Source organism: Methylobacterium sp. Leaf106 (assembly GCF_001422895.1).
Taxonomy (GTDB): domain Bacteria; phylum Pseudomonadota; class Alphaproteobacteria; order Rhizobiales; family Beijerinckiaceae; genus Methylobacterium; species Methylobacterium bullatum.
The window spans coordinates 665,853-721,750 of sequence record NZ_LMNB01000001.1; the positions used below are offsets into that span (position 1 = coordinate 665,853).

At 66.9% G+C, this 55,898-nt stretch carries 53 protein-coding genes and 1 tRNA gene; 16 read left to right on the forward strand and 38 right to left on the reverse strand.

The features are described 5' to 3' along the window. Positions 1-792 precede the first annotated feature (792 nt). Positions 793-867: transfer RNA gene (locus ASF34_RS03325), tRNA-Glu, on the reverse strand. A 155-nt stretch (positions 868-1,022) separates the two neighbouring features. Here ASF34_RS03325 and rlmB point away from each other — a divergent pair. Continuing rightward, positions 1,023-1,838 carry a 23S rRNA (guanosine(2251)-2'-O)-methyltransferase RlmB gene (gene rlmB, locus ASF34_RS03330; RefSeq protein ID WP_056158959.1) on the forward strand — a complete coding sequence of 272 codons (816 nt, stop codon included), beginning with the start codon at positions 1,023-1,025 and terminating at the stop codon, positions 1,836-1,838. 118 nt (positions 1,839-1,956) lie between these two features. Here rlmB and ASF34_RS03335 read toward each other — a convergent pair whose 3' ends face one another. Next, positions 1,957-3,504, reverse strand: a complete 1,548-nt coding sequence (locus ASF34_RS03335; protein WP_056158562.1) for a CYTH and CHAD domain-containing protein — start codon at positions 3,502-3,504, stop codon at positions 1,957-1,959. Positions 3,505-3,724: 220 nt separating this feature from the next. On the opposite strand from ASF34_RS03335, the gene ASF34_RS03340 reads away from it, so the two are divergent. The 3 genes from ASF34_RS03340 (at position 3,725) to ASF34_RS23050 (ending at position 6,078) form a co-directional block, all read left to right on the forward strand. Further along, positions 3,725-4,471 (forward strand): TlyA family RNA methyltransferase, encoded by a 747-nt coding sequence (locus ASF34_RS03340; protein WP_056146092.1) that lies wholly within the window; start codon positions 3,725-3,727, stop codon positions 4,469-4,471. A gap of 11 nt (positions 4,472-4,482) precedes the next feature. Then, a complete protein-coding gene (locus ASF34_RS03345; RefSeq protein WP_056158962.1) occupies positions 4,483-5,748 on the forward strand; it encodes a class I SAM-dependent RNA methyltransferase in 1,266 nt (421 codons plus the stop codon). A 174-nt stretch (positions 5,749-5,922) separates the two neighbouring features. After that, positions 5,923-6,078, forward strand: a complete 156-nt coding sequence (locus tag ASF34_RS23050) for a hypothetical protein (protein WP_200913193.1) — start codon at positions 5,923-5,925, stop codon at positions 6,076-6,078. A 17-nt stretch (positions 6,079-6,095) separates the two neighbouring features. On the opposite strand, the gene ASF34_RS03350 is transcribed toward ASF34_RS23050, so the two are convergent. From ASF34_RS03350 to ASF34_RS03375, 6 genes are all read right to left on the reverse strand, one after another. Then, positions 6,096-6,857: an SOS response-associated peptidase gene (locus ASF34_RS03350; protein WP_018042442.1), complete on the reverse strand. Its 762-nt coding sequence runs from the start codon at positions 6,855-6,857 to the stop codon at positions 6,096-6,098. 85 nt (positions 6,858-6,942) lie between these two features. Further along, positions 6,943-7,947 (reverse strand): magnesium transporter CorA family protein, encoded by a 1,005-nt coding sequence (locus tag ASF34_RS03355; protein ID WP_018042441.1) that lies wholly within the window; start codon positions 7,945-7,947, stop codon positions 6,943-6,945. 10 nt (positions 7,948-7,957) lie between these two features. Further along, positions 7,958-8,824: an SDR family oxidoreductase gene (locus tag ASF34_RS03360; RefSeq protein WP_018042440.1), complete on the reverse strand. Its 867-nt coding sequence runs from the start codon at positions 8,822-8,824 to the stop codon at positions 7,958-7,960. Between the two features lie 10 nt (positions 8,825-8,834). Beyond that, positions 8,835-9,692, reverse strand: a complete 858-nt coding sequence (locus ASF34_RS03365) for an SDR family NAD(P)-dependent oxidoreductase (RefSeq protein ID WP_056158566.1) — start codon at positions 9,690-9,692, stop codon at positions 8,835-8,837. After that, positions 9,689-10,447 carry an enoyl-CoA hydratase-related protein gene (locus ASF34_RS03370; RefSeq protein ID WP_056158569.1) on the reverse strand — a complete coding sequence of 253 codons (759 nt, stop codon included), beginning with the start codon at positions 10,445-10,447 and terminating at the stop codon, positions 9,689-9,691. Before ASF34_RS03370 ends, ASF34_RS03365 begins: the two co-directional genes overlap by 4 nt. Before the next feature lie 422 nt (positions 10,448-10,869). Further along, a complete protein-coding gene (locus ASF34_RS03375) occupies positions 10,870-12,636 on the reverse strand; it encodes an acyl-CoA dehydrogenase (protein ID WP_056158572.1) in 1,767 nt (588 codons plus the stop codon). A 186-nt stretch (positions 12,637-12,822) separates the two neighbouring features. On the opposite strand from ASF34_RS03375, the gene ASF34_RS03380 reads away from it, so the two are divergent. Next, positions 12,823-13,815 (forward strand): L-threonylcarbamoyladenylate synthase, encoded by a 993-nt coding sequence (locus ASF34_RS03380; RefSeq protein WP_056158575.1) that lies wholly within the window; start codon positions 12,823-12,825, stop codon positions 13,813-13,815. A gap of 193 nt (positions 13,816-14,008) precedes the next feature. Here ASF34_RS03380 and wrbA read toward each other — a convergent pair whose 3' ends face one another. The 9 genes from wrbA to ASF34_RS03425 form a co-directional block, all read right to left on the reverse strand. Beyond that, entirely contained in the window at positions 14,009-14,608 is a 600-nt protein-coding gene (gene wrbA / locus ASF34_RS03385; RefSeq protein WP_056158578.1) for an NAD(P)H:quinone oxidoreductase, read from the reverse strand. 245 nt (positions 14,609-14,853) lie between these two features. Beyond that, positions 14,854-15,315, reverse strand: a complete 462-nt coding sequence (gene greA / locus ASF34_RS03390; RefSeq protein ID WP_056158583.1) for a transcription elongation factor GreA — start codon at positions 15,313-15,315, stop codon at positions 14,854-14,856. 42 nt (positions 15,316-15,357) lie between these two features. Further along, complete coding sequence (gene acuI, locus ASF34_RS03395; protein ID WP_056158586.1) at positions 15,358-16,344, reverse strand: acrylyl-CoA reductase (NADPH); 987 nt, start codon at positions 16,342-16,344, stop codon at positions 15,358-15,360. Between the two features lie 112 nt (positions 16,345-16,456). After that, on the reverse strand, positions 16,457-17,098 hold the full coding sequence (locus ASF34_RS03400) for a hypothetical protein (RefSeq protein WP_056158965.1): 642 nt from the start codon (positions 17,096-17,098) through the stop codon (positions 16,457-16,459). A gap of 207 nt (positions 17,099-17,305) precedes the next feature. Then, the gene (locus ASF34_RS03405) at positions 17,306-18,277 is read right to left on the reverse strand and encodes a cell wall hydrolase (RefSeq protein WP_082494057.1); all 972 of its coding nucleotides are present in this window, start codon (positions 18,275-18,277) and stop codon (positions 17,306-17,308) included. A 231-nt stretch (positions 18,278-18,508) separates the two neighbouring features. After that, the gene (locus ASF34_RS03410) at positions 18,509-18,766 is read right to left on the reverse strand and encodes a hypothetical protein (RefSeq protein ID WP_026175690.1); all 258 of its coding nucleotides are present in this window, start codon (positions 18,764-18,766) and stop codon (positions 18,509-18,511) included. A 209-nt stretch (positions 18,767-18,975) separates the two neighbouring features. Further along, positions 18,976-21,654, reverse strand: a complete 2,679-nt coding sequence (ppdK, locus tag ASF34_RS03415) for a pyruvate, phosphate dikinase (RefSeq protein WP_056158971.1) — start codon at positions 21,652-21,654, stop codon at positions 18,976-18,978. 319 nt (positions 21,655-21,973) lie between these two features. Next, positions 21,974-22,615, reverse strand: coding sequence for a L,D-transpeptidase (locus tag ASF34_RS03420; protein WP_373321261.1), 642 nt, complete (start codon positions 22,613-22,615; stop codon positions 21,974-21,976). Positions 22,616-22,734: 119 nt separating this feature from the next. Continuing rightward, entirely contained in the window at positions 22,735-23,571 is an 837-nt protein-coding gene (locus ASF34_RS03425; protein ID WP_056158588.1) for an N-acetylmuramoyl-L-alanine amidase, read from the reverse strand. Between the two features lie 207 nt (positions 23,572-23,778). Between ASF34_RS03425 and ASF34_RS03430 the strand changes: the two genes are divergently transcribed. After that, on the forward strand, positions 23,779-24,222 hold the full coding sequence (locus ASF34_RS03430; protein WP_018042426.1) for a VOC family protein: 444 nt from the start codon (positions 23,779-23,781) through the stop codon (positions 24,220-24,222). A gap of 10 nt (positions 24,223-24,232) precedes the next feature. Here the strand turns inward: ASF34_RS03430 and ASF34_RS03435 are convergent, their stop codons facing one another. Then, complete coding sequence (locus ASF34_RS03435; protein WP_018042425.1) at positions 24,233-24,676, reverse strand: cyclic nucleotide-binding domain-containing protein; 444 nt, start codon at positions 24,674-24,676, stop codon at positions 24,233-24,235. 345 nt (positions 24,677-25,021) lie between these two features. Between ASF34_RS03435 and ASF34_RS23685 the strand changes: the two genes are divergently transcribed. Then, complete coding sequence (locus ASF34_RS23685) at positions 25,022-25,216, forward strand: general stress protein (protein WP_027172650.1); 195 nt, start codon at positions 25,022-25,024, stop codon at positions 25,214-25,216. 336 nt (positions 25,217-25,552) lie between these two features. Here the strand turns inward: ASF34_RS23685 and ASF34_RS22645 are convergent, their stop codons facing one another. Together ASF34_RS22645 and ASF34_RS03440 are read right to left on the reverse strand one after the other, a co-directional pair. Further along, positions 25,553-25,936, reverse strand: coding sequence for a hypothetical protein (locus ASF34_RS22645; protein ID WP_156465610.1), 384 nt, complete (start codon positions 25,934-25,936; stop codon positions 25,553-25,555). 422 nt (positions 25,937-26,358) lie between these two features. Continuing rightward, positions 26,359-27,159: a response regulator gene (locus tag ASF34_RS03440; RefSeq protein WP_018042423.1), complete on the reverse strand. Its 801-nt coding sequence runs from the start codon at positions 27,157-27,159 to the stop codon at positions 26,359-26,361. Between the two features lie 116 nt (positions 27,160-27,275). On the opposite strand from ASF34_RS03440, the gene ASF34_RS23310 reads away from it, so the two are divergent. Next, positions 27,276-27,578 carry a NepR family anti-sigma factor gene (locus tag ASF34_RS23310; protein WP_156465611.1) on the forward strand — a complete coding sequence of 101 codons (303 nt, stop codon included), beginning with the start codon at positions 27,276-27,278 and terminating at the stop codon, positions 27,576-27,578. A 148-nt stretch (positions 27,579-27,726) separates the two neighbouring features. On the opposite strand, the gene ASF34_RS22010 is transcribed toward ASF34_RS23310, so the two are convergent. The 3 genes from ASF34_RS22010 to ASF34_RS03455 form a co-directional block, all read right to left on the reverse strand. After that, entirely contained in the window at positions 27,727-27,903 is a 177-nt protein-coding gene (locus ASF34_RS22010) for a DUF1328 domain-containing protein (RefSeq protein WP_003599466.1), read from the reverse strand. A gap of 508 nt (positions 27,904-28,411) precedes the next feature. Further along, entirely contained in the window at positions 28,412-29,788 is a 1,377-nt protein-coding gene (locus ASF34_RS03450) for a carbohydrate porin (RefSeq protein ID WP_056158596.1), read from the reverse strand. A 188-nt stretch (positions 29,789-29,976) separates the two neighbouring features. Then, complete coding sequence (locus ASF34_RS03455; RefSeq protein WP_056158599.1) at positions 29,977-31,323, reverse strand: Nramp family divalent metal transporter; 1,347 nt, start codon at positions 31,321-31,323, stop codon at positions 29,977-29,979. A gap of 330 nt (positions 31,324-31,653) precedes the next feature. Here ASF34_RS03455 and ASF34_RS03460 point away from each other — a divergent pair, with 330 nt between their 5' ends. Together ASF34_RS03460 and ASF34_RS03465 are read left to right on the forward strand one after the other, a co-directional pair. Beyond that, the gene (locus ASF34_RS03460; RefSeq protein WP_082494059.1) at positions 31,654-32,679 is read left to right on the forward strand and encodes a DUF2865 domain-containing protein; all 1,026 of its coding nucleotides are present in this window, start codon (positions 31,654-31,656) and stop codon (positions 32,677-32,679) included. A gap of 97 nt (positions 32,680-32,776) precedes the next feature. Beyond that, entirely contained in the window at positions 32,777-33,712 is a 936-nt protein-coding gene (locus tag ASF34_RS03465; protein ID WP_056158604.1) for an MBL fold metallo-hydrolase, read from the forward strand. A 320-nt stretch (positions 33,713-34,032) separates the two neighbouring features. On the opposite strand, the gene ASF34_RS03470 is transcribed toward ASF34_RS03465, so the two are convergent. Beyond that, positions 34,033-34,812 carry a DUF1499 domain-containing protein gene (locus ASF34_RS03470; protein WP_018042417.1) on the reverse strand — a complete coding sequence of 260 codons (780 nt, stop codon included), beginning with the start codon at positions 34,810-34,812 and terminating at the stop codon, positions 34,033-34,035. 156 nt (positions 34,813-34,968) lie between these two features. On the opposite strand from ASF34_RS03470, the gene ASF34_RS03475 reads away from it, so the two are divergent. Beyond that, positions 34,969-35,448, forward strand: coding sequence for a MarR family winged helix-turn-helix transcriptional regulator (locus tag ASF34_RS03475; RefSeq protein ID WP_056158607.1), 480 nt, complete (start codon positions 34,969-34,971; stop codon positions 35,446-35,448). Positions 35,449-35,530: 82 nt separating this feature from the next. Here the strand turns inward: ASF34_RS03475 and ASF34_RS03480 are convergent, their stop codons facing one another. From ASF34_RS03480 to ASF34_RS03490, 3 genes are all read right to left on the reverse strand, one after another. Then, positions 35,531-37,039 (reverse strand): flavin monoamine oxidase family protein, encoded by a 1,509-nt coding sequence (locus tag ASF34_RS03480; protein ID WP_056158610.1) that lies wholly within the window; start codon positions 37,037-37,039, stop codon positions 35,531-35,533. A 210-nt stretch (positions 37,040-37,249) separates the two neighbouring features. Next, entirely contained in the window at positions 37,250-37,978 is a 729-nt protein-coding gene (locus tag ASF34_RS03485) for an HAD family hydrolase (protein WP_244478886.1), read from the reverse strand. A 2-nt stretch (positions 37,979-37,980) separates the two neighbouring features. Continuing rightward, positions 37,981-38,508, reverse strand: coding sequence for a hypothetical protein (locus ASF34_RS03490; protein ID WP_056158615.1), 528 nt, complete (start codon positions 38,506-38,508; stop codon positions 37,981-37,983). A 126-nt stretch (positions 38,509-38,634) separates the two neighbouring features. Between ASF34_RS03490 and ASF34_RS03495 the strand changes: the two genes are divergently transcribed. From ASF34_RS03495 to ASF34_RS03505, 3 genes are all read left to right on the forward strand, one after another. Next, a complete protein-coding gene (locus ASF34_RS03495; RefSeq protein ID WP_056158618.1) occupies positions 38,635-40,020 on the forward strand; it encodes an aminotransferase in 1,386 nt (461 codons plus the stop codon). A gap of 337 nt (positions 40,021-40,357) precedes the next feature. Next, entirely contained in the window at positions 40,358-40,639 is a 282-nt protein-coding gene (locus ASF34_RS03500; protein ID WP_147829250.1) for a hypothetical protein, read from the forward strand. Positions 40,640-40,811: 172 nt separating this feature from the next. After that, positions 40,812-41,750 carry a metallophosphoesterase gene (locus tag ASF34_RS03505; RefSeq protein WP_018042410.1) on the forward strand — a complete coding sequence of 313 codons (939 nt, stop codon included), beginning with the start codon at positions 40,812-40,814 and terminating at the stop codon, positions 41,748-41,750. A 214-nt stretch (positions 41,751-41,964) separates the two neighbouring features. Here ASF34_RS03505 and sfsA read toward each other — a convergent pair whose 3' ends face one another. Then, positions 41,965-42,693, reverse strand: coding sequence for a DNA/RNA nuclease SfsA (gene sfsA / locus ASF34_RS03510; RefSeq protein WP_056158624.1), 729 nt, complete (start codon positions 42,691-42,693; stop codon positions 41,965-41,967). A gap of 135 nt (positions 42,694-42,828) precedes the next feature. On the opposite strand from sfsA, the gene ASF34_RS03515 reads away from it, so the two are divergent. Next, on the forward strand, positions 42,829-43,587 hold the full coding sequence (locus tag ASF34_RS03515) for a competence/damage-inducible protein A (protein WP_056158627.1): 759 nt from the start codon (positions 42,829-42,831) through the stop codon (positions 43,585-43,587). A gap of 155 nt (positions 43,588-43,742) precedes the next feature. Beyond that, complete coding sequence (locus tag ASF34_RS03520) at positions 43,743-44,264, forward strand: hypothetical protein (RefSeq protein WP_156465612.1); 522 nt, start codon at positions 43,743-43,745, stop codon at positions 44,262-44,264. A gap of 25 nt (positions 44,265-44,289) precedes the next feature. On the opposite strand, the gene ASF34_RS03525 is transcribed toward ASF34_RS03520, so the two are convergent. The 10 genes from ASF34_RS03525 to ASF34_RS03570 form a co-directional block, all read right to left on the reverse strand. Continuing rightward, on the reverse strand, positions 44,290-44,469 hold the full coding sequence (locus tag ASF34_RS03525) for a hypothetical protein (protein WP_018042405.1): 180 nt from the start codon (positions 44,467-44,469) through the stop codon (positions 44,290-44,292). Between the two features lie 111 nt (positions 44,470-44,580). Next, complete coding sequence (locus ASF34_RS03530) at positions 44,581-45,015, reverse strand: GlcG/HbpS family heme-binding protein (protein ID WP_056158633.1); 435 nt, start codon at positions 45,013-45,015, stop codon at positions 44,581-44,583. A 192-nt stretch (positions 45,016-45,207) separates the two neighbouring features. Further along, on the reverse strand, positions 45,208-46,182 hold the full coding sequence (locus ASF34_RS03535) for an HpcH/HpaI aldolase/citrate lyase family protein (protein WP_056158636.1): 975 nt from the start codon (positions 46,180-46,182) through the stop codon (positions 45,208-45,210). A gap of 131 nt (positions 46,183-46,313) precedes the next feature. Then, positions 46,314-49,073 (reverse strand): phosphoenolpyruvate carboxylase, encoded by a 2,760-nt coding sequence (locus tag ASF34_RS03540; protein ID WP_056158639.1) that lies wholly within the window; start codon positions 49,071-49,073, stop codon positions 46,314-46,316. A 210-nt stretch (positions 49,074-49,283) separates the two neighbouring features. Further along, entirely contained in the window at positions 49,284-50,177 is an 894-nt protein-coding gene (sucD, locus tag ASF34_RS03545; protein WP_018042400.1) for a succinate--CoA ligase subunit alpha, read from the reverse strand. 19 nt (positions 50,178-50,196) lie between these two features. Then, on the reverse strand, positions 50,197-51,375 hold the full coding sequence (locus ASF34_RS03550; protein WP_018042399.1) for a malate--CoA ligase subunit beta: 1,179 nt from the start codon (positions 51,373-51,375) through the stop codon (positions 50,197-50,199). A 180-nt stretch (positions 51,376-51,555) separates the two neighbouring features. Beyond that, positions 51,556-52,197 (reverse strand): methenyltetrahydrofolate cyclohydrolase, encoded by a 642-nt coding sequence (gene fchA, locus ASF34_RS03555; RefSeq protein ID WP_056158641.1) that lies wholly within the window; start codon positions 52,195-52,197, stop codon positions 51,556-51,558. Positions 52,198-52,200: 3 nt separating this feature from the next. Next, positions 52,201-53,064 carry an NADP-dependent methylenetetrahydromethanopterin/methylenetetrahydrofolate dehydrogenase gene (locus ASF34_RS03560; protein WP_056158646.1) on the reverse strand — a complete coding sequence of 288 codons (864 nt, stop codon included), beginning with the start codon at positions 53,062-53,064 and terminating at the stop codon, positions 52,201-52,203. 230 nt (positions 53,065-53,294) lie between these two features. Beyond that, positions 53,295-54,233 (reverse strand): D-2-hydroxyacid dehydrogenase, encoded by a 939-nt coding sequence (locus tag ASF34_RS03565; RefSeq protein ID WP_018042396.1) that lies wholly within the window; start codon positions 54,231-54,233, stop codon positions 53,295-53,297. Positions 54,234-54,341: 108 nt separating this feature from the next. Continuing rightward, complete coding sequence (locus tag ASF34_RS03570) at positions 54,342-55,550, reverse strand: aminotransferase class V-fold PLP-dependent enzyme (RefSeq protein WP_056158972.1); 1,209 nt, start codon at positions 55,548-55,550, stop codon at positions 54,342-54,344. Positions 55,551-55,898 lie beyond the last annotated feature (348 nt).

Below are 55,898 nucleotides of genomic sequence, written 5' to 3' on the forward strand. Positions count from 1 at the left end.
GGTCTTGGTCGCACTTGCGATTGTTATATTTGACCGATTGCGGAACTGTGATCCAGCCTCATGCTCTTACCGAAAGGGGCCGACAGTGGCGTTGCCACGTTGATCGTGCCCGCTCGCCCGGCAGTAGCGACACGTCGTCGTCCGCAAGGGTATGCCGCGGCGTACAACTCGGCGACCGTTCTTGAGGCCGTTCGTAAGGGTTAGCATCGGCATACCGATCCTCCCCCGGTTTCGCGGACACCTTTGATACGCTCCTTGCGGGCGGGGAAGGTGATTGATGGCCAAGACGAGACGCGAGTTTGCTTCGCTGCACCTTCGGTGTCACGCCAGAGTTCAAACGCGAGGCGGTGGCCCTGCCGGAGACCAGCGGCCGGCCGCCACCGCATCGTCCTCGGTGAGGAGCCGCGCCAATTCGCCCGCCTCGATCTCCGCATCCTTGGGCATGACCGACTGCCCAACTTGGAGGGTAGGCCTCTCACCGCGCTTGAGCCGCTCCACAGCCGCGAAGTGCGCCATACAGTCCCTTGGGACGCGCGAGCCTACTTGCTTCGCGATGGCCAGGGGGGGCGTCCTGAGGCTCAACTTCCAGTTGCCTTCCCCGCCCATGGGGTGGCACGAAGGACCTTGGGTCCCCTGGAATCACGCTGCAGAAGTAGTATGAGCCCATCCTCTCGCGGAGGGGGTATGACCTCAATGCCATCAATGGTTTGCACCACCGGACTGTATGACCGGCGCCTGCTAAGGAACTGATTTTCGCGCTATTTCAGCCTAGGCAATGGCTAAGAAGCCTAATGGCGCGCCCTGCGGGAGTCGAACCCGCCTTTTCAGCGTGAAAGGCTGACGTCCTAACCGATAGACGAAGGGCGCTTGCTCGAGAGCGAGGGTTCTATAGGCGGCTTCTCCCGGCAGGGCAACCGGTGTTTCGCGGTGTTTCACGCTTGACGAACGGCATGGCGGTCGCTTTGTCGCTGCTCAGCATCGGCGCGGCGTTTCGATCGTGCCGTCAGACAGTGGATTACACCATGAATACGCGACGCGACGTGCCGGGCGGACCCCGCACCGGCCGCCCCGGTGGCCAACGCGACCGGTTTCGTCATGGTCCGCCCTCCTCCGGGCCGCGCGGGTCAATCGGCGATCACGTCGTGCTCTATGGGTGGCACCCGGTGTCGCAGGCGCTGGCGAACGAGGGGCGCGGGCTGCATCGGTTGCTCGCCACCGAGAACGCCCTGGCGCGCCTGACCGAGGAACTCGGCCAACTCCGGATCGACGCCGAACTGGTGCGCCCCAACGCGATCAACGCCCTGCTCGGGGCGGACGCCGTGCATCAGGGCCTCTATCTCGAAGCCGATCCCCTCCCCGGCCCGGATCTCGACGACCTTCCGGACGATGCGCTCCTGCTGGCGCTGGACCAGATCACCGACCCGCACAATGTCGGCGCCATCGTCCGCACCGCCGCCGCGTTCGGCGTCGCGGGCATCATCACCACGGCGCGGCATTCGCCCACCGCCACGGGCGTACTGGCCAAATCCGCCTCGGGCGGGCTCGAACACGTTCCCCTCGTGATCGTGCGCAACCTGTCCGATGCGCTCATCGATCTGGGCAAGCGCGGCTTCACCCGCATCGGTCTCGATTCGGAGGGAGAGGCCACCCTCGATTCCGTCGGGCCGAAGCGGCCTGCGGTGATCGTGCTCGGTGCCGAGGGCAAGGGACTGCGCCAGCGCACGCGGGACAATTGCGACGTCCTCGCCCGTATTCCGTTCAGCGGCGAGATCCGCAGCATCAACGTATCGAACGCCGCCGCGATCACGCTCTATGCCCTGAGCGTGCGCGGTGATTGAGACCGAGCGACGCCGATCCCGACCGGTGGCCCTCCTCGGCGCGATCGGCGGACGCCCGCCGCCGCGTAGGCAGACGGTAATGAGGTTCACTCACCACCGTCTGGTCTGAGGCCGCGATTCAGCGCCAGAACGGTTTCACGTCGAGCAGTTCCTCGTGTGCCTTCTCCGCCGCCTTGAGCAGATCGTTGGTGCGGGCTTCGCCATCGGCGGCGGTGAGGCCGGCGGCGAACAGCGCCCGCCCGTCGATGCCGGAGGTCTCCCCGGTTTCGGCGCTCGCCAAGCTCGCGATTACGGAATGGGCGGTGGCGAGGTCGTTGAGCGCGCCGAGATGGTCCTGCAGGTCCGAGAGGGCCGAGACGAACGCCTTGTGGTGCTTCTGCGCCTTCTTCTCCGCATAGAGCGAGGCGAAGAATTCCGCGCCGTAGCGCAGCTTCTTGGCTTCGATTCGCACCTCGTGGCGGGCCTCCGCATCGAGGCGCTGGAGATGGCGGCCGCGCTTGCGGATGCGCCGGCGGGCCTTGTCGAGCATGGCTTCGGCATGGTCGCGGGCGGAGACCGCCTCCCGATTCGCCTTGCCGCGCCACGGCCCGGTCTCGATCCAGGCGGACAGATCGAGGATCAGGCTGCGCCAGGCTTGCGATTCCAGGATCGTGAAGACGGTCCCGTAGGCGCGATCCCGCTCGGCTTCGAGGCGGATTCGCAGATCGTCGAGCCCCACCTCCTCCGGTCTCCGGGCCATCTCGTCGGCCAGGGTCTCGCTGAGGAAGACATCAAGGTTGCGGGCGTGCCCGAACGGCTCGGTGACGCGCTTGATCTCCTCGCGCAGGGTCGTTGCGGCGGGATCGCTCACGAGAATCGGCTTGAACAGGGTGAAGGCCGAGCGCAGCCGCCGCAGGGCGACGCGGATCTGGTGCAGCCCTTCCGGGTCGCGCGTCTTGAGGAAGACATCCTCGTTGAGCCGCAGATGGGTCAGGCAGGCGACGGCGATAGTGCGGAAGGCCGTGGCCGCCGAAGCGTCCCGGTCGAGCTTGACCGCTCCGGCCTTGCTCGGACGCCGCAGGGTCTCGCCGAGGATCCGGAAGCCGCGCTCGCTCTTCGACAAGACGCCGAGCCGCAGGGGCACGGTCTCAGCGAGGCTCTGCGCCAGGGAGAACAGGTCCGCCGGATCGCCCTCGATCAGTTCGAGTTCGAGTTCCCAGATGGGCGCGTCGCCGACCGGCGTCTCCACCCGCCCCTGGTCGAGGGTCGCCGAGATGCGCGAGTGTCCATGGGCGACGGCCCGGGTGGTACGCTCGATGATGGTGGTGACGACGGCGGCGAGGTCGGGCGAGGACGCGCTGGCGAGTACCTCCGGCACCGGCGTCTCCTCGAGGAGCGACAGGTCCGGTGCCGGGCCGTCCACGGCCCATTCCCATTCCGAGCGGTCGAACAAGCCGGCCGCCGAAGATGCGGCCTTCACCGTCTGGACGTGACGCTCCCCATGCCGGCGAACCCGCAGGGTCATCCCCTTGCGGTGAAGCGCCCGGTCAGCCGTGTCGTAATAGGTGGCGGACAGGAACTCGGCCTCCGTCGGCTGCTCGACGGCAAGCAGCGGGTGGCGCCCCAACTCCGCCAGTTCCGCGGCGCCGCAATCCAGCTTCAGCTCGACTTCCCTCGGGGTACCCATCGATCGTCCTGTTCTGTGATCCGGTATGACGGGCGCCAACGCCCGAGGACCGGGTGTGGATCATCCATGGGCTTCGACGGGCACGCAAGCGGGCCATGTCGTTGCCCGGATGGACAAACCCGAGAATTCCCGTAGCTGAGACGGGGTGGCCCGGTTGGTCTGGCCTCGATCCGGGGAATCGGATCTTAGGCGAGAGATCACACGGGATCGTAAGGGTTCGATGACGGTGGACCGGGTGAGGGCCGATCGGCTCCTGGTCGAGGGTGGCCATTTCGAGAGTCGGGCGAGGGCCCAGGCGGCGATCGAGGCGGGCCTCGTCACCGCCGACGACCGCCCCGTGACCCGCGCCTCCGACAGGCTCGACCCCAGGGCGCGGATCGTTGCGAGCGCGCCGCACCCCTTCGTCTCGCGCGGCGGGCTGAAGCTGCAGGCCGCGCTGGCGGCGTTCGGATTCGATCCGGCCGGGCTCGTCTGCCTCGATGTCGGCGCGTCCACCGGCGGCTTCACCGACGTGCTGCTGAAAGCCGGTGCCGGGCATGTCTATGCCGTCGATGTCGGCCGCGACCAGCTGCATGCCTCCCTGCGCGGCGATCCCCGCGTGACCAGCCTCGAGGGCCGGGACGTGCGTGGCCTCGACACCGCGGCGATCCCGCGCGCACCGTCCCTGGTGGCGGTCGATGTCAGCTTCATCGCCCTTCGCCTTGTCCTGCCCGCAATCGTGCCGCTCATGGCTCCCGGTGCGGCCCTGGCGGCATTGATCAAGCCTCAATTCGAGGCGGGGCGCGACCGGGTCGGGCGCGGCGGCATCGTGCGCGACGAGGCCGTCCACCAGGCGGTCTGCGAGGAGGTGACGAACCTCGTCACCGATCTCGGCCTGTCGGTCCTCGGCCTCATCCCCTCCCCTGTCGCCGGTGGCGACGGCAATCGCGAGTTCCTCATCGGGGCACGCTCGACGGTGCGCCCATGACGGACACGACCATGACCGAACAACAGACCCTTCGTACCGTCGACATCGCGCGCCTCGGGCAGCGCGGCGACGGCATGGCGACGGACGGCACCGTCGTCCCCTATGCCCTGCCCGGCGAGCGCGTCTCGATTCGCAAGGAGGGCGCGCGCGTGTCCCTCGTCGCGGTGGAAACGCCCTCCCCGGACCGGATCGACCCGTTCTGCGGCTATTTCGGAACCTGCGGAGGCTGCGCGGTCCAGCATCTCGCGCCAGAGCCCTACGCCGCCTGGAAGCGGGGCAACCTCGCGCAGGGCTTGGCCCAGGCCGGAATCGACGTGCCATGCGAGCCCGCGCGCGATGCCCATGGGTCGGGCCGCCGCCGGCTGACGCTCCACGTGCGCGAGATCGACGGCAAGGGCGTCGCCGGGTTGATGGAGGCGCGCAGTCACGCCCTCGTGGCCATCGACCATTGCCCCATCACCGTCGAGCAGCTCCACCGTGCGCCGGCCGTCGCGCGGGCGCTGAGCGCTCCCCTCGGCCACGGCCGCAAGCCCCTCGACGTCGCCTTCACCGCCACCGAAGCCGGACTCGACGTGGACCTGCGCGGGCACGGCCCGGTGAGCGAAGGCCTGCGCGCCACGCTGGTGCGGCTGGCCGGCGAGCTCGACCTCGCGCGCCTGTCCCTGCACGGCGACATCGTGGTGGAGCGCCGCGCGCCCGCGATCACCACCGGCGAGACCCGCCTCGTGCCGCCGCCGGGGGGCTTCCTGCAGGCGACGGAAGCGGGCGAGGCGATGCTCGCCGAACTCGTGGTCTCCGCCCTCGACAAGCGCGTGAAGCGCGTGGTCGACCTGTTCTCCGGGGCCGGCCCGTTCACCCTCGCCATGGCCCGCACGCGGGATGTCCATGCGGTGGAGGGCGAGGCGGCGGCGATCGCCAGCCTCGACCGGGCGTTTCGTGCCACGCGCGGCCTGCGCCGGATCACGAGCGAGACCCGCGACCTCTTCCGCCGGCCGCTCTTGCCCATCGAACTCGAGACCTACGATGCCGTGGTGTTCGATCCGCCGCGCGCCGGAGCCCAGGCCCAGGCCAAGCGCATCGCGGAATCGAAAGTGCCCCTGGTCATCGGTGTCGCCTGCGACATCGGCTCGTTCGCCCGCGATGCGGCGACGCTGATCGAGGGCGGCTATCGCCTCGAACGGGTCGTCCCCGTCGACCAGTTCAAGTATTCGAGCCATCTCGAAATGGTGGGAGTGTTCCGCAAGGATGTCGCCAAGCGCAGGCCCTCGCTGAGGTAGGGACCGGCCCCGACGGTCGCGGAGACCGCCTCGTATTCGGTTCGCGGTGCGCTGCGGCACGCAGCAGGGCTCCGCGAGGTCATGGCAGCCGCGCTCGAAATCCCATGGCCGGCGTGGATGGCCATCGCCATGTTGGGAGGAGCAAAGTCGCTTCCCCAATCAGGACCATTCGTCGTGGACGTCTTCACCGCCAAGCTGCTGGTTTCCGCAGCCATCGTCACGGCTGTCGCCGGTTTCTCCCTGCTGACCGCCGGCTGGGCTCTCCTCGACGTCTACAACGATTTTCGTCGCGGTGCCGACGAGCGTACCTCGTCCCGCCCCCAACCCTGAACGCCCGCGCCCTTCGGTCAGAACAACGTCCCCTGAGCGTCCTCGTCGCTGGATAGCGGGCGCTCGTCCGGCGGAATGTCGAAGACCGTCTCCGGTCTGGCCCGGCCGACCGGGACGGCGAGGTCCGCGCCTTCGTTGCGTGCGTCGTTGACCCTCGCGCTCACCACGTCGAGGGTCAGCCATTGGTCGGGGCACGGCCGGCACAATGAGACCGCATCGCGCGCCTCCGTGCCGAGATGGTCGAGCCAGGGTTCGATGGCCTCGGGCGGCAGGATGGCCGGCATCCGGTCGTGGATCGCCGCCATGGTGCCGTTGGCGCCCGTCGTGACGATGGCGGCGGTGTCGATCTCGGACCCGTCGGCCCCGAGCCAGTTCTCCCACACACCCGCGAGCGCCATCGGCGCCCCGTCCGCCCGGCGGATCATGTAGGGCGTGCGCGTCATGGCCTTGCCGGTTCCCTCCCGGCGCCATTCGTAGAACCCGTCGGCGAGGAAGACGCAGCGGCGGTGGCGGATGGCCCCCCGGAACGTCGCCTTCTCCAGCACCGTCTCGACGCGCGCGTTAATGATGAGCGGAAAGCCCTTCGGGTCCTTCAGCCAGCCCGGCAGGAAGCCCCAGCGCATGAGCCGGAAATGCCGCTCCCCGCGTTCCGCCAGCACGATCGGCACCGGCTGCGTCGGCGCCACGTTGTAGCGCGCCGGAAAATTCGGCTGCTCGGGATACCCGTAGAACGACCGGAAGACGTTCGGATCCTGCTGAATGAGGAAGCGGCCGCACATGTGCTTACCTTCGCCCGCCGTCCATTGCAGGACGAGCCCGATGAGCGGTGCCGAAAGTCCGGGGACGCACGAGATCCATCCTGCCCTACAGCCATTTCTTCCAGCGAAAGAACACATACGGCAGCACGGCGGCCACCACCATCATCACCACGGCCATGGGATAGCCGAAGGTCCAGTCGAGCTCGGGCATCGCCTTGAAGTTCATGCCGTAGATCGAGGCGATGAGGGTGGGCGGCATGAACACCACCGCCATGACCGAGAACAGCTTGATGATGTTGTTCTGCTCGAGATTCACGAGGCCCAGTGTCGCGTCGAGGAGGAACTGGATTTTCGAGGATAGGAAGGTCGCGTGCTCCTCGAGCGACTGCAGATCGCGCAGGGTCGAGCGCACGTCCTCGCGCAGTTCCCGCGGCGCCTTGGTGGTGCGGTAGGTCGCCGAGAGCGAGAGCAGGATGCGCTCCATGGAGACCAGGCTCTCGCGCTGCTTCGAGATCAGGTCGCCCAGGCGTCCGAGCGCCCGCAGTGTGTCCTGCAGGGCGGTGTTGCGGGCCGAGGGGTCTGCCTTCTCCTCGAAGATCTTGCCCGAGAGCCGGTCGATCCGCTCGCCCTGGAGCTGGAGCACGTCCGCCGCCCGGTCGATCACGGTCTCGATCAACCCGGCGAGAATCGTCTCGCCCGACGGGGCGGCGGAAGGACCGTTGCCGGTCGAGCGTCCGGCCCGCTGGGTATACATGCGGAAGGCCTGGGGCTCCTCGTAGCGCACCGTCACGAGGCGGTTGCCGCGCAGGATGAAGGTGATGCCGGCCAGCCCCGGCTCATCCGCGTCGCTGACCTTGCTCAGCACCCGGCCGGTCATGTAGCGCGCGCCGTCCTCCACGTAGAGGAGCTCGGAGGGCTCGATGTCCTTCATCTCCTCGCGGGTCGGCACCGAGATGCCCATGAAGGCCTCGACCTTGAGGTCTTCCTCCCGCGTCGGGCGGATCATGTCGAGCCAGACGGTCTCGTCGGGAATGGGGTCCTGCAGTTCGAGGGGACGGCGGTCGAGCAGGATGTGCCCGGGGCCGGCGATCGGCTGATGGATGAAAATCACGCTTTACGTCTCAGGCGAGGGCCCCGGAAGGCGGTGTGTTCGCATCCGGCACGAAGAAGTCCGGCGCAAGGGGTATGCCGGGTGTGACGCGGTATTGTGTGAAGTCCGTGACACCTTGCTCGGCGAGGAAGCTGTCGTCGATGAGGAAGCGGCCGGTGACCTCGCGGGAGGGTTTCAGGAACAGGGCATGGGCCGCATCGGCGACGATCTCGGGCGTCCGGCTCGCCTGGATCAGCGCTTCGCCGCCGAGGAGGTTGCGCACCGCCGCCGTGGCGATGGTGGTGCGCGGCCACAGGGCGTTCACCGCGATGCCCTGCCTGCGCAGCTCGCCGGCAAGCCCGAGGACGCAGAGAGACATGCCGAACTTGGCCATGGTGTAGGCGAGATGCGGCGCGAACCACTTCTCCGCCATGTCGAGGGGCGGCGACAGCATCAGGACATGCGGGTTTGGCGCCTTTTCCAGATAGGGGATCGCGTGTTTCGAGACCATGTAGGTTCCGCGCGTGTTGATCTGGTGCATCAGGTCGAAGCGCTTCATCTCCGTCTGCGGCGTGCGGGTGAGCGAGATCGCGCTCGCATTGTTCACCACGATGTCGATGCCGCCGAAGGTCTCCGCCGTCCGCGCGATGGCCGAGGCGACGCCGTCCTCGTCGCGCACGTCGACTATGAGCGGCAGGGCGCGCCCGCCCGCCGCCTCGATGGCGGCCGCCGCCGTGTGGATCGTGCCGTCGAGCTTCGGGTGCGGCGTGTCGGTCTTGGCGGCGATGGCGACGTTGGCCCCGTCGCGGGCGGCGCGGAGACCGATGGCGAGGCCGATGCCGCGCGAGGCGCCGGTGATGAAGAGGGTCTTGCCCTTCAGGGACTTCGAATCCGTCATGGCCGTCTTCTCACGATCCGAGTTGAAAACGCGGCGGCGTCGTGCCGTCGGCGTCGGTGAAGCCGTATTCGGCGGCGAGATCGCCCGCGTGCAGGATGCGCCCGGCGCGAGCCTGGACATCGGGATCGGCGGCGAGGGCCGCCAGCGCCCGTCCCGCATAGAGCGGGCTCTCCGTCGCCCGGTCGGCATGGCCGTTGTCCCGCGCCCGCTCCGTGAGGACGAAGCCGGGCGAAAGGCCGAGCGCGGTGACCCCATGGGGGGCGAGTTCCCGGGCGCAAGCGAAGGCGAGCCGGTTGGTGCTGGCCTTGGCCAGATCGTAGAACACGTCGCCGAGGTAGCCGGTCTCGGTGTCGAACGAGACGAAGGCGATGAGACCGCGTTTGGCCGAGACCATCGCCGGCGCGACGGCTCTGGCAAGGAGCAGCGCCGGATAGGGGCCGGTCTCGAAGCCCTGCGAGAACGATTCAGCGGAGCGGCGCCAGAACGGCGTGCCCCATTCGATCCCGTCGGCGTAGCACTCCCCGTCGAAGCCTTCGTTGCCGCCCCAGACGCTCGAGACCGCCACGTCGATCCGGCCGAAGCGACGCAGCGCCCAATGGACGAGGCCGTCCACCGCCCGCTCGCTGGTGTGGTCGCAGAGGTAGTGATGGCCCTCGCCCCCGGCGGCATCGACCTCGCGGGCGGTGTCCTCGATGGTCTCCGGCCTGCCCTCGGTGCGCGGCCCCGTCTCGCTCGACCGGGCGGTGACGATGACGGTGGCCCCGGCCTCCCCCAGCCCACGGGCGATGCCCCGGCCGACGCCCCGTGAGGCGCCCGCGACGAGGCAGATCGTCCGGCTCAGATCCGGGACGGAGGCGCGCCCGCTCATGAGGCTTTCGGCTTGCCGAGAAAGCGCGCGAACGCCGCTTGCGCCTCGGGCGCCCGCAGCCGCGCCTCGAAGGCCACGGCCTCCGCTTCAAGCGCGGCCTCGACCTCGGCCTGGTTTCCGCGAATGAGCCTGCGCGTCGCGGCCACCGCACCGGGCGGAAGGGCGGCGAGGCGCGCCGCCTGGGCCAAGGCGTGATCGAGCAGGAGGTCGCTCGGCGCGATGGCGTTGACGAGGCCGAGGCGCAGGGCTTCCTCCGCATCGAACGGTTGCGACAGAAGGAAGAGCTCGGTGGCCTTCAGGATCCCGACCCGGCGCGGCAGCAGGTAGGACGAGGCCGCTTCCGGCACGAGGCCGAGTTCCACGAACGGCATCCGGAACCGCGCCGCCGGACTCGCATAGACGAGGTCGCAATGCAGCGTCAGCGTCGTGCCGATTCCCACCGCGATCCCGTCCACCGCCGCCACCATCGGTGTCGTCGTCCGGGCGAGCCGGCGGATGAAGTGAAGGGCCGGCGCCTCGGTGAAGGGTTTGCGCGCGCCGGCGACGAAATCGGCGAGGTCGTTGCCGGCGCTGAACGCGCCCGGCGCCCCGGCGAAGACGATGGCGCCGATACGCTCAGATGAATCCGCCTGTGCCAGCGCGTCGCGCATGGCATCGTACATGGCGCCGGTGAGCGCGTTCTTCTTCTCCGGCCGGTCGAGGCGGATCAGGCGGACGCCGTCCGGTCTGTCGTGGATCGCGATGTGCTCGGTCATGTGTGTTCTCGCTTTCCGGCGATCCCTCTCCCCTTTGCAGCAGAGCTATCGCATGTGGCCGCTTCGTCGAACGGAGGAGAGAGCCCCCCTCTCCCCGCGTGCGGGGAGAGGATCGCGGGCACCTTGTCGTGTCCGCGATGAGCGAGAGGCGAAGCCGAAGCGAGGGTGAGGGGGCGATTCCGGATGAGACTCCTTCGGGTCCACCCCCTCACCGTCGGCTGCCGCCTCGCCGCGTCGGCGACAAGGTCGTCGCGGCCCTCTCCCCGCAGGCGGGGCGAGGGGATGCGTACCCGTCGCTCCGCTTGATGCATCCTCCCCTTTCATCTCCAGTTGCTCCCTCTAAATCCGAGCCGTCCCGAGTTGGGCATCTGAGATGGGAACCACGGACAAGCACTGGATCCGTGTGGGGAGGGTCTTCGTGCTCACCCCGCCAGAGCCAGCATACCGTCCTGCGTGAACCCGCCGCCGTCGACGACGCTCTGTTCCAGCCCGCCCGCCGCCGTGAGGAGGTTCTCGGCGAAGAACCGCGCCAGCGCGATGCGGGCGCCGTGGGCCGGATCGGTCTCGCCGGTCTTGAGGGCGGCGTTCGAGGCCAGAGCCGCGCGGGCGAGACAGGTCGCCCCCTGCGCGAGGCCGAACAGGCGCAGATACGGTGTCGCGCCGGCCTGGGCCTCCTCCGGCCGGTTGGAGGACAGCGCCTTGAGGAGGTAGCTCGTCGCCCGGTCGAGGCTTTCGATCCCGGCGCGGAGGCGCGGCCCGAGATGGCCGAAGGCCGGAATCGCGTCCTTCTGCACGGCCTCCGCCACGCGACGCATGGAGGCCAGCTGCGCCCGCACGGTGGCCCCGCCATTCAGCGGCAGCTTGCGCGCCACGAGGTCGATGGCCTGGATGCCGTTGGTGCCCTCGTAGATGGCGAGGATGCGGGCGTCGCGCATGTGCTGTGCCGCGCCCGTCTCCTCCACGAAGCCCATGCCGCCATGCACCTGAACGCCCAAAGACGTCACTTCGTTGGCGATGTCGGTGGAGAAGGCCTTGGCCACGGGGGTCAGCAGCGACGCCCGGTCGAGCCCGGCCTTGCCCTCGGCCCCGCGCGCCGCGTCGAGAGCTTGCGCCGTGAGGTAGCAGATGCCGCGCGCGGCCGCCGTATAGGCCTTCATCGTCAGCAGCATGCGCTGCACGTCGGCATGGTCGACGATGGGGCTGACGGGATCGGGCGAGCCCGCCGCCTTGCCCTGGCGCCGGTCGCGGGCATAGGCCAACGCCTGCTGATAGGAACGCTCCGCCACCCCGACGCCCTGCAGCCCGACATTGAGCCGGGCCGAGTTCATCATCGTGAACATACAGGCGAGGCCCCGGTTCTCCTCGCCGATGAGCCAACCCGTGGCGCCGCCCTGGTCGCCGAAGGCCATGGAGCAGGTGGGCGAGCCGTGGATGCCGAGCTTATGCTCCAGCCCCGAGCAGCGCAGGTCGTTGCGGCTGCCGTCGGGAAGGATCTTCGGCACCAGGAACAGGGAGATGCCCCGCGTTCCGGCCGGCGCATCCTTCAGCCGGGCGAGGACGAGGTGGACGATGTTGTCGGTCAGGTCGTGCTCGCCATAGGTGATGTAGATCTTCGAGCCGACGATCCGGTAGGTCCCGTCGCCCGCGGGCTCCGCCCGGCTGCGCAGCAGCGACAGATCCGACCCCGCCTGGGGCTCGGTGAGGTTCATCGTGGCGGTCCATTCACCGGAGACGAGTTTTCCGAGATAGCGCTCCTTGAGATCGTCGGAGCCGTGCTTGGCCAGCGCCTCGATCCCGCCGGCGGTGAGGAGCGGACACAGGGCGAAGCTAATGCTGCCGGCATTCCACATCTCGCTGCAGGCCGCATTCAGCAGGAGGGGCAGGCCCTGGCCGCCGTGATCGGCCTCGGCGCTGAGCCCGTTCCAGCCGCCCTCGATCCAAGTGCGATAGGCCTCGCGCCAGCCCGGCGACGTGGTCACGGCGCCGTCGGCGAGACGGGCGCCCTGCCGGTCCCCCACCGGGTTGAGCGGCGCGATCACCGCATCCGCCACCCGGCCCGCCTCCTGAAGGATCGCGTCCGCGTCCTCCATCGTCAGGTCGCCATGGGCTCCCGAGGCGATGGCGGCATCGAGCCCGGCCACGTGGCGCAGGGCGAAGCTGATTTCGGCGACTGGCGTGCGATAGGTCATGGATGGTCCTCCCGCGTCGTCTCGAGCGACGCTTCACCTGAGTTTGACGCGCGCGCCGACCCGGCGATACGGCCCGTCGCGCCATGTGCTCCCAGGCATAGGCAAGACGGGTTCACGGGGATAGGCAGTCCCCGTCGACGATGCGGCACCGAGCCCGACGCCCTTCAGGCAGGGAATAGTTTAGATATGAACGATCTCGGGTCAATCCCCGGTGAAACGCTGAGGCTGGACATCGACGAGGCCGGGATCGAGTGCTCCGCGCGGCTTCTGCGGAGCGGCGGGCTCGTCGCGTTTCCCACCGAGACGGTCTACGGCCTCGGCGCCGATGCCTCCGACGCCGAGGCCGTCGCGCGCATCTATGCGGCCAAGGAGCGGCCGAGCTTCAACCCGTTGATCGCCCATCTGCCCGGTCTCGATGCAGCCCGGCGCGAGGGCGTGTTCGACGGTCTGGCCTTACGTCTCGCAGAGGCGTTCTGGCCCGGCCCGCTGACACTGGTCGTCCCGGCGGCGTCCGGCGGGACCGTGAGCGACCTCGCCCGCGCCGGTCTCCCCAGCGTGGCCCTGCGCGTCCCGGCCAATCCCGTGGCCCTGTCGCTGCTCGAAAAAGTCGGGCGGCCGGTGGCGGCGCCCTCCGCCAATCGCTCGGGCCGTGTAAGCCCGACCCGTGCCGAGCACGTCCTCGCCGATCTCGACGGCCGCATCGCCGCAATCCTCGATGGCGGGAGTACCCCGGTCGGCTTGGAATCCACGGTCGTCGCCTGTCTCGACGGTCGCGCGCGCCTGTTGCGTCCCGGCGGCGTGACGCGGGAGGCGGTCGAGGCGATCCTGGGATTTGCCCTCGATGCCGCTCACGAATCCGGCGAGGCGCCGATCGGTCCCGGCCTCCTCGCCTCCCATTACGCGCCGAGGGCCGCCGTGCGGCTGGACGCATCGCGGGTCGAACCGCACGAGGCGATCCTGCTCTTCGGCCCCGTGGACCCGCCCGGAGCGGAAGCGGCGAGAGCGCGCCTGAACCTGAGCGCGGCAGGAGACCTGCGGGAGGCTGCCGCCGCCCTGTTCTCGGCGTTGCGCCGGCTCGACGAGGCTGGAACCGGGACCATCGCCGTCGCGCCGATTCCTCGCACGGGGCTCGGAGAAGCGATCAACGACAGGCTGCGCCGAGCCGCGGCACCCCGCTGAATTTTTTTCTGCAAACCGTGGAACTCATCCAAGGCGAGCACGTTTCACAGTCACGAAGGTCGGTTCAGCCCCCAATGACCTTCTCCCCTTCAAGGCTCGGATTTATCCGAGCCTTTTTTCTTGGTCGCTGCGGCACTTCCCGACGTCGAAAGCCCCGCGCGATGCGCGAGGCCTGTCATGCGCCGACGCTCGATCAGCCGGCGAGCTTGGCGGCGATGCCGGCCACGTGCCTGCCCTGGTAGCGGGCACCGTCGAGTTCGACGCCGGCCGGCTGGCGGCTGCCGTCCCCATCGGCGATCGTAGATGCACCATAGGGCGTGCCGCCCTTCACCTGCTCGACACCGTTCTGCCCGGCGAAGGAATAGGGCAGCCCGACGACGACCATGCCGTGGTGGAAGAGCACGGTGTGGAAGCTCGTGAGCGTCGTCTCCTGACCGCCATGCTGGGAGGCGGTGGAGGTGAAGACCGAGCCGACCTTGCCGATCAGCTTGCCCTGCGCCCAGAGGCCACCGGTCTGGTCGATGAACTGCTTCATCTGGGCGGCCATGTTGCCGTAGCGTGTGGGCGTACCGAAGATGATCGCGTCGTAATCGGCCAACTCGTCCACGGTCGCGATGGGCGCCTGCTGGTCGAGCTTGTAGTGAAACTGTTTGGCGACATCGTCGGGGACGAGTTCCGGCACGCGCTTGACGCTGACCTCGGCCCCCGCCTCTCGTGCACCCTCTGCTACGGCGTTCGCCATCTGCTCAACATGTCCCCAGGACGAGTAGTAGAGAACCAGTACCTTCGCCATCCTGCTCACTCCATCGATGGGAGCCGCGCCTCGGCTCCAAGCTTGGCGGAATATCGGTCCGCGCAGGGATCATGGAAGCGCCATGGGCCACGAAAGCAGCCTGAGGCCCACCGGACTCCGTCGCAGCGCGCGGAAAGCGCGGGCGTTCACGAGACGAAATCTGGCCGAACGCCGGAAGCCGTCACGCTCGGCGCGCGGCAGCTAGGTTCAGAGAAGTCGCCGGATAAAATCCGGATGACCGCCGTTCAGGCGATCGACTCGATCTCGACCTCGTGCCCATTCACTTCGACGCTGTCGCCCACGCTTTTTCCGGTGAGCGCCTTGGCCATGGGCGAGACATAGGAGATCGATCCTTTCGCAGGATCGGCCTCGTCCTCGCCGACGATGCGGAACATCTGCTTGGTGTCGTCTTCTTTGACGATCGTGACGGTGGAGCCGAAATGCACCGTGTCGCCGCTTATGGGCTCCACCACTTCGGCCGAGCCGAGCCGGGCCGTCCAGTAGGCGAGGTCGCGGGTGACACGGGCCTCATCGGCCTTGGCCCCCGGCGTCAGCGCGGAGAACTCCGACTGCAGCCGCGCCACCTCTGCCTCCATCTGGGCGAGCCCCTGGGGGGTGACGAAATTGGTGTGGGGCGAGATCGGACGGTCGGGAAGATCCTCGAAGGCCTCGCCGCCCTCACGCTCTTTGACGAATGCACTGCTCATGGAAACGGCAATGCTCCGGGATCGAAACGGTTCCGCTTGCCCTCAGCCGATGGTGACGACGGTGCGGCCACGAATCCGTCCCGCGAGGATGTCTTCCGCGAGTGCTCCGACTTGCGCGAGGGGCACGGTGCTCGTCATCCTGGCGAGGAGGTCCCGGTCGAGCTCCTTCGCGATCCTCGCCCAGGCTTGCTGACGCTTGGGCAGGGGCGTGGTGACGCTGTTGATGCCGAACAGGCTGACGCCGCGCAGGATGAAGGGTGCCACAGATGTCGGCAGGTCCATGCCGCCGGCGAGGCCGCAGGCCGCGATGGCCCCGTCGGCCTTGGTGGCGGCGAGGAGATTGGCGAGGGTCGTCGAGCCCACCGCGTCGATCCCGGCCGCCCAGCGCTCCTTCGCCAGGGGCTTGCCGGGATTGGCGAGTTCGGCCCGGTCCAGAATCTCGGAGGCGCCGAGGGATGTGAGGTAATCCGCTTCGCCGGCGCGGCCGGTGACGGCGATGACGTGCCAGCCGGCTCTCGCCAGAAGCGCCACCGCCACCGATCCGACACCGCCGGAGGCGCCCGTGACGATGGCCGGTCCATCGGAGGGTCTGAGTCCATGGGCATCGAGCGCCATGACACAGAGCATGGCGGTATAGCCGGCGGTGCCGACCGCCATCGCCTCTTCGGGTTTCAAACCGTCCGGCAACGGAACGAGCCAATCGCCCTTCACCCGCGCGCGCTCGGCATAGGCGCCGAGATGGCTCTCACCCACGCCCCAGCCGGTGAGCACCACCGCATCGCCGGGCTTGTAGTCCGGATGCTCCGAGCTCTCGACCACGCCGGAGAAGTCGATGCCGGGGATCATGGGGAAGCGGCGCACCACGGGCGAGCGACCGGTCATCGCCAGTCCGTCCTTGTAATTGAGTGTCGAGTGGGAGACCCGGACGGTGACGTCGCCGTCCATCAGGTTCGCTTCGTCGAAATCGGTGAAGCGAAGGTTCTGGCCCGCCTCGCCCTTCTCCACCACCCATGCCTTGAACGTCGCCATGTCCGTCGGTCTCCTCACGCGTCGGTCATGACCTGTGGCGGGGCGGGCGTGAATCAAGCCGGCCCCGAGCGCGGATGCGCCCGAGGCCGGGAAGGCGTCGCCTCGCGGTCGATCAGTAGCCGTCGTAGATGCTGCCGGTGGAGAAGCCGAGGCCGACCCCGATATCGGCCGAACTGGCGCCGGTGATGCCGAAGGCGTCGGGGATCGAGCCGATGACCGGAGCACGGTGGGAGCCGACATAACCGGGGCCGGCATAACCGGCGCTGGCATAACCGGGACCTCCATAACCGGGGCCGGAATGGGCCGGCACCCAGCCGGACCGGCCGCGCGAGACCAGGACGGAGCGCTGGACGCTGGCGTATTCTGCGGGAATCGTCTCCGGGATGGTCTGGCCGGGCTGGGCCAGGATCCGGCGGTGACGGACGGCGAAGCGCGGCGGAATCTCGACCCAGCAGCCGATCGTCTCGCCATAGGCATCACGCCGCGTCTGCCAGACGCGGCCGCCGGGCGAGACCTGAACCTGTTCGGAGACGGTCTCGTAGACCGGAGGAATCGAGCGGAAGACGGTGCGGGCGGGGCGGACGAGGACGCGCTCGGACACGGTGTCGTAGACGGGAGGGGTCGTGACATGCCGGTAACATTCGGCCCCGCCGCAGCCCCCGGCTTGGGCCGATGTCGCGAGGATCGATGCACCGAACAGGGCGCCGGCGAGGGCGGAGGCGGACAATGGAAAATGGGTGACCGGCGCGGTCATGCTCGAATCCTCGACACTGAAATGCGGTTTGATCGGCGCGCACCCAGCGATGGTGCGCAGCCTTCGACGCATTAGAGGCGGTCAAGTTGCCTTCGGAGCAAGCTCTATCGCAGATCAGGGTAAAATTAACCTTGGCTTAACACTACGCAATCTTCATCCTGCTTAAGTAAAGCGCTTTCGTTCGATTCACGGGTCGTTAAACCGGTCTCAGGTCTGGCCGCGCTTCAGCTGGTAGAAGATGTGACGTCCGATCACGTCCATCTTCTGCAGGCGCCGGGACCAGCCCGGCTTCACGTAATCGGCGTGGTAATGCGTGGCGCCTCCGACCTCGCTGAGATAGGTGCGGCCTTCGATCACCGCGCTGGCGATGCGGGTGGCGCTCTGCCAGGAGGGGCCGTCGGTGATGCGCAGGGACTTGCCCTCGCAGGCGAAGGAGAACTGGCAGCCCATGTAGCGATGACGGTTCTGGTAGACGACGCCGCAGACATTCGACGGGTAGAGCCCGCTTTTCACGCGGTTGAGCACGACTTGGGCGACGGCCGCCTGGCCGTCCTCGGGCTCGCTCCGGGCCTCGAAATAGACCGCTTCGGCGAGGCAGCGTTGCTCGCGGTCGATGGAATCGGGGACGATCAGGTCGGCATAGCGGTGCCGGGCGTCCTCGGGGACGGTCTCGGTGATTCCGGAGCCGAGATCCTTTCGCGGCGAAAAGCCGGGAATCATGAGGCTCGCCGCCGCGACTTCGATGGGCGTGGCATCCGCCGGGGCCGGTGTCGTGGACGACAAGGCGATGGCGCGGGGAATGGCCGGCGTGGCGCCGTCCGACGGTTCATCGGTCTCTTCCTCGGCGGCCATCTCGTGCGGGGGGGTGAAACCCGAAGCCGGTTCGAGGTCGGGCGACCAGATCGCAGAGCCGGGGACGAGAAGGCCGGTATCGGCGCTCGACAGGCCGACCCTGACGACGGGCGCCTTCATGTCCAAGCCGGCACCTGCCTCATGGTTCGGATAGAGCCGTTCCGTCGCCTTCGCATCGACGCGGCGACGAACCCCCGGCGTATCATGGGGCAGCCGCAAGGCGATCCTCGCTCCGCCCTGCCCCGTCAGGCCGGATGCGGAAGGGTCGGTTCCGGCGCTTGCCGTGAAGGAGACGACGAAGCCGAGGGCGAGGGTCCACGGCACCATGGAGGCGCGAAACCAGGGCCTTTGGCAGGGGCGGCGAACGCGTTTCGTACTCACGACCAAACAACCCGGTTACGGACCTGGCCTCGCTGGTCACGCTCGAGGGCGACCAGAAGGGATGATCCAAACTATCGGGCGTTATGGTTGCGAGTGTCTTAAGACGATGCACGTGATCGCGTCTCGCGAAGACCTCGGACGGTCGTCGCGAAGTTGTTCGGACGTATTGGAGAGCGATCAGAGGTTTCCGGGGCGACCGTGTGTCACCGCGAGGGCGCCCACGAGAGCATTGACGCTGGAGCGTCCCTTGCTCTCGGTAATGCGCTCCGCATCGGCACTGCTCTGCGTCGCGACCGCGAAGACGAGAAGAGCGATGGTCGCAACACCGCCGAGCGCCGAGACGACCCAGATATAGGCCTGCTGGACGACCCGTGGCACGGGCACGGCATGCGAGGTTTCGGAGAGGAATACAGGGGGTTGGCTCGAGTCGCTCATGGTCGGCGTTCCCGCGCGTTCAATGCCATCCCACCCAGCCGGGAGCGTCGTCGCGCTTTGGTCTGGCACTAGCACTCAACGTGCCGAAGCGACATCGGTTCAAGGGGTATTCGGAGATTTATTCAACGACATTTCCAATGGCGCAGCGCCACGAAAAAGGGCGGCCATCGGCCGCCCTTTCCGGTCTTCAAAGTCTCAAGGTTCGGCACTCAGCCGCGGGTCTTGTCCCGCATCGCGAGCGCTGCCTGAGCGGCGGCGAGACGCGCGATCGGCACGCGGTAGGGCGAGCACGACACGTAATCGAGGCCGACTTCCTGGCAGAAATGGATCGAGGCCGGATCGCCGCCATGCTCGCCGCAGATGCCGAGCTTGATGTCGGGGCGGACCGCCCTGCCCCGCTCGACGCCGATGCGGACCAGTTCGCCCACCCCTTCCTGATCGATCGAGATGAACGGATCGGCCGATAGGATGCCCTTCTGGGTATAGGCCCCGAGGAACGTCGCGGCGTCGTCGCGCGAGATGCCGAGCGCGGTCTGCGTCAGGTCGTTGGTGCCGAAGGAGAAGAACTCGGCGGTCTTGGCGATGTCCCCGGCGCGAAGGGCCGCGCGCGGCAACTCGATCATGGTGCCGACCTGGTAGGACAGCGCCGCGCCGGTCTCCTCGGTGACGGCCTTCGCCATGGCGTCGATGCGCGCCTTGACGATGTCGAACTCCATCTGGGTGAAGACCAGCGGAACCATGATCTCGGCGGTGACGGGGGCATCCGTCTCCTTGGCGGCCTGGACGGCGGCCTCGAAGATGGCGCGGGCCTGCATTTCCGCGATCTCGGGGAAGGCGATGGCGAGGCGGCAGCCACGGAAGCCGAGCATCGGGTTGAACTCGTGCAACTCGGTCATCCGGCGGCGGAGCTTCTCCTCGGACACGCCGGTGCTCTTGGCCACATCCTGCACTTCCGCATCGGTATGCGGCAGGAACTCGTGCAGCGGCGGATCGAGCAGGCGGATCGTCACCGGCAGGCCGGACATGATCGTGAACAGCTCGACGAAGTCCTGGCGCTGATAGGGCAGGATCTTGGCCAAGGCCGAGCGGCGGCCCTCGACGTCGTCGGCGAGGATCATCTCGCGGACGGCGACGATCCGGTCCCCTTCGAAGAACATGTGCTCGGTGCGGCAGAGGCCGATGCCTTCCGCGCCGAAGTTGCGGGCGGCGCGGGCATCGGTGGGCGTGTCGGCATTGGTGCGCACCTTCATGGTGCGAACCTTGTCGGCCCAGCCCATCAGGGTCGCGAATTCACCGGAGAGCGAGGGCTCGAGCATCTTCACTTCGCCGAGGAGGACCTGGCCGGTGGAGCCGTCGATGGTGATCTTGTCGCCGGCCTTCAGCGTCGTGCCCGCCACCGTGAGGGTGCCGGCCTTGTAGTCGACGCGGATCGTGCCCACGCCCGAGACGCAGGGCTTGCCCATGCCGCGGGCGACCACGGCGGCGTGCGAGGTCATGCCGCCGCGCGTGGTGAGAATGCCCTCGGAGGCGTGCATCCCGTGGATGTCCTCGGGGCTCGTCTCGATCCGCACGAGAATACACTTGCGCTCGGCCTTGCGGGCGGCCTCGGCATCCTCGGAATTGAACACGATCTCGCCGGTGGCCGCACCCGGGGATGCCGGCAGGCCGGAGGCGATGATCTTGCGTTCGGCCTTCGGATCGATGGTGGGGTGGAGCAGCTGGTCGAGGGCGGCGGGCTCGACCCGGCCGATCGCCTCCTCCTCGGTGATCAGGCCTTCGGCGGCGAGATCCACGGCGATGCGCAGGGCCGCCTTGGCGGTGCGCTTGCCGTTGCGGGTCTGGAGCATCCAGAGCTTTCCGCTCTCGATGGTGAACTCCATGTCCTGCATGTCGCGGTAATGGGTCTCGAGCAGCCCATAGATCCGTACCAGCTCGGCATAGGATTCGGGCATCGCCCGCTCCATCGACGGCTTGTCGGACTTGGCCTCGATCCGCGCCTTCTCGGTGATGTCCTGTGGCGTGCGGATACCCGCCACTACGTCTTCGCCCTGAGCGTTGATGAGGAACTCGCCGTAGAGCGCCCGCTCGCCGGTGGAGGGGTTACGGGTGAAGGCGACGCCGGTGGCCGATGTGTCGCCCATGTTGCCGAACACCATGGCCTGGACGTTGACCGCCGTGCCCCAGCTCTCGGGGATGCCGTTGAGCTCGCGGTACTTCTTTGCGCGCGGGATCATCCAGGAACTGAACACCGCGCCGATGGCGCCCCAGAGCTGGTCTTCCGCGTCCTGCGGAAAGTCCGAGCCGTGCTCGTCGCGGACGATCTTCTTGTAGAGACCGATCATGTGCTTCCAGTCCTCGGCACCGAGTTCGGTGTCGAGGTTGAAGCCCTTGGTCTCCTTGTAATGCTCCAGCGCCTCCTCGAAGGCGTGGTGCTCCACGTCGAGGACCACGTTCGAGTACATGGTGATGAAGCGGCGATAGGAATCGTAGGCGAAGCGCGGATCGCCGGCGCCCTCGGCCAGGGCTTCGACGGTGGTGTCGTTCAGGCCGAGGTTCAGCACCGTGTCCATCATGCCGGGCATGGAGGCGCGGGCACCGGAACGGACGGAGACGAGGAGCGGGTTCTTGGGATCGCCGAAGCCGCGCCCGGTGAGCGCACCCACCGCATCCAGGGCGGCCTGGACCTCGGCCTTCAGCTCGGCCGGGTATTGGCGACCGTTGTCGTAGTACCAGGTGCAGACTTCGGTGGTGATGGTGAAGCCCGGAGGGACTGGGAGTCCGAGATTGGACATCTCGGCAAGGTTCGCGCCCTTACCTCCGAGGAGGTTGCGCATGGAGGATTGACCCTCCGCCTTGCCGTCGCCGAACGAGTAGACCCACTTCGCCATCGTCATTGATCCGCTTACAACACTTCGGGATAGCATACCCCTAGATGCCGCGTTGGACCATTGCATGCTGCAACGCAAGATGAACGGCCGTTCGAGGCCCGTTGCGTGTAACGAGAGACGAAATTTGTCATACGGCGATGTGACAAATATGCGTCATGCAGAGCGTGTCACCCCGACGAGAGGGCACCCGGCGGTTCTGCCTGATTGCGCGCAATCATCGGTCCTGGCGAACCTCGCCCGAGGATCGCGGGCCGATGTCGGCGTTGCCGTCGCTCACGGATGACGTTGTCTCGGCCCCGTGCCCGGGCCCGATCCGCCCTCAGACCCGATATTTGCCGTTGCGCCGCACCAGCACCCGCGTGCCGACGGGGACGCGCTCGAACAGGTCGACGATGTCTTCGTTCAGCATGCGGACGCAGCCGGACGACATCTGCTCGCCGATGCTCCACGGCTCGTTGGTGCCGTGGATGCGGAACAGGATGTCCCGGTTGTTCTGGTAGAGGTAGAGCGCGCGGGCGCCCAGCGGGTTGTCGACGCCGCCCTTGCGGGTCCGCGGCAGGTCGGGGTTGAGGGAGACCATCGTGGTGGTGGGGCTCCAATCCGGCCACACGCCCTTGCGGCCGACCTTCGCCTCGCCCTTCCAGGAGAAGCCGAGCTTGCCGACGCCGATGCCGTACTGACGGGCCGTGCCGTCCTCCTGCACCAGGGCGAGCTGGCGGTTGTCGATGTCGACGACGATGGTGCCCGGCTTCTCCGCGCCGGTGTAGCGCACGACCTGCCGACGATATTTCGGATCGAGCCGCGACGTGTCCACCAGCGGGACGTCGTAGGGCTTGTCCGGCATCGAGCCCGTATACCAGGCGGCCTCGTCATCCTGCGCCACCGTCATCGGGCCACGGGAATTGCACGCGGCCAATGGAGCGATGACGAGCAGGCTGAGAAGGACGCGGCGGATATGCATGGAGGGCTCCACGAAAGTGGTCGTCGGGCGGATCATTGCCCTCATGACTACCGTCCGGTGGCCTCTGATGTTGTGTCTTTCACGTCGCAGCAGCAGGGAACATGCCCGTCCGGCCGGATTTACGAGAGGTAGTGGTCATGGACCCAGCCCGTCTGGCTGGGCTGACCTTGCGTATTAAGCACGCTCACCCCCAGCCATCTGCCATCGCGCTCGATCGGCTCCACCAGCGTCCCGGCGGGCAGCAGCCGGACCACGGGGAACGTCGTTCCAGGCCCCGTCCTCAGGTTGAGGCCCTCGGCGACATCGACCGTGAGGCTGATCCCATCGTTGTCGGCCCGGCCACCAAAGACCAGGCTGCGGAAACGCTCCATGTCGAAGGCGGGGCCGGGGTCCCATTTCCGGTCAGGACTGATGTCGTCATGGCCGACGATCTCCTCGACGCCATAGCGCTCCTTGAAGAGCCTCGCGATCTCCGCAGCCGCCTGGAACTGAACCGGGGGATAGGCCTCCCACGCGATCGGCCCCTTCACGCCGTTGGGATTGCCGTTCCGATGGGGGGCCATGTGCGGATGAGCGATGATGACGCCCGTATGGGTCTTCCATTCGGTCCCGGCCGGATTGAGGTACCCCCAATTGGCGAGCTCGATGCCGATGGAATACTGGTTGAGGCCGGACAGGCCGCGCCATGTCGATTTGCCGGCATGCCACGCCACCTTGTCGAAGCGCACGCACTGGATGACCGATCCATCGCGGTCGATGACGAGATGGGCCGACGAACCCGGATTGTCCTTGCTTTGGAACCACTCGGCGCTGGATCTCGCGCTGGCTCCATAGGTGTAATGCATCACCAGAAAGCGCGTCGGTGAGGGAAGTGCTCCGCCGGTATAGGGCGATGGTAGGGAGGTGACGGGTTTGCCATCGCGGCGCAACTGATTGGCACTGATCGCGAACGCCATGATCCCCGCCCCCCCTCTCGAGCCGCAAGCGATTCGCGGCAGGTCGATCATGTGGAAAAGCCGACGGATAATGCAACCTGAGATTTAGTGGTATATCTCAGGTTTACACGACCGGCGCCACCTCGCGGCCTGCGTTGCCCCGCCGGTCCGCACGGGGCATGCTCCCTTCGACGCGGCAGAGCCGCCGGAAACCGAGGCGAAGACGCGATGGCCGATACTGAGACGCTCACGGTCGCGGAGATCGAGGAACCCCTCGCCGAGCTCGGGCCGGCGATCCATCTCGACCATTGCGTGATCCATGTCTCGGATTGGGAGCGGTCCACCGCTTTCTATCGCGACGTGCTCGGGGCCGAGGTGATCCCCCGTGGGAAGGGTGTCGCGTACCGGTTCGGTGGCGTTCAATTGAACGTCCATGGTCCGGGGCTGTCGCCGACGCCCCTGGCCGAGCGGCCGGTGATGCCCGGCGGCAGCGATCTGTGCTTCCGCTGGTCGGGTTCGATCGACGACGCGGTGGCGCATCTGGCGGCGCAGGGCGTCCCTGTCGAGCTCGGCCCCGTGGATCGCAATGGGGCTGCCGGCGCGGGGATCAGCGTCTATTTCCGCGATCCGGACGGGTCGTTGATGGAATTCATCACCTACCCGACGGAGTGACGGTTTCGGCTCAGGCGCGGCGTTCCGCCAGCTGCTGGTTCGTATGCTCGAGCCGCAGCGCGAGTTCCCGCATGACGGCGATGCTGATCTGCGGGAACTGAGCCAGGAGTTCGAGGAAGACGGTCCGATCGATGCGGAGCGCCGTGATGGGGGTCTCCGCCTGGACGGTGGCCGAGCGCGGCTGGTCGGCCAGGATACCCATCTCGCCGACGAGGGCATTCGGCCCGAGAAGGGCCAGCCGGAACGGGCCGAACGTTCCATCGATGGTCACCGCCGCCGAGCCTTCCAGAAGAAGGTAGGCGGCGTCCGCCACGTCGCCTCGGGCGAAGAGCTGCTGGCCGGCCTCGAAATGAACGCGCTCGCTCGTGAAGGCGAGGAGCTTCAGGCGCGACGGCTCGACACCGCGAAACAACGGCACCTGTCGCAGTGAGGATACCTCGGTGTCGAGGGTCATGATGCGTGGACCATTCTGAGCGCTCCGCTCGCAGGCGCCCAAAGCCGGGCGCCTCTACGTCCCGCGCATCCATGCGGTTTGCCCATCCATTGTCCAGCCCTGCCCGATCCACCCAAATGCCTCACCCTCGCGGAGATCGCCGAGGCGGTCCGCCGCCGCCGATCCATGGGAGTGACCGGCCGCATTCCGCAGCGAATTTCCGGCTCCGCCGAGGCAGATGACGACAGTGATGGACCGTGCACGACCAGACCGAAGCGGCCATTTGTCTTCGGCAAGGTTGGCCGAGGAACCATCGATATTGGCGAAGGTTGTTCAGTTCGAGAACCACATGCTGAGGAGGCGCTGATGGCATCAGGAAATTCTACCTCAAAGCGAGGTTTTGCATCGATGGATCTGGAGCGGCAACGCGAGATCGCGAGCAAGGGTGGGCGGAGCGTTCCGGCGGAAAAGCGTTCATTTTCCCAGGATCGCGAATTGGCCTCGTCGGCCGGTCGCAAGGGTGGCCAGTCGACAACCCCCGGGCGTCACGGCGAAGACTAGAGCCCGGATCATATCGAAACGAGGCGCGTGCCGTTTACCGGTGCGCGCCTTTTTCGTTGCGGGCGCCCTTCGGCCATCCGTTCCGTTTCGCGAAAGCGACCGTTGACGGCAAAAAACCCTCCGCGAAGAGCGAAGGGCTTTTTTCCGGTCTCTCGACCCAAAGAATACTCGGCTTGTTCGTTCAAGGCGTCACCTCATCCTGAGGTGCAGCGCAGCGGCCTCGAGGGAGGGCTCCGATACGCTCCGGCACCTGAGGAAAAGGTCGTCTGTTGGGAAGGTCTACTTTGGCGTGAGTATCCGCTGAGAGACCCGATCGAGCAGGCTCTCAGGGACACCTCAGGCGATGCAGCGGCCCGGGATCATGCGGCGCGCCTCCGGGCCTGCCAGCGAACTGATCGCTCCCTCGCAGCCGTCGCGCATCGTCCGGCGCGGTTTCATCACCGGCTTGTCGGTCAGAGCCGAATTCTGATCGGACGGCGTTCCGGGAGCCCGACGCTCGACGGAGAGCGCTGTCGAGACACGGAGTGTCGTACCCCCGTCCTTCGTAGCCCCCATTGGAGTGAGGAAGATCGCCGGAGCGACGCTCACGGGCGCCTGCTGCGTTACAGTGGTGCCGGGAGCTGACCGAAGGTCGGCCTCGCGCTGCAGGATGGGATGCACCAGCATCGTCAGGAGTGCTGCAGGTCCACCGACACTCAGAATGAAACCGGACCGAAGCATTGTCGTAATCTCCAAACGGAGCTTGACAGGATGCTCGATAACCGAACCAGACCGTTCCAGGTTCCTCGACTTGTCTAAAAACTTTATGACTAGTGAACAGGCCCTCTTTGTTGCTAAAAATTTTCGACCAATGACAAACGGTCCACAGGTCGGCGTTGCATAAAAATCACGTCAATCCATAAAGCGGCGACCTATGCATTTTTTGGAACCGTGTGGCATCCGGCTCGTTATCGAATCACCCGGCCGCCTGGTCCTCCCCCGCATTCCCCTTGTGCATTGGCCGGAAACTTTTTGACGGGTCGGACTCAGTCCGGCCCGTTTTTTCATGGCCGAAGGGTTGGATCGCCAAAAGAAAAGCCCCGGTGCGAGACCGGGGCTGCTTGCTTCGTTCGAGGCTTGCCGCGTGTTGCGCGGCGCCTTGGTCAGGCCGTCTTCTCGCGCCGCCGGGCGCTCTGCTGGAAGAACAGCGCCTGGCTGATCACCGCCGACACATTGGCGGGCTGGAACGGCTTGGCGATCAGGAAGGCCGGCTCCGGACGTTCTCCGGTGAGGAACCGCTCGGGATAAGCGGTGATGAAGATCACCGGGACCTCGAAGGTCTTCAACAGGTCGTTCACGGCATCGAGGCCCGACGAGCCGTCCGCGAGCTGGATGTCCGCCAGGATCAGGCCGGGGCGCGAGCCCTCCGACGCGATCTTGATCGCCTCGGACCGTGTGCGCGCGACGCCGATCACATTGTGGCCGAGGCCTTCCACGAGGGCTTCGAGGTCCATGGCGATCAGCGGCTCGTCCTCAATGATCAGGATCTCCGTCGCCATGTCGGCCGCCAGCTCCCGCCCCGCTTCGTCGACGAGGTCGCGCACCTGGCTGACGTCGACCTCGAGGATCACGGCGGCATCCTCCTCTGAGAAGCCTTCGAGGCAGGACAGCAAGAACGCCTGACGAGGCAGCGGCGTGATCTGGCCGAGGCGCACTTCGGCGGGCAGGTCATGCTGGACATGATCGCTCTGGCCGTTCACCGAGAGGGAGTTCCAGATGCGCGTGTAGACGCGGAACAGGTCGGCCTTGACGTTGGTGCTGCGCCCCAACGTATCCGGCTCGTTCACGAGCGTTTCCAGGGTGGCGGCCACATAGGCATCGCCGGCGACCTGGCTGCCGGTAAGCGCCCGCGCGTAGCGGCGCAGGTACGGCAGATGTTGCACGACGAGTTGAGCTGTCGACATTAGATCCCCTTAGGCTCTGCCGTTCTTTATGGTCGCCACCGCCACAACGCGGATCGATGGGCTGTGTTCCGCTACGCCCGGAACCGATTGTATGGCGCTGCGTTGCAGGTGCAGCCATGACTTATGTCAAGCCGCAAAACAATCGCGGCGATGCCACCGCGTGGCATCAAGGGGATAACCGAATGGACGATGACGAGACGGGCCGCATCTCCGTGCCGGAGACGCGATCGGAGCAGGTACATGAGCCGAGACCAGAAGGCCCTGATTCTCACCGCTTGAGTGACCTCACTCAGAAGCGGATCGGCATGCACTTGCGCGCCATGTACGACACCATCGTTCAGCAGCCGGTCCCGGATCGCTTTCGCGACCTGATCGCCCAGATGGACGAATCCTCGGTTCAAACCCTCGACGACGTTTAGGCTACAATACGGATCATTCGTCTGACGTGTGCACCGGCACGATGGCGGTCGTCAGACCGGGCGACGATTGAAGAAAAGCCGCCGGATCATCCGGCGGCTTTCTCGTTTCCGTGCCTATTCGACGCCGTTGCGCCGAGACGTCCTCCCGTTAGAGGGTCGGCGAGCGACCGCGCATCAAGCCGATCACGGCCGAGATGGCGAACAGGACGATGGCGACGAAGAAGACGAGCTTTGCGGCTTCCATGGCGGTGCCGGCAATACCACCAAAGCCAAGCAGAGCGGCCACGAGAGCGACGACGAGGAATGTTACAGCCCAACCAAGCATGGTCCGGATCCTTTTGAAGCTGGCGCGACCTGTGCCGCGACCTCATGACAGCAATAACGCCAAGTTCTCCGGCCGGTTCCTGACTTTGACACAAAGCGGTCACGATTGATTTTCGGCCGTCGCTCGTCGTGGTCGCGGCTTGCGGGACTCCGGGTTCTCTCATTTGGACTCACGTCCTTCCTGCATCTGTCTGGGGCGGATGTGACGTCCGTTCGGCCGCGCGCGCACCGCAGACATGCGTCATATCGACGAGTCTCTTGTCGGCGCCCGGAGGACAGACCCACATAGCTGTTGACGTCAGAGTGGAACCCGGTGTCCCATGTGGCGTTCGTCACCTGTTCCCGAACACGGATGCAATCTGATGAGAGAGTCGCTGGCCGCATCAATCGCACGACGCTTCCTCGATGCGGTCGCCGCTGCCGCTCGCGGATTCGTACAGGTCGTCGAGGGCACTTCACCCACTCCCCAGCTTGTGCCGGTTCGGGTGCGGGGCGCGCGTCGGCGCTGATCAGTAGGTGAGCGTCGAGCGGAGGCCGAACACGGCGCCGCCCTTGATGCGCTGGCCCGGGCGGTTCGGATCGGCGGCACCGCCGCCGGGGTTGAAGACGTATTGGATGTCCGGTTGGATCGTCCAACCGGGCACTACCGCGAAAAGATAGGTCGCTTCGATCGTGGCTTCGTAGCTGCGCGGAACGTGGAACTCGGTGCCGAATGAGAGCCGGTCCAGTTCGTAGCGCCGGGCGTTCTCGCCGATCCGCGCGTAGATGACGCTGAAGCCGAATGCGTCCTTCGGACGGCCGGGTGTCATGCCCGTGACCACGATTCCCCCATCCGTCCAGAGATCGATGAGGTTCCGGTCCGAAGGGCTCGTCGAAAGGCGGGCATAGGCGGAGATCCCCTCAATCTCGTTGCCGCCCGCGGGCCGATACAGCTGCGCATCGACGACCGCATAGGCGCCGCTGGTGCCGGCGTGGCGGCGGGCCGAGCCGCCGCTGCGTGGGTCTGCCAGGGAAAGTCCCGTCCGGTCGTAGCGGTCATCGTCGAAACGTCCGAAATGCCGGTACCCGCCGAGCTTCAGACTTCGACCGAGCCCGTCGGGGCCGGGCACCTCGCCAAACTGGACCTCGCCCATCACCAGGGGGGCGTCGTTCAGTCGAAAATTCAAACCTGTCCGGTTGACGCTCGCCTGATCGCCGGGATCGCCGTTGAAGATGGCGACGAGCCCGCTCACCGAAACATCGGGTGTCCAGCGCAGCCTCATGCCGGGGGTCGAGATCGGATAGGCGGGGCCGCCGCTCGGGAGATTGGCCCCGGTGATGGTCGGCCAGTCGTTGCTAAGGAAGATCTTGCCGGTCTCGGACGAGAAGAACTCCCCATCCGCCACCAATTGCCCGAAGCGCAGGCTCAAGTACCGGTCCTCCGAGGTCCGCTCTAACCAGAGTTCCGAAAGGCGCGTCGAGGGATAGGCTTCGATGTTACTCACCGTGATGAGCCGCTGGAAGCTCCGGTCGCGCAGGCCGCCGGTGTCGTGGATCTGGAAGACGTTGGCGAAGCCGCTCCATCCGGTCCACCCGGCGAGGCGGTCGAAATCGACCGTGACGGCGGTCTCGAACTTGCCGGCATGGATCGCGCCCTGCCTCACCCCGCCGGACAGGTTGCCGAGGACCTCGTTCGTATAGAGCAGGTTGTAGTCGATGCCCCGCGCCGCCAACAGGCTGCGGAAGCCACCCGGATCCCCGAATGCGCCCAGCGATGTCTGGATGGAGGGGGGACTGTCGGGCTCCAGCGGAGCCGATTGCGCCGGACGATCGTCCACGGCGCCCGTCTCACCGGGGTCCGACCATGCGGGATCGACCGACAGGAATGCGAAAACGGCGGCGACCATCCGTGTCGGCGCCCTCTGTCGTCGTGCGATCATCCTCATGCTGATCATCGACGCCTCTTCTCGATAGTATAGCCTATGCTATATGATTGGGCAAAGCTTCACCGTCCGGTGCCGCGTCGCGGCCCGGGTGGGGGCTGTGTGGTGTCCGCCCGTCGCCCGTCAGGGAAGCGGGCGTCGGACCTTGTGCGTCAGGCGCCCGTGACGGTGTCCACCAGGAGCTTGACGTTCAGGACGACGATGATGGCGGCGATCACCCAGGCGAAGAGCTTCAGCCAGGCCGGAATCACCAGGGCGCCCATCTTCTGCTTGTCCGACACGAAGCGCACGAGCGGGATCACGGCGAAGGGCAGTTGCATGGACAGGACGACCTGGCTGAGCACCAGGAGGCGCGCGGTGCCATCCTCCCCGTAGAGCCCCGTCACGACGACGACGGGGACGATGGCGATGCCGCGCGTGATCAGGCGCCGCGCCCAATCGGGAATGCGCAGGCGCAGGAAGCCTTCCATGATGATCTGGCCGGCCAGCGTCGCGGTGACGGTGGAGTTGAGCCCCGAGGCCAGGAGCGCCACGGCGAACAGGGTGGAGGCGATGCCGGCTCCCAGCAGCGGCGACAGCAATTCGTAGGCCTGCTCGATCTCCTGCACGTCGGTGCGGCCGGTGGAATGGAACACCGATGCGGCCATGATGAGGATCGCGGCATTGACGAAGAGCGCCAGCATCAGGGCGATGGTCGAGTCCGTCACCGCGAAGCGCAGGGCGCCCCGGCGTCCTTCCTCGGTGCGGGGATAGGCCCGCGTCTGCACGATGGAGGAGTGCAGGTAGAGGTTATGCGGCATGACCGTGGCGCCCATGATGCCGATGGCGATGTAGAGGGCGGCCGGGTTGGTGACGATCTGCGACGAGGGGATGAAGCCCGCGAGCACCGCCTGGATCGGAGGCGCGGCGAGCGCGATCTGAATGCCGAAGCACACGAAGATCACCAGCAGCAGCGCGATCACGAAGGCTTCGAGCGCCCGGAAGCCGCGCCGCATCAGCAGCAGGATCAAGAACACGTCGAGGGCGGTGATGATCGCCCCGATGACGAGGGGAATGCCGAAGAGCAGCTTGAGGGCGATGGCGGTGCCGATGACCTCGGCGAGGTCGCAGGCGATGATCGCCGCCTCGCAGGCGATCCACAGCACGAAGCTGACGGGCCGGGGATAATGATCGCGGCAGGCCTGGGCGAGGTCGCGGCCGGTGGCGATGCCGAGCCGGGCCGAGAGGGCCTGCAGCACGATCGCCATGAGGTTCGAGAGCAGGATGACGGCCAGCAGCGTGTAGCCGAATTGCGATCCGCCCGCGATGTCGGTGGCCCAGTTGCCCGGGTCCATGTAGCCGACGGAGATCATGTAGCCCGGCCCGATGAAGGCCAGCAGCCGCCGCAGCCAGGAGCCGTGGGACAGCACGGGAATGCTGGCATTCATGCGCCCGAGGCTCGGCTGTTCGTTCGTCTCTCCGCTGAAGCGCCACCCCCGGTCTTCGTCGAGCCTGTCCATGCCGCGTCTTCCGTCGAGCTGAATCGTGGGTACCGCACTGCACCCGAAACGGCATATAGCATCGGCTATAATGGAAAACAAAGGCTAAGATACAGGCTCGCGCCTCCGTCTTGCGAGTGTCGTAGGAAGGGTACGAAACGCCCGCTGCCGAGTGGGGGGCGGGTCCGCTCTCCCGTTCCCCTGTCGGGCCTCCAGCGGGACGCACGGGGAGGGATCGGCCCTTCGCGGACGGGCGAAACTCGGTGGTCTACCCCCGTTGCGAAGGCGCTCGCCTCGGCCGTAGGCAGGAGGGGCGTCCTAGCGGATGGTTTCCGACGGGTTAAGAGAACGATGCGGTCGATGTACCCCGGCAGGAGACGGACGAGTTTCGCGGCGCAAACACGCGTCGTCGCCCCGGTCATGGCCGGGCTGATCCTCGGCCTCGGCAGTGTCGTTGCCGGATCGAGCTTGGTTCAGGCCTCCGAGCAGGGAGGCATCTTCAGTTTCTTCGAAGAGATGTTTCGCGGTCCGGCGGTGAAGCCGCAGCCCGCGCCCGTCTCGATGCCGCGCCCTCCCCGGCCCCGCTACGCCTCCCTTCCCACGACGAGCCGCATCACGGCGGTCCAGGCGCCGCGCCAGACGCCACGCCTCGCGCGTCTCACCCGCCCCTCCCCCGCCCGAGCGAGCCGCGCCGCATCCGCTGCGCTGACCGCCTCGGCGCTGGGCGCCCGCACGGTCTGCGTCCGGGCCTGCGACGGCTACCTGTTCCCCCTCGGGCGCCTGGCGTCCCGCTCCGACATTCCCCTGCACGAGGCGGCCTGTGCCGCGGCTTGTCCCAACGCCGCCACCAGCCTCTACACGCTGGGGGCTAGGCAGAACGATCTCGACCGGGCCGTCGGTCTCGACGGGCGTCCCTACCGCGCCCTCCTCGTCGCGAACCTGTACCGCACGAAGCGTGTCGAGCAGTGCTTCTGCCAGCCCGAGGGCGTGGCGGCGGCGCCCCTGCCGATCGAGCGCGACCCGACCGCACGGGTGGGCGACGTGGTCGCCACCCCATCGAGCGCCCGTGTTGTGGTTTCCACCCGGCCCGGCGGTTTCACGGTGGTGGATTTTCGCGAGGCCGGTCTCCTCTCACCGCGCGAGCGCCGCAGCATCGACCGCAAGATCGACGTCGTCCGGCGCGAGGCCGATGCCCGCGCCGCCGAGCAGGATGTCCGTCAAGCCGGCCGAACGGTCGACCGTGCCCACCGCATCCGTGTCGCACAGATGGGCTCCGGCGATGGCACGGGAGGCTTCGGCACCGTCCGGCGCCGGCAGGACGCAGATGCGGGTTTCGCAATCGTCCGTGTCGTGGCGTCCTCGCCCTTTACCCGCTGACGTCGCCCGCCGCCGTCACTGCCGACCGGGGCTTCCGTTGTGGCTCGCCCCGCGATGGCTTAGGGGCGGACACGAGTGTGATCGTTCCAGGTACCGCATGACCAAGACCAGCGACGACGGCGACACCGCGGTGGATCCGAACTTCGACGGGGCGGCGCCGGCCAACGGCGAGACGGTGAGCCTGTCGCCGCTGGTGCGCCGGCGGATCTGTCCCAATGCCAGTCCGTTCACCTCGAGCGGCACCTGCAGCTACATCGTCGGACAGGGCGAGGTCGCGATCATCGATCCCGGTCCGGCCGATGCCGCTCACGTGGCGGCGCTGGTCGCGGCCATTGCCGGCGAGCGGCTCACCGCCATCGTCGTCACCCACACTCACCGCGACCACTCGCCGGGCGCCCGGCTGCTGCAGGCGGAGACGGGCGCGCCCATCGTCGGCTGCGGCCCGCATCGCGCCGCCAGAAACCTGGCGGAGGGCGAGTTCCCGCATCTCGACGCCAGCGCCGACCGGGACCACCGGCCCGACCGCCAGATGAACGAGGGCGACACGCTGAAGGGGCCGGGCTGGACCCTGCGGGCAGTGGAAACGCCGGGTCACACCATGAACCACCTCGCCTTCGCCCTGCCGGAGGAACAGGCCCTGTTCTCGGGCGATCACGTGATGGCGTGGTCCACCACCATCGTGGCCCCCCCCGACGGTTCGATGCGCGCCTACATGGCGTCGCTCGACGCGCTGCGCGGGCGCGACGAGACGATCTACTGGCCGGGGCATGGCGGACCCGTGCGCGATCCGCGCCGCTTCGTCCGTGGCCTCGCCGCCCACCGGCGCCAGCGCGAGAGCGCGATCCGCACCCGGATCGAGGCCGGGGACCGCGACATCCGCTCCATCGTCGGGGTGATCTACCAGGGCTTGAGCGCGCCCCTTCAGGGTGCGGCGGCGCTCTCGGTCTTCGCCCATCTGGAGGATCTCGTGGAGCGCGGGCTTGTCGTCACCGACGGCCCGCCGCGCCTCGACAGCGTCTACAGGCCGGCCTGACACCGGCATCGTGTGATGGCCGCGGATCGAGCGGTCGCTCCAGGTCCCCCCTTTGCTTCGGGGTTACTGGATTCGCCCATTTCGAAGGAGGCGCGGCTTTCCTCCCCCTTGTGGAGAGGAGTCGGAGGTGGGGGTGGTTGGGTGACCCTCAGGGCGTGGAGGCCCGCGGAGCCACCCCCACTCCTAACCTCTCCCCACAAGGGGGAGAGGGACGCGGCCTGCCTAGATGGACAGGGGTGAATGTCGTAGCCTTCCGAGATTGGAAGTGCGCGCTTCGCCTTCAACCGAAGCCAACCGCCGAAGCCGGGAGAACCGACCGTTCACTTGACGGCGATGGCGAGGTTGGCGACCTCGTCGAGATAGCCCCGGATGGTGTCGGCATTGGCGCCGAAATCGCGGTCGCCGATCCGGGAGGCGGACCGCACGTCGATCCGGGCTCCGTCCGCCCTCGGTCGGACACGGACCGTGATGTCGCTGGCGAGGTTCAGGATGAGTCCGCGCGTCACCGCTTCGATCCGGCCGTTGCCGACGCGACCTCCGGGGCGGATCGCCTCAACGATCTGCCATTTGCGGTTCACCGCGGCCTTCCTGGCGAGTTCGAACGCGGCGTTGGCGTCGAGGTCGAGGGTGAGCGGGGCGATCTGCAGATAGGAGGCGCGCTGCGCGATCCGTGCCTCGGGGCCGGGATCGGGGGGATAATGTCCTTCGCGCGCCGCGAAGGCCGCATGCGAGCGCGAGAAGGCGGGCGGGTTGTCGGTATCGGTGGTCACGTCGGTGATGGCGGGAAGCCGCAGGCCGCGCAGCCCGACGAAGACCGGATAACCGAGGGTGATCGCGGCGAGGAACAGGCCGGCGAGAGCGCTTGCCACACCGCGCGCTCCCTCGCGCCAGACCCGGACGAAGGCGAAGACCGCAAAGCCGATCGCGATCACCGCCAGGACGAGGCCGGATGCCAGTGTCACCAGCGCGGGCCCCTCCTCCGCCCTCGGATCGCGCACCAGAACGAGGGCGAACAGGGTGACGAGGACCGACAGGATCGCGGTCCCGCGCGAGAGCGGTCCGGCGCGGGTGATGGGCTCCTCGATAAGCGAACGACGCATGATACGGGTGAAATCGCTGTCCGGGAGATCGCCGCGCCATCGGGAGATGGTGCCCGCGCGCCTGAGCCCAAAGCTTTACCGGGCCTCGCTTTCCGACGCCACCCGCGAGATGGCCGCGCTTTCGATGCCGCCCGCTTCTGCTATAGCGGCCTCCACATGAGTCTCACCGCAGCGCCCCGCACCCCCGTGCCCGATGGAGGATCGGAAGACCCGTTGAGGGTCTGGTTCCGCTTCATCCGCCTCAACCGGAGGGTGACCGCCGCGATGGCGGCCGAGCTGCGCGGCCTCGGCCTGTCCATTCCGCAATTCGACGTGCTCTCGACGCTCACCGAACGCGAGGGCCTGACGCAGCAGGATCTCGCCGCGCGCCTCTACGTCACCAAGGGCAACGTTTCGGGGCTGATCGACCGCCTCGTGCAGGCCGGTTTCGTCGAGCGCCACGCCATCCCCGGCGACCGGCGCTCGCACGCCCTCCGCCTCACTCCGGCCGGGACCGAGATCGCGGCCCGCGGCATCGCCGCGCAGAAGGCCTATGTCGCCCGCACCCTCGGCACCCTGCCACAGGACGACATCGCGGCCTTCGAGCAGCTCGTTCTGAAGTGGCGCGACGTGGCCCGCGCCGATTCTGAGACCTGATCCCGGATGGTGATGAGGCGCCCTCTCCTCGTCGGCCCGCAGGATGGCGGAGATTCGCCGCACGCGCCAAATCCCCGGATGGTCAGAGTGATTGACGGATCACCGGGCGTCCCTCGGCCTCGACCTGCGGGTCGATCTGGCGGGCGGCCCGCAGGCCCGCCTCGATCGCGCCTTCGACCCAGCCGGTCTTCAGGCTGGTGAAGTCCCCGGCGAAATGGATGCGGTCCTCGGGCGTCGTCCATTCGCGGATCATCCACCCGCCGCCCAGGGGCGGCGAACCGAACGAGCCCCTGATCCAGGGCTGCTCGGTCCAGGCGAAGTCCTTCACCGTGATCACCTCGTCGAACAGGTCTGGCATGTCGGCGCGGAACTGATCGACGGTCACCTGAGCCCGCGTCTCGCGGGGGCGGGCCAGGATCGCCTCCGCATTGGCGCCGTTCAGGTAAAAGAAGACGTTTCCGTGCGAGCCGGTCTCGTTGCCGGTGATGTCGATGACCCGCTCCCAGGGCCGGTCGCCGCCGGCCATCGGCCAGCCATGGACGTTCTTCGAGAGCCACGAGGGTGTCTTGGTCTGGACGATGACCTTCACGGTCTTGTCCCATTCCATCTCGGCGAACATGCGCCGCTTGGCCTCCGACCAGCCGGGTTTCACGTCGATGCCGCCGAGGACGCTGAAGGGGATCGTGGACACGATGGCGTCGCCGGAGAAGTCGCGGCCGTCTCGCGTGCCGACGCGGACACCGCCGCTGGTCTGCTCGATGCTGACCACTTCGGCCTTGAGGACGATGTTCGCGGGGCCGATGGCCCCCGCCAGGGCCATGGGCAGGCGGTTGTTGCCGCCTTCGATGCGGAACACGTTCTGGTCGCCGAAATGATAGGCGAGGTCGGGAATGGCACCCAGGGCCTGCGAGCGGCTTGTGAAGGTGCCGCCATGGGCATCGAGGAGCTGGCAGAAGGCATCCGATGCGCCGACGCCCTTCACGAGGTCGCCCACCGTCACGTTGTCGTAGCGGGCCAGGGAATCCGGGTCGGGCCAGCGGGAATCGAGCACAGAATCGGTGTCGAGTCCCGCCCTGTAGAGATAGCGGTTGAGGCTCGTCGCGACGCTGACGTTGCGCTCCTCCCGTGAAACGGCCCAGGGCCAGTTGGCGAGGTCGGCGCCCGTGCCGGTCTGCCCGCCGACCATGTAGCGGGGAAGACCGTCGTTGAGGCTGAGGAGCGGCAGGTTGAAGCGCCGGACGTAGCTCAGCACATAGGGCATGTTGGATCGGAAATGCCCGCCGCCGGCCTCCGTGAACTGGCCGTTCTTGAGCGGAAGGGAGAGGAGCCTGCCGCCGATGCGGTCCTGATACTCGATGACCGTGACGCGGTGTCCACGGCGCAGGAGTGCCAGCGCCGCCGTCAGCCCGGACATGCCGGCACCGAGGACGAGCACGTGTTTTTGGGCCTTGCCGGTCTGCGCGAGGGCGGGTGAGGCGACGAAGGGCAGCGCCGCCGCGAAGGCCGTGCCGGCGACGCCACGGAGAATGTCACGCTTCGTCGGAGCCAGAGGGCCGCCGGCTTCGAAACCGGCGCGGTCGTCACGGATCATCGTCGGGTACTCACCGGAAAAGCAGGGAGGGTGGCGCAATGGCGAGGCATCTTCGATGCGCCATCGCCCCATTGTTGTCGCGCCATCGCGCGGCCGCTCGGGACGGCGCATGGCGCAACCAAGGGCCTCTCTATGGCGGTCGGGAATGTGGCCGAGTACCGGTAAAAATTCCCCTTCCATCCGCCTCGGGACGCCCCCCGATGGCGCGTTCTACTCGGCGATCCGGTCGAGCAGGGTGGCGAGATCGCCGATCGATGCGATCACATGGTCTGCGAGCGGTGCCATGACCTCGCGTGCTCCCTCCCCGAGGGGGCCGCTCAGGACCGCGATGGTGACGGCCCCGGCCGAGCGGCCGGCGACGAGGTCATAGGGTGAATCGCCCACCATCGCGATCCGCCCCGGCGCGACGTTAAGATGCGCCGCGAAGGCGCTGACCATGCCGGGTTCGGGCTTCGATCCGTGCCCGGAATCGTAACCGGCGACGTAGGTTAGATGCGGTGTCAGGCCGAGAATATCGGCCTGCGCCCGGGCCGAGGCTTCGGCGTCGTTGGTGGCGATTCCGAGGGCGTAACCCGCATCGGCGAGACGCTGCGCGGTCGCCGCCGGATCGCCGATGGGACACAGATGCGCAAGCCCTTCGCGGCGGAACAGCCGGTCCATCTCCCCGTAGAGGTCCGGTCCCGCCGGGCGGCCGAGCACCTTCGCCCAGATCGGGCCATAAGCGGCCGAAGAGCCCGCGATGAGGGGGGACGTCGGCAGGAAGCGGCGCTCCTCTTCGACGTAATGGCTCACCGCCATCAAGTCTTCCAGTCGGATGCGCTCGCCCCCGGCAAGGTCATCCATGACCGCATACGCTGCCGGACCCCAGGTCCGGTCGAAATCGATGAGGGTGCCGTCTTTGTCGAACAGGATGCCGGCGAGACGGCGTGGCGTCGTCACGGTCAAGCGCCGGCCCTCACCTTCTCGACATCGAAGACGCCGGCGCGATCTCGCCGCACGATCCTGTCGCCGGGCTCGAACACGCCCAAGGCCACGTCACGGTCCGGCAGGATGACGGTGGTGGATGTGTTGAGATGGACGAGGACGAGCCTGTCCTGCGCCAGCGATGCGGCGGCCCAGCGCCGCAACTGTCCGTAATACGGCTCGCGCCGCCAGGCGTTAGGCTGGCCGGGGTCGACCTGGACGTTCATGTTCTTCGTCACCGGGTCGAGGGCGAGCACCATCTTGGCTTTCTCCGGCTTCCACTCGGCGCCGAGCCAGGCTTCCGTCATCCAGAGGCAGTGGAAGGCGCGGCAATGGTCCGGCCGTGTCGGATGGATGGCGCAGCCCCTGCCCTGCCTGGTGTGGCGGCACCATTGACCGGCGACGCTCTCCACCGCCGGGACGTCGTAGACCTTGCAGCACAGGGTGCAGGTTCCGCAGGAGCGGCCGGGCGCCGGATGGGCCACGAAGGTTGCGGGATCGAGCATGGTCCTGACGTTCCGTGCGGGCGCTGCGGTGACGGGATGGGTTTGTGAAGGCGCGCCGGGTCGCTAATGTGGCATCGCATGAACACGGGGCCGAACCGGCCCGCTTCCACAGGTAACGGCAGGCCCATGCTCTCGAACCTCGCGACCCGCGACGTCGAAACGCTGATCCATCCCTACACCAACCTCTCCACCTTCCGCGAGACCGGCCCCCTGGTGCTGGAGCGCGGCCACGGGGTCTGGGTCTATGACAGCGACGGCCGGCCCTATCTCGAAGGCATGGCCGGCCTGTGGTGCACGGCGCTGGGCTATTCCAACGAGGAACTGGTGGAGGCGGCGAGCGAGCAGATGTCGCGCCTGCCCTTCACTCACCTGTTCTCGGGCCGCAGCCACGATCCGGCGATCGAGCTCGCCGAGACCCTGAAGGAGCTGATGCCGATCCCGACATCGAAGATCTTCTTCACCTCGTCGGGCTCCGAGGCCAACGACACCCAGGTGAAGCTGACCTGGTATCTCAACAACGCGTTGGGCCGCCCCGCCAAGAAGAAGATCATCTCGCGGATCAAAGGTTATCACGGCGTCACGGTCGCCACGGCCTCGATGACCGGCCTCACGGCCAACCATGCGGATTGGGACCTACCGCTGCCGGGCTTCCTGCATGTGGGCTGCCCGCATCATTACCGCTTCGCCGAGGCCGGCGAGACGGAGGAGGCCTTCTCGCAGCGCCTCGCCGACGAACTCGAGGCCCTGATCCTCCGCGAGGGGCCTGATACCGTCGCCGCCTTCGTGGCGGAACCGGTGATGGGTGCTGGCGGCGCCATCGCCCCGCCGGCCGGCTACTTCGCCAAGATCCAGGCCGTGCTCGACCGCTACGACGTGCGCTTCATCGCCGACGAGGTAATCTGCGGCTTCGGGCGCCTCGGCACCTGGTTCGGCTCGGAAGCCCTGGGAATGCGGCCCGACAGCCTATCCTTCGCCAAGGCTGTGACATCGGGCTACATGCCGTTGGGCGGCATCAGCATCGACGAGCCGCTCTACAAGGCTCTGGTGACGCAGAGCGCCAAGCTCGGCACGTTCGGCCACGGCACAACCTATTCCGGTCACCCCGTCGCCTGTGCCGTCGCGCTGAAGACCATCGAGATCTACAAGCGCGACCGCATCGTCGAAGGCGTCGCCGAAAAGGCTCCTCACTTCCAGGCCCGGCTCTCGGCTCTGGCCGACCACCCCATCGTCGGGGAGGCGCGCGGACTCGGTCTCATCGGCGGCCTGGAGATCGTCGCCGACAAGTCATCCAAGCGTCAGTACGAGCTGAAAGCCGGCGTCGCGGCCCGATGCGTCGCCTTCGCGCAGGCCGAGGGTCTGATCGTCCGGTTCCTCGCCGGTGACCGGGTCGCGGTCTGCCCTCCCCTGGTCATCTCGCACGACGAGATCGACACGCTGTTCGACCGCCTCGGTCGTGCTCTCGACCGGACCGAGGCCTGGATCGCGTCGGAAGGTCTGAACGCAGCGCTTTAGAGTGCCTCACAAAACTCCCGATCACGGTCGGTTCTCGCTCCACGCACGACAGCGCAGCCGGAGTTTTGTGAGAGACACTCAGAGCCGCGCTGCCACAGAAAAGTCCAGATCTTCCGCGTCTCAATGAAGGTCAGATTGCGTTGCGGAATGGTATTTTTTATTTTTCCAATATTGCTTGTGTGTGTCACAAGACACGCAGCGCGGCGAGATGAAACTCTACCCTGGTAAAGTCTCGCCTATCCTTAAGCTCCCGTTCATGATCCTTCGCCGCATATGGATCTCGTGCCGCACAGCGCCGGTCCGGGTCGAACCTCTTGCGGGTGCCCGAGAGACTGGCGTGATCGTCAACCAGACAAACGAGGATCTGGTGGCGTTCCGACACCGTGAAACAGGACCCGTTCCCATGTCCCGCCCCGAACAGAACCAGCGCGCAGCCATGTCGTCGACGCCCCGTGCGTCCGGTCTGGTAACCGATCGCGAAGGTTTCCGCCCCGTGGCACTGCCCGCCCTTGCCGCTGCGGTTCACGTCTCGGCGTCCGCTGCGAAAGAGGCGGCCCGGAAGATTGCCGCCCGCCGGCAGCTCTCCCGCTTCCAGCACGAGGATGCGCCCCTCGTCTGAGGCTTTTTCCTCCCGACCGAACGCCTCATGGCCAAATCGTGCGACCAAGCCTTCACGGGCTTGGTCAATCAGGTTCGATCATCGGAAGCTCGATCACCGGAACTTGGCTGTATCGGATTCGTGCCCGCCAGTGCGATGAAGCCGCATCGGCTCTGCGCTCGAGGACGATGACATGTTGATCCTGCCGACGAGACGGCAGTTCCTGACCGGGATCGGTGCGAGTACGAGCCTCGTGGCTGCCACGGGCGCTTATGGCTTCGTGATCGAGCCACGCCATCGACTCGTGGTGACGCGCTACGCTCCCTCCCTCCCGGGCTGGACAGAGGGATTGACGCTACGAGTCGCCGTCCTCGCGGATTTTCACGTGGGCGAACCGACCATGCCGCTCGACCGGATCGCCGAGATCGTCGATGCGACGAACCGGCTCGAACCCGATCTCATCCTGCTTCTGGGAGACTATCCGTCCGGCCCCAGCGTGACCACGCGCAAGGTGCCGCTCGTCGAGTTTGCACGGGTGATCGGGGGGCTGCGAGCCCCGCTCGGTGTCCATGCCGTCCTCGGCAATCATGATTGGTGGGATGACGAGGTCGCGCAGGCGAGACGGCGCGGGCCTGTGGAGTCGCAACGCGCGCTGGAGGCACGCGGCATTCCAGTGATGGAGAATACGGTTCTCAGGCTGGAGAAGGACGGTCGCCCGTTCTGGATTGCCGGGCTCGGAGATCAGGAACCGTTCCTGCCGCGGGGCGATCGGCGCGGCCGCGACGATCTTCCCGGCACCCTGGCGCAGGTGACCGACGAGGCTCCGATCCTCCTTATGGCGCACGAGCCCTACATCTTTCCTACCGTTCCGGGGCGTGTCTCGCTGACCCTGTCCGGGCATACGCATGGTGGCCAGGTTCGGATCTTCGGCCTGTCGCCGCTGAGCCCATTCGCGCGCGGCAAAGATCTGACCTACGGCCATGTCGTCCACGGCGGACGGCATATGATCGTCTCCGGCGGCTTCGGCGTCAGCCGTGTCCCGATCCGGATCGGGGTGCCGCCGGAAATCGTCCTTCTCGAACTCGGGAGCGTGGCGCCGCCGACGTCGGTCGAGGCAGCGCCGCCCGCCTGACGGAGCGCTACTTCTTCGCGCCGATGCTCACGGTGCCCTTGGTCGAGGGGGCCGCGGCGATCGTCTTCACGACCGGCTTCTTCGGCTTCTTCGCTTCGCGGCCACCGCGTGGTTTCTCACTCGCCATGATCGTCTCCTTGGATCGTCGGAACACGAGCATGCCACGGATTCGGCGGCAGGCGACATGAAATCGCGCATCGGCATTGATGGCGGCTCACAGACCCCCGCGACCGGGTGGCATTACCGGGATCGCGTCGGCGATGGAGATCCCGCTCGGGTCGATGCGGCAGCGATGGGCATGGATCTCGACCCCGCCCGCAGCCGCCCTGGCGAAGGCCCGGTCGAAGGCCGGGTCGAGGTCCCGCGCCACGTCGAACCGCTCGGCCTGCATCTGCACCACGATGATCAGCATCGCCCGGCCGCCCTGAGCGACGACCTCCGTCAGCTCGTCCATGTGCCGCGCGCTGCGGGCGGCGACGCAATCGGGAAACTCGGCGAGGCCCGGCTCGCGCAGGAGGTGACAATTCTTCACCTCCACGTGGCAGGGCGGCAGCCCCTCGCCCGTGGCCAGGAAATCGACTCGGCTGGCGCGACCGTAGCGCACCTCCGGACGCAGCGAACCGTATCCCACCAGCGGCGGGAGATGCCCCTCGGCGAAGGCCTCGGCGACGAGGGCATTGGGCCGCATGGTGTTGATGCCCACCCATTGCGGACCGCCGGGAAGGTCCGCCTCCACCAGTTCCCATAAAAAGCCGAGCTTGCGCGCCGGGTTGGTGGAGGCGGAGAGCAGGACGCGCGATCCGGGCACGACGAGGCCGAGCATGGCGCCCGGATTGGCGCAATGCGCGGTGACGAGGCTGCCATCCGCCAGCTCGATATCGGCGAGGAACCGCTTGTAGCGCCGGACGAGCCGGCCCTCGATCAGCGGCACTGCGAACTTCATCCGGTGAAACTCCACATCCGAGCGGGTGCCCCGCCCTATCAGCAGCCTGCCGGCCGGACCAGGGAGCCGCCATGGTCAGGTGGGCATCGTCGCGCTACGTCGTGGTCCATTGCCACGCGACCGCCACGGATTCCGATGACAGACCCCGCTCCTTCCCCCATCACCGCCGCGATCCTCGTCATCGGCGACGAGATTCTGTCCGGGCGGACCAAGGACAAGAACATCGGCACCATCGCCGATTACTGCACGGCCATCGGCATCGACCTGCGGCAGGTCCGCATCGTCCCCGACGAGGCCTCGGAGATCGTCGATGCGGTGAACGCATTGCGGACCCGCTACACCTATCTCTTCACCACCGGGGGCATCGGTCCCACCCATGACGACATCACTGCCGATTGCGTGGCGGCCGCCTTCGGCGTGACCATCGATGTCGATCCACGAGCCAAGGCCATGCTGCTCGAGCGGCACAAGCCGGAAGACCTCAACGAGGCCCGGCTCCGCATGGCGCGTATTCCGGCCGGTGCCGATCTCATCGCCAACCCGATTTCGAAGGCACCTGGCTTTCGCATCGGCAACGTCTTCGTCATGGCCGGTGTGCCGGCGATCATGCAGGCCATGCTGGATGAGATCGGCCCCACCCTCGCGACGGGAGCGCGCGTCCTGTCGGAGACGATCGAGGCCGGAAACCTGCCCGAAGGCAACTATGCATCGGGCCTCGGTGAGATCGCGAAGGCGCACCCCGGCGTCTCCATCGGGTCCTATCCTTCGATGACGCAGCAGGGTTTCGCCAATCGGATCGTGGTGCGCGGCAAGGATTCGGATGCGGTGGCCCGAGCTCGGGTCGAGATCGCCGACCTCGTGGCGCAATTGAAGGCCGCCGACGGCAAGGCATGACCGTATCGAGGTCGGGACCACCGGCAGCGAGACCGCGCGCACGGAGATGAATAATGCCCGAGCGGTCGCGCACGCTCCGGTTCAGCGGCTCGATGGCACGATGATCCCGTGCCGCAACCCCATGGCGGGAGCGGTCCTCTCTCCGGAGACGTTCCGTGCCCGTGAAACCGCTATCATTCCTCGCCAGGCTTCGTATGACGCCGGTCCTGTCCGGATTCGTGGTCGTCGGCCTCTGCAGCGTACCCGCTGTCGCCGCCGATTTCCCCGATCCTTATGGACCGCCCCGTGATTTCCCCGCCGAGCGGCGGCTCCCGCCTCATGTGGAGGATTTCGGCCCCGAGCGCGGGGCGGCCCGGCTCATCGAGCCGTGCCGGGTCGTGGTCCGGCGCCGGATCACGCCCGATGGGGAAGAGATCGTGAAGCGGGTGACGATCTGTGAGGAGCGTTCGGACCGCTTCCGGCACGAGCCGGATCGTGGATACGGCGAGGCGAGGCCCTTGCTCCGACCCCCGCTGCCGCCCCGCGACATTCCATTCGTGGATGAAACTCGCCCCGGTCGGGGAGCCGATCACGGGGAAGATCGCCTGGAAGAGCGCCCGGCGGACGGGCTCGCCGGCGACGAGCGCCTGTCCGACGAGCCGCCGTTGGAAGAGCGCGGACGCGGCCCGCGCTACTGAGGCGGTCGCGTCGGGCTTCGAGGTATCAGGCCCGTACGACGGGCCGAGCCTTCACGGCTGCGGCCAGCGCCTTCAGCTGGCGGTTCAGATCCGCCAGTTCGTTGAGGGCGATGGTCCGGTGGCCGTCCTTGACCGCACGCTCGATGTCGGCGACCTGCGCTGTGGCCATGCGCTTCAGTTCGGCGGCGAGTTGGTCCCGGGTCATCGGCGCTCCTGTCACGGCTCGGGGTGGTGGGACCGTGATAGGGCCCGCATGCTTAACCGACGGTGTTCATCGGGTGCGGCGCACCCAATGAACCGTGTCCGTCATGCGGTCTTACGTCCGCCAGGGATGCGCGGGCAGCTCGGTGGCGCCGACCGTGCTGGCACCGGCGAGAGCGACGGCGTGGTCGTTCTCGACGCTGGAGCCGCTGACGCCGATGGCGCCGGACATCTCGCCGTCCTTGTCGACGATCGGGATGCCGCCGGGGAAGGTGATCAGGCCCTCGTTGGAATGCTCGATGCCGAAGAGCGGGCCGCCCGGCTGCGACAGCTGGCCGATCTGCCCCGTCATCATGCCGAAGAACACGGAGGTCTTGGCCTTCTTCTGGGCGATGTCGATGGAACCGACCCAGGCCCCGTCCATGCGGTAGAACGCTTTGAGGTTACCGCCGGAATCGACGACGGCGATACACATCTGGGTGTCGAGCTCCACCGCCTTGGCGCGGGCGGCCTCGATGGCCTTGTGGGCGTCTTCGATGGTCACATGCATGATGGTTTCTCCCTTGTCGGTCGACGAGATCGGAGCCGTTTGGCCGTCTTCGCGTAGCGGAAGCGAGTGGCCCCGGCGCCTGTTCTCACGGCGACACACCGTGAACGATAGGACATTTCGGGCCTAAAGCGAGGACGGCCGCCCCTTTCGGAAGCGGCCGTCCTGCTCAGCGATGTCTACGAAGCGAGCGAATCAGCTGGCCGACATCCCGTTGGCCTTCTCGATCAGCGCCTCGGCCATACGGATCGAGGCGATGTCGATGAGGCGGCCGTCCAGCGAGACGGCGCCCTTGCCGGCCTTAGCGGCCTCTTCCATGGCTTCGAGGATGCGGCGGGCCTTGGTGACTTCGGCTTCCGACGGGGTGAACACCTCGTTGGCGAGGTCGATCTGCGAGGGGTGGATCGCCCACTTTCCTTCGAAGCCGAGGGCGGCGCAGCGGCGGGCGGCGGAGGTGTAGCCGTCCGGATCGGAGAAGTCGCCGAACGGGCCGTCGATCGGACGCAGGCCGTAGGCGCGGCACGCGATCAGCATGCGGTTCTGGGCGAACAGCCACGGGTCCTGCCAATGGGTCTCGCGGTTGCCGGCCTCGTCCTTGTCGGTGAGCACCGAGAAGTCCTTGTTCACGCCGCCGATGACGGTGGAACGGGCCCGGGTCGAGGCGGCGTAGTCGGCCACACCGAAGGACATGGCTTCCAGGCGCTTCGACGAGGTGGCGATCGCCTCCACGTTGGCCATACCCAGAGCGGTCTCGATCAGCACCTCGAAGCCGATTTTCTTCTCGCGCTTCTTGGCCTGCTCGATCTGGGTCGTCAGCACGTCGATGGCGTAGACGTCGGCCGGCACGCCGACCTTGGGGATCAGGATCATGTCGAGGCGCGGACAGGCTTCGACGATGTCGACCACGTCGCGGTACATGTAGTGGGTGTCGAGACCGTTGATGCGGATCATCATGGTCTTGGTGCCCCAATCCAGGTCGTTGAGCGCCTGGATGATGTTCTTGCGGGCCTGCTCCTTATCGTCGGGGGCGACCGCATCTTCGAGGTCGAGGAAGATCACGTCGGCCTTCGAGGCGGCGGACTTCTCCATGAAGGTCGGGTTGGAGCCGGGAACGGCGAGTTCCGAGCGATGGAGGCGCGGGGTCGCCTGCTGGATCAGGGTAAAGCTCATCGGGGAATCCTTCCTTGTTTGGTTTCGTTGCGGGTGGTGAGGCCGCAAAACGCGGTCCACCATACCGGTCGTGGGGCGCTCACGCGCCAGCCCCAGGGCCGTGTCAGACCCTCGGTATCCTTACAAATGCCTCAGCCCGTCGCGCCGAAGCCGACGGCGATGCAGTTGATCGACAGCAGCAACGCGGATTTCACCGCCTCGCGCTTGTCCTCGTCTTCCTCGCCCCGAAAACGGCGAAGCAGCTCCACCTGTTCGCGGCTGACCTGGTTGATCGTCGGCAGCCGGCCATTGAGGCGGTCCCGGAACTGCGGGTAGCGCTCGGCCAGTTCGCGGTCGCCACTGACACGCAGGGCCATCTCGCGGGTCAGCTCGTACTCGGCCTCGATCAGCGGGAAGATGCTATTGCGGGCGGCCTCGTCGGGCACGAGACCGGCATAGTCCTTCGCGATGGCGAGATCGACCATCAGAAGTGTCTTTTCGACCTCGTCGAGGATGAGGCGGAACGGCTTCGATTCGGCAAAGAGCCGCTTCAGCTGTGCCTCGCCCTGCGCACCGCGCACGTCGAGGAAACTCTTCAGGCCGGAGCCTACGCCGTACCAGCCGGTGATGACGTGGCGGTTCTGCGACCAGGCGAAGACCCAGGGAATCGCGCGCAGATCCGCCAGCGAGCGGGCGCCGAAGCGCCGCGCCGGACGGGAGCCGATGTTGAGGAGCGCGATCTCGTCGAGCGGGCTCGCGGCCTGGAAATAGGTCACGAGATCGGGGTGCTGGATCAAATTGACGTAGGCCGCGCGCGAGGCGCCCGACAGCGCTTCAAGCGTGTCGTCGAATTCGTTGCGCGGGATGTTGATCGCCTCGCGCTCCGATTTCAACGCGTGGTCGAACACCGACGAGGCCAGGAGCTCCATCTGATAGGCCGCGGTGCCGCGGTTGGCGTATTTGAAGGAGACGACTTCTCCCTGTTCGGTGGTGCGGAAGCGGCCGTTGATCGATCCCGGCGGCTGGGCGGCGATGGCCCGGGCGGTGGGCGCCCCGCCACGGCTCACCGAACCGCCGCGACCGTGGAAGAAGGCGATCGGCACGCCCGACGACTTGCCGAGCTGGGTCAGCTTGTCCTGCGCCTTGTACAATTCCCAGTTCGAGGCGACGAAGCCGCCATCCTTGTTCGAATCCGAGTAGCCGATCATCACCTCCTGCATCCCGCCCTGCCAGCGGGTGGAGCGGCGCACGACGGGGATCGAGAACAGCTCCTTCATGATGGCGGGCGCAGCGCGCAGGTCGTCGATGGTCTCGAACAGCGGCACGATCGGCAGGCAGCAGATCTCGGTGCCGGCGGCATCGAGGAAGTTGCCGGCCTCCTTGGCGAGGAGATAGGCGCCGAGGATGTCGGGGACCGAGCGGGTCATCGACAGGATGAACGAGCCGAAAGCCTCGCGGTCGAGCTGCTCGCGCATCTCGCCGACGAGGGCGAACGTCTCGAGCGTTTCGCGGGCATCGTCGGGCAGGCTTTCGAACGAGCGCTCCCCGTGCATCGGCTTTGTCAGTTCGGACAGCAGCCAGTTCTTCCACTCGGGCGATTCGAGGGCGGGCGGCGTCTTGTTCTGGCCGTGGCTCTGGTGCCACAGGGCATGGAGCGTCTTCGTGGTGCGCGTGGTGTTCTCGCGCAGGTCGAGGCGCACGGTGGAGAAGCGGAAGATCTCGACCATGCGGCGCACCGGCCGGACGAGGTCGATGGCCAGCGACGGGCAATTCGCTTCGGTGAGGCCGGCTTCGAGGTGGCGCAGATCGTTGATGAGCCCGTCGGCGCTCGGATAGTCGGGGCCGCTGGTACGCTGCCCCTTGTTGCGCGCGATGGTGGCTTCGAGCTTGCGTAGAATGCAGGTGAGGAACTGGCGATAGGCCTCGCCCGGATTGCGGCTGGCGATGGCGCGCCCGTCGCCGCTCTCCGCAAGAAGCTGCGCGAGTTCGGACTTGAACGTCGCCGGCACAGGCAGCGAGCGCTCAGTGAGGGAGAGCGTGCGGCCAAGTGCCGTCACCCCGTCGCGGTAGCGCCGCAGGGAGGCCAGCGCGTTGCGCTGGAGCGTGGCACGGGTCACCGACGAGGTGACGTAGGGATTGCCGTCCCGGTCCCCGCCGATCCAGGAGCCGAATTGGAAGAAGGCCGGCACCTCGAACTTCTCGTCCGGGTAGTATTCGGCGAGGGACTCCTCAAGGGAGTAGAGCACCTCGGGGAGCATCTCGAACAGGGTCTCGTCGAAGAAGTGCAGGCCCCAGGCGACCTCCCGCTCTACGGTGGCCTTCTCCAGATGGAGTTCGCCGGTCATCCAGACGAGCTCGATCTGGTCGCGCAGCTCGTTCATCAGGCCGTTGCGCTCGCGCTCGGTCCAGCGTGGCAATTCGAGCTCGCGCAGGACGAGGTAGATGCGGCGGAACTTCTCCAGCACCGTCACGCGCTTTCCCTCGGTGGGGTGCGCCGTGATGGTCGGCCGAATGCGCAGATCCTTCAGCAGGGCGTGGATCTCGGGCGCTTTGATGCCGTTCTTCACCGCTTCCGCCAGGACCGCGCTGAAGCTTCCGCCGAGCTCCGCCCGTCCCTTCGTGCGCTCCAAGTGCCGGCGCCGACGCATGGCGGCGTTCTGCTCGGCGATGGAGAGCAGCTGAAACCAGATGCCCTGCACCTGAAGGGCGCGGGCGAGGAGCTCGGGCGAGAATTCCGAGATGTTGGCTTGGCCAAGAAGCACGGCCTCCAGTTCCGGCTCATGCCGGCGGGCAACTTCGAGCAGAGCGTGGAACAGGATGTCGAGCGCCTCCTTCGACGACGTACCGGTGATGACCGGCGGCGCGAAGGGATGGTCGAGGGTCCCGACCGGGGCGTGGAGGGTATCGGTCATCGGATGGCCACCTCGAACAGAGTTGAGCCGATGGCCGCCGGGGACGCGCGGGCAACGGTAATGAAGCGGCCGCCCCGCAGCATGGAACGCAGCGTCGGGGCGATCAAGGGGTGGTTTCTGTGGCTGGGTCCGTCGGCGGCCGGGCGGCGCTGCCCCTCTCCCGGTCGCTCCGCGACCACCCTCCCCCGCTGAGGGGGAGGGTTTGCGCGTTCAGGCGGCGAGTTTGCGCATCACCTGCTCGACCGTCGAGCCGAAATCGCCGGGGCTGGGGGCCACGGTCAGGCCATAGGAGCGCATGATCTCGGCCTTCTCGGCGGCACTGTCGCCGGTGGCGGAGATGATGGCGCCGGCATGGCCCATGCGGCGGCCCTTCGGAGCGGTGAGACCGGCGACGAAGCCGATGACGGGCTTCGACATGTTCTCCTTGATCCAGGCCGAGGCCTCGGCCTCCTGCGGACCACCGATCTCGCCGATCATCAGCACGGCCTTGGTGTCGGGGTCCTGCTCAAACAGGGCGAGATGGTCGAGGAAGGACGACCCGTTGATCGGGTCGCCGCCGATACCCACCGACGTGGTGATGCCGATGCCCTTCTCCTTCATCTGCGCCGCCGCCTCGTAGCCGAGGGTGCCCGAGCGCGAGATCACGCCGACATTGCCCTTGAGGTAGATGTGGCCGGGCATGATGCCGAGCATCGACTTGCCGGGCGAGATGATGCCGGCGCAGTTGGGGCCCACCACCATGGTGCGCTTGTCCTTGGGGTAGCGGCGCAGATACCGCTTCACCCGCATCATGTCCTGGGCCGGGATGCCGTCGGTGATCGAGCAGATCAGCGCGAGCCCGGCATCGGCCCCTTCCATGATCGCGTCGGCCGCGAAGGGCGGTGCGACGAAGGTGATCGAGGTGGTGGCTCCGGTGGCCTCGACGGCCTCCTTGACGGTGTTGAACACCGGGACGCCGAGATGGGTCTTGCCGCCCTTGCCCGGGGTGACGCCGCCGACGATGTTCGAGCCGTACTCGATCATCTCCTTGGCGTGGAACGTACCCTTATCGCCGGTGATGCCCTGGACGATGATCGGGGTCTTCTCGTCGATCAGAATGCTCATGACGTATCCTCCCCTCGTCTCAGTGGTTGCGCTTGGCGGCGTCGCAGGCGGCGACGGCCTTGGTGGCGGCATCCGACAGGCTGTCGGCGGTGATGAGATCGAGGCCGCTCTCGGCCAGGATCTTCTTGCCTGCCTCGACATTCGTTCCGGCGAGCCGGACGATGAGCGGCACGTCGATCTTCACTTCCTTCGCCGCCTGGATCACGCCCTGGGCGACCCAGTCGCAGCGGTTGATGCCGGCGAAGATGTTGACGAGGATCGCCTTGACGTTGCGGTCCGAGAGGACGAGCCGGAAGGCCGTCGCCACACGGTCGGGGCTAGCGCCGCCGCCGACATCGAGGAAGTTCGCCGGCTCGCCGCCCGCGTGCTTGATCATGTCCATGGTGGCCATGGCGAGGCCGGCGCCGTTGACGATGCACCCGATCTCGCCGTCGAGGCCGATATAGCTGAGATTGTGCTCGGCGGCCTGGGCCTCGCGCGGGTCGCCCTGCGAGGGATCGTGCATGTCGGCGATGTTGCGCCGGCGGAACATGGCGTTGTCGTCGAAGGACATCTTGGCGTCGAGCGCCAGGACGCGGTCGTCCTTGGTGACGACGAGAGGGTTGATCTCCAGCATCGTACCGTCGCAATCACGGAACGCCCGGTAGGCGTTCATGATCGTCTTCACGGCCGCCGAGACCTGCTTGATGTTCAGGCCGAGCTGGAACGCGATCTCGCGGGCCTGGAACTGCTGCAGACCGACGGCCGGCTCGACCACGACCTGGATCAGGGCCTCGGGCTCGTTGGCGGCGATCTCTTCGATATCCATGCCGCCGCGCTGCGAGGCGATCACGCGGACGCGCTCGGCCTTACGGTCGAGGACGTAGCCGAGATAGAGTTCGCGCTCGAACGGGTCGGCGGTCTCGATATAGACGCGCTGGACAGGCTTGCCCTCGGGGCCGGTCTGCAGGGTGACGAGACGCTTGCCGAGGAGGTCCTTGGCGGCATCGCGAACCTCGTTGTAGGTCCGGCACAGCTTGATGCCGCCGGCCTTGCCGCGCGCACCGGCATGGATCTGGGCCTTCACCGCCCAGAACGAGCCACCGAGCTCGGTGGCGGCGTAGACTGCCTGGTCGGGGCTGAAGGCCACCGCGCCTTTGGGAACCGCGACGCCGAATCCGGCGAGCAGCTCCTTGGCTTGATACTCATGCACGTCCATGTGCGTTCTCCTCGGCGTTTTTCCCTGGGACAGACACTCTCGTAAATTTCACTTCACGGAAAGAGCTTCTGTTGTAATATTTTTTTACATTCTCTTTCACTCCGCCTTTAACGGCGGACGGAATGTATTTTTTAGACGAAAAGGCCGGCTGAGTTTGCTCTCGCCGGCCTGTCGTTGGTCTTAGTTCACCTTGGCCTTCACGACCTCGTAGATCTTCTCGTTCAATGGTCCTGCTGGCCCAAGCAACTCTTCGAGTTGCTTCAGTCGCTCATCGGCAAATCCCCGATCGTCCAGGCCCTTGGCGTTGACATAGACGTTGAGCGCTGCGCTGCGCAGTCCGGCATGAGCGGAGAGAACCGCGACCCCGGCATCGGAGATGACGTTGAGGTTGCCCTTGTCGGCCACGGCCTCGGCGAGGTCGATGACCTCGCGGCAGGCACGGCAGCAGGCGAGCGGCACGTCGGTGGCGACCTTGAGGGCCTCTTGGATTCTGGCGGCACGGGCCACCTTCTCCTCGTCGGTGCCCTTCGGCAGGCCGTAGGCTCCCATCACGGCGTCGAAAGCCTCGACATCGTCGGCGATCATTCCGGTGAGTTCGGCCCGGAGCGCTTCGGACTTGTCGAGGATCTCCTTCAGCTCGCCCTCCACCTCGACGTACTTCTTCTTTCCGATGGTGAGGTTGCACACCATGCTGAGGAGCGCGGCGCCCATGGCACCGGAGATGGCGGCGGCTCCGCCGCCTCCGGGGGTCGGGGCCGAGCTCGCGAGCCCGTCAAGGAAGCTCTGGATGGTTTCGTTGGCGGGCGACGTCTTCTCGCTCATGGGTCAGGCCATCGTCTTGGCGAGGGCATAGATCTCCTCGGCGTCGAAGACCTTCTCGGCGCTGTCGAAGAGCTGGCCGACGCAGGCGCGGTGCAGCTTCAGCTTCAGGCCGCCGATGCCGAGGGCCCCGAACACCTTCTTGCCGTGGCGCTCCTTACCCTTGTCCATGGCGTCGATGCCGCCGAAGCCGAGGGGCGGCTGGGCGTTGTAGTCGGCGATGAACTCGATGCTTGCCTCGTCCTTCCAGTCGGCTTCGGCAAGAAGCTCGAGGCCGATGGCGCCGGCTGAGAAAACGAGGTTCTGGCCCTTGACGATGGCGGCGCGCGAGGCGGCGTCCGGCGTCGCGGCGGCGCTGATCTCGACCTTGAAACGCTTGTTGATGGAATCGGCTGCGGCCTGTGCCTTGTCCAGCGAACGACCGCAGAGGACGACGGTGGCGCCTTCCTGCGCAAGGAGCGCTGCCGAGCGCATGCCCACCGGACCGGTGCCGGCGAGCACGACGGCCTTCTTGCCCTGGAGCGATCCGGCGGCCTTCTGAACCAGCGCGACGCCGGCGGCGGCGGTGGTGTTCGAGCCGTTCGAATCGAGCATGATCGACACGCGGAAGGGGCCGAAGAAGCGCTTCTTCACCGCCTCGAACACGGCTTCGCCGGCCGCCATGCTGCCGCCGCCGACGAAGATCGCCGTGGATTTCTTCTCGGAACCCCCGCGGGTGTAAATCGTGCCGTCCACCAGCGCGCCGACGTTGTCGGGCGTCACGTTGCCGTAGCCGGTGATGCGATCGGCCCCGCCGTCATAACCAACGACCACATCGAACACGCTCGGAACGGTATCGGTATCGAATTGGAACAGCAGCTTCTTCGTCATGTCGTTTCCTCTGCCCGCGTCGCTGCGCGGTTATCGTATGATTGGCGAGACTGCGATGAGCCGCGCGATGGTGTGCTCCGACATTCCGCAGTGTCGGCGGCCCGTCATCCAAACACCCCGGCGGCACAGCCTCGATCAGCGCCCGGCGATTTGGATTTCGGGCTCCGCTCCACGGCCCCGGAGGGACGTCTTCGTCTCCGAGCCGGGTCTCCACGTATGGAGCCCGATCCTCACACCACGTTCTGCGGCTTGCCCGCAACATAGGCCTCGACGTTGTCCACGAGCTGGTCGGCCAGGATCTGCATGGCCTCCTTGCTCGCCCAGGCCACGTGCGGCGTGACGATGAGGTTGGGCAGGTCGAGCTCGCACAGGATGTTGCCGTTCTTGGGCGGCTCGGTCATCACCACATCGAATCCGGCGCCACCGATCGTGCCGGCCTTCAGGGCCTCGGCAAGAGCCTCCTCATCGACGAGGCCGCCACGCGCCGTGTTGATCAGGATGGCGTGTTTCTTCATCTTGGCCAGCTGCTCGGCGCCGATCATGTTCCGGGTCTCCGGCGTCAGCGGCGCATGCAGGGTGATGACGTCGGATTCGGTCAGGATCGTCTCGAAATCCACGAGGCCTTCCTGCGGGAACACGTCGTAGGCGATGACCTTCATGCCGAGCGCTTCCGCCCGCTTGGCGATGGACTTGCCGAGCGCGCCATAGCCGACGATGCCCAGCGTCGAGCCGGCGATGTCGTGGATCGGATAATCGAAGTAGCAGAACTGGGTGGACTTCGCCCAATCGCCCCGGCGCACGGAGTTCGCGTAGGGCACGATGGCGCGCCGCAGGGCGAACATCAGGCCGATCACGTGCTCGGGCACGGTGTTGAAGGCGTAGTTGCGGATATTGACGACCGTGATGCCGAGTTCCTTGGCGACGGCCTTGTCGACGACATCGGTGCCGGTGGCGGCCACGGCGATGAGCTTGAGGTCGGGGAGCTGCTTCAACGTCTCGGCGCGCATGGGCACCTTGTTGATCAGCGCGATCTCGGCCCCCTTCAGGCGCTCGACGATCTCCTCCGGCGTCCAGGTGGAGTCGTACTCGGTATATTCGTGCGGGAAATTGAACTCACGCACCTTGGCGTCGAGGGATTCACGATCGAGGAAGACGATTTTGTGCGCCATTGGAACCCTCAAGCGACGTTCCGCGCCGAGCGCGACGTTACGCGATACACGCTTCTATAGACGATGCCCCGGGGCCGGCGAGATGCCGGCCCCGGGAAACAGCTTCGATCAGGACTTGGCGAGGGGGTTCTCACGCAGGTAGCTGGAGGCGGCGGCGACGCCGGAGCCCGGCTGCACCTTCACGCCGTTGTCGAGCATGGCCATTTCCGCGCCGGCGATGGCGCCGAGAAGCGAGAGCTCGTTCAAGTCACCCACGTGGCCGATGCGGAACACCTTGCCGGCCACCTGGCTCAGACCCGCGCCGAGGGCGAGGTTGTAGCGCACGAAGGCGTGCTTGATGATCGCGGCGGCGTCGACACCCTCGGGGACGAGGATGGCCGTCACCGTGTCCGAGTTCCACTTGGCTTCCTTGGCGCAGGTCTTGAGACCCCAGGCCGCCACGGCCTGGCGGGTCGCCTCGGCGAGTACGGCATGGCGGTGGTAGACGTTCTCGAGACCTTCTTCCCGCAGGCAGGCGAGTGCCTCGCGCAGGCCGTAGAGAAGCGGCAGGGCGGGGGTGTAGGGGAAGTAGCCGGCGCCGTTCTGCTTCTGATGGTCGGCCCAGTCGAAGTAGACATGCGCGAGACGGTCGTTCGGGCCCGACGAGGACTCGGCGGCCTTGAGCGCCTTCTGGCTGACGCAGATCACGCCGAGGCCGGCGGGGAGCATCAGGCCCTTCTGCGAGCCGGCGATGGCGCAATCGACCTTCCACTCGTCGGCGTAGAACGGCAGCGAGCCGATCGAGGACACGCCATCGACGAAGAGAAGTGCCGGGTGGCCGGCCGCGTCGATCGCCTTGCGCACGGCACCGATGTCGCTGGTGACGCCGGTGGCGGTCTCGTTATGGACCGTCATGACGGCCTTGATCTCGTGGTTCGTGTCGGCGCGCAGGGCCTCCTCGATCCGCTGCGGGTTCGCACCCGTGCCCCACTCTTCTTCCTGAACGATCACGTTCAGGCCCAGACGCTGGGCCATGTCGATCCACAGGTGGCTGAACTGGCCGAAGCGCGAGGTCAGCACCGTGTCGCCGCGATGCAGGGTGTTGGTCAGTGCCGATTCCCAGATGCCGGTACCCGAGGCCGGGAACAGGAAGATCGTGCCCTCGGTCGAGCCGAACACGGCCTTGGTCTCTTCGAACAGGGGCTTGGTCAGCGTCGGGAAATCCACCGAACGGTGATCCTCGGAGGGAACGATCATCGCCCGCTGGACGCGGTCGGGGATGTTCGTGGGGCCCGGAACGAACAGATGGTTCCGACCCGGCCGTCTCGTTGCCGCCATGTTGTGTCTCCGGTTCTTCTTCGGTTCGCGCGCACGCATCGTGCGACGCTGGGATCGAATACGGTGGTCCGAGGTCGCGATCCGGCCTGATGGGCAGCCGGGACGGTTCCTAAGCTTCGGGAAAGAAACGGCGGCGCTGCCAGGAGGCCCGGCTGCCGCGCGTCCGTCTGGAGGAGAAGGCACGGTCCACGATCGTCGGCGGAAGGCGCGAGGCCCGCCTCGTGCCATCACCGATGACTGCGAGTTCCGGAGCGCTCGACGTGACTGCCTTCGACTGGATCAAGCCTCTCTCCGTTGGCCGGGGCGCGCGAATACCGCACACTCCCAGGGCCTTGGACGTCGTTTCTC

Bases quoted from the DNA above. Each gene is read 5' to 3' on its own strand.
- rlmB (WP_056158959.1), top strand. From the start codon at position 1,023: ATGAATACGCGACGCGACGTGCCGGGCGGACCCCGCACCGGCCGCCCC.
- ASF34_RS03335 (WP_056158562.1), bottom strand. From the start codon at position 3,504: ATGGGTACCCCGAGGGAAGTCGAGCTGAAGCTGGATTGCGGCGCCGCG.
- ASF34_RS03340 (WP_056146092.1), top strand. From the start codon at position 3,725: ATGACGGTGGACCGGGTGAGGGCCGATCGGCTCCTGGTCGAGGGTGGC.
- ASF34_RS03345 (WP_056158962.1), top strand. From the start codon at position 4,483: ATGACCGAACAACAGACCCTTCGTACCGTCGACATCGCGCGCCTCGGG.
- ASF34_RS03350 (WP_018042442.1), bottom strand. From the start codon at position 6,857: ATGTGCGGCCGCTTCCTCATTCAGCAGGATCCGAACGTCTTCCGGTCG.
- ASF34_RS03360 (WP_018042440.1), bottom strand. From the start codon at position 8,824: ATGACGGATTCGAAGTCCCTGAAGGGCAAGACCCTCTTCATCACCGGC.
- ASF34_RS03365 (WP_056158566.1), bottom strand. From the start codon at position 9,692: ATGAGCGGGCGCGCCTCCGTCCCGGATCTGAGCCGGACGATCTGCCTC.
- ASF34_RS03370 (WP_056158569.1), bottom strand. From the start codon at position 10,447: ATGACCGAGCACATCGCGATCCACGACAGACCGGACGGCGTCCGCCTG.
- ASF34_RS03375 (WP_056158572.1), bottom strand. From the start codon at position 12,636: ATGACCTATCGCACGCCAGTCGCCGAAATCAGCTTCGCCCTGCGCCAC.
- ASF34_RS03380 (WP_056158575.1), top strand. From the start codon at position 12,823: ATGAACGATCTCGGGTCAATCCCCGGTGAAACGCTGAGGCTGGACATC.
- wrbA (WP_056158578.1), bottom strand. From the start codon at position 14,608: ATGGCGAAGGTACTGGTTCTCTACTACTCGTCCTGGGGACATGTTGAG.
- greA (WP_056158583.1), bottom strand. From the start codon at position 15,315: ATGAGCAGTGCATTCGTCAAAGAGCGTGAGGGCGGCGAGGCCTTCGAG.
- acuI (WP_056158586.1), bottom strand. From the start codon at position 16,344: ATGGCGACGTTCAAGGCATGGGTGGTGGAGAAGGGCGAGGCGGGCCAG.
- ASF34_RS03400 (WP_056158965.1), bottom strand. From the start codon at position 17,098: ATGACCGCGCCGGTCACCCATTTTCCATTGTCCGCCTCCGCCCTCGCC.
- ASF34_RS03405 (WP_082494057.1), bottom strand. From the start codon at position 18,277: ATGGTGCCGTGGACCCTCGCCCTCGGCTTCGTCGTCTCCTTCACGGCA.
- ASF34_RS03410 (WP_026175690.1), bottom strand. From the start codon at position 18,766: ATGAGCGACTCGAGCCAACCCCCTGTATTCCTCTCCGAAACCTCGCAT.
- ppdK (WP_056158971.1), bottom strand. From the start codon at position 21,654: ATGGCGAAGTGGGTCTACTCGTTCGGCGACGGCAAGGCGGAGGGTCAA.
- ASF34_RS03420 (WP_373321261.1), bottom strand. From the start codon at position 22,615: ATGCATATCCGCCGCGTCCTTCTCAGCCTGCTCGTCATCGCTCCATTG.
- ASF34_RS03425 (WP_056158588.1), bottom strand. From the start codon at position 23,571: ATGGCGTTCGCGATCAGTGCCAATCAGTTGCGCCGCGATGGCAAACCC.
- ASF34_RS03430 (WP_018042426.1), top strand. From the start codon at position 23,779: ATGGCCGATACTGAGACGCTCACGGTCGCGGAGATCGAGGAACCCCTC.
- ASF34_RS03435 (WP_018042425.1), bottom strand. From the start codon at position 24,676: ATGACCCTCGACACCGAGGTATCCTCACTGCGACAGGTGCCGTTGTTT.
- ASF34_RS23685 (WP_027172650.1), top strand. From the start codon at position 25,022: ATGGCATCAGGAAATTCTACCTCAAAGCGAGGTTTTGCATCGATGGAT.
- ASF34_RS22645 (WP_156465610.1), bottom strand. From the start codon at position 25,936: ATGCTTCGGTCCGGTTTCATTCTGAGTGTCGGTGGACCTGCAGCACTC.
- ASF34_RS03440 (WP_018042423.1), bottom strand. From the start codon at position 27,159: ATGTCGACAGCTCAACTCGTCGTGCAACATCTGCCGTACCTGCGCCGC.
- ASF34_RS23310 (WP_156465611.1), top strand. From the start codon at position 27,276: ATGACTTATGTCAAGCCGCAAAACAATCGCGGCGATGCCACCGCGTGG.
- ASF34_RS22010 (WP_003599466.1), bottom strand. From the start codon at position 27,903: ATGCTTGGTTGGGCTGTAACATTCCTCGTCGTCGCTCTCGTGGCCGCT.
- ASF34_RS03450 (WP_056158596.1), bottom strand. From the start codon at position 29,788: ATGGTCGCCGCCGTTTTCGCATTCCTGTCGGTCGATCCCGCATGGTCG.
- ASF34_RS03455 (WP_056158599.1), bottom strand. From the start codon at position 31,323: ATGGACAGGCTCGACGAAGACCGGGGGTGGCGCTTCAGCGGAGAGACG.
- ASF34_RS03460 (WP_082494059.1), top strand. From the start codon at position 31,654: ATGCGGTCGATGTACCCCGGCAGGAGACGGACGAGTTTCGCGGCGCAA.
- ASF34_RS03465 (WP_056158604.1), top strand. From the start codon at position 32,777: ATGACCAAGACCAGCGACGACGGCGACACCGCGGTGGATCCGAACTTC.
- ASF34_RS03470 (WP_018042417.1), bottom strand. From the start codon at position 34,812: ATGCGTCGTTCGCTTATCGAGGAGCCCATCACCCGCGCCGGACCGCTC.
- ASF34_RS03475 (WP_056158607.1), top strand. From the start codon at position 34,969: ATGAGTCTCACCGCAGCGCCCCGCACCCCCGTGCCCGATGGAGGATCG.
- ASF34_RS03480 (WP_056158610.1), bottom strand. From the start codon at position 37,039: ATGATCCGTGACGACCGCGCCGGTTTCGAAGCCGGCGGCCCTCTGGCT.
- ASF34_RS03490 (WP_056158615.1), bottom strand. From the start codon at position 38,508: ATGCTCGATCCCGCAACCTTCGTGGCCCATCCGGCGCCCGGCCGCTCC.
- ASF34_RS03495 (WP_056158618.1), top strand. From the start codon at position 38,635: ATGCTCTCGAACCTCGCGACCCGCGACGTCGAAACGCTGATCCATCCC.
- ASF34_RS03505 (WP_018042410.1), top strand. From the start codon at position 40,812: ATGTTGATCCTGCCGACGAGACGGCAGTTCCTGACCGGGATCGGTGCG.
- sfsA (WP_056158624.1), bottom strand. From the start codon at position 42,693: ATGAAGTTCGCAGTGCCGCTGATCGAGGGCCGGCTCGTCCGGCGCTAC.
- ASF34_RS03515 (WP_056158627.1), top strand. From the start codon at position 42,829: ATGACAGACCCCGCTCCTTCCCCCATCACCGCCGCGATCCTCGTCATC.
- ASF34_RS03525 (WP_018042405.1), bottom strand. From the start codon at position 44,469: ATGACCCGGGACCAACTCGCCGCCGAACTGAAGCGCATGGCCACAGCG.
- ASF34_RS03530 (WP_056158633.1), bottom strand. From the start codon at position 45,015: ATGCATGTGACCATCGAAGACGCCCACAAGGCCATCGAGGCCGCCCGC.
- ASF34_RS03535 (WP_056158636.1), bottom strand. From the start codon at position 46,182: ATGAGCTTTACCCTGATCCAGCAGGCGACCCCGCGCCTCCATCGCTCG.
- ASF34_RS03540 (WP_056158639.1), bottom strand. From the start codon at position 49,073: ATGACCGATACCCTCCACGCCCCGGTCGGGACCCTCGACCATCCCTTC.
- sucD (WP_018042400.1), bottom strand. From the start codon at position 50,177: ATGAGCATTCTGATCGACGAGAAGACCCCGATCATCGTCCAGGGCATC.
- ASF34_RS03550 (WP_018042399.1), bottom strand. From the start codon at position 51,375: ATGGACGTGCATGAGTATCAAGCCAAGGAGCTGCTCGCCGGATTCGGC.
- fchA (WP_056158641.1), bottom strand. From the start codon at position 52,197: ATGAGCGAGAAGACGTCGCCCGCCAACGAAACCATCCAGAGCTTCCTT.
- ASF34_RS03560 (WP_056158646.1), bottom strand. From the start codon at position 53,064: ATGACGAAGAAGCTGCTGTTCCAATTCGATACCGATACCGTTCCGAGC.
- ASF34_RS03565 (WP_018042396.1), bottom strand. From the start codon at position 54,233: ATGGCGCACAAAATCGTCTTCCTCGATCGTGAATCCCTCGACGCCAAG.
- ASF34_RS03570 (WP_056158972.1), bottom strand. From the start codon at position 55,550: ATGGCGGCAACGAGACGGCCGGGTCGGAACCATCTGTTCGTTCCGGGC.